49 protein-coding genes and 1 tRNA gene (1 of these 50 running past the window's edge) are annotated in these 57,671 nt (G+C 61.0%); 43 read left to right on the top strand and 7 right to left on the bottom strand.

Annotation, left to right across the window (positions count from 1 at the left end; genetic code table 11):
- The 9 genes from M9827_RS18510 to M9827_RS18470 form a co-directional block, all read left to right on the top strand.
- Nucleotides 1-127: the 3' portion of a type I secretion system permease/ATPase gene (locus M9827_RS18510; RefSeq protein WP_250606523.1), read on the top strand. Its footprint begins 2,030 nt before the window's first position; 127 of the gene's 2,157 nt are visible here — the last part of the coding sequence; its start codon lies beyond the left edge, outside the window; the stop codon is at nucleotides 125-127.
- Complete coding sequence (locus tag M9827_RS18505) at nucleotides 117-1,484, top strand: HlyD family type I secretion periplasmic adaptor subunit (protein WP_250606522.1); 1,368 nt, start codon at nucleotides 117-119, stop codon at nucleotides 1,482-1,484. Before M9827_RS18510 ends, M9827_RS18505 begins: the two co-directional genes overlap by 11 nt.
- A gap of 371 nt (nucleotides 1,485-1,855) precedes the next feature.
- Nucleotides 1,856-2,752 (top strand): TauD/TfdA dioxygenase family protein, encoded by an 897-nt coding sequence (locus M9827_RS18500; RefSeq protein ID WP_250606521.1) that lies wholly within the window; start codon nucleotides 1,856-1,858, stop codon nucleotides 2,750-2,752.
- A gap of 22 nt (nucleotides 2,753-2,774) precedes the next feature.
- Nucleotides 2,775-3,635 carry an ABC transporter ATP-binding protein gene (locus M9827_RS18495; RefSeq protein WP_250606520.1) on the top strand — a complete coding sequence of 287 codons (861 nt, stop codon included), beginning with the start codon at nucleotides 2,775-2,777 and terminating at the stop codon, nucleotides 3,633-3,635.
- A 20-nt stretch (nucleotides 3,636-3,655) separates the two neighbouring features.
- Nucleotides 3,656-4,522 carry an ABC transporter permease gene (locus tag M9827_RS18490; RefSeq protein WP_250606519.1) on the top strand — a complete coding sequence of 289 codons (867 nt, stop codon included), beginning with the start codon at nucleotides 3,656-3,658 and terminating at the stop codon, nucleotides 4,520-4,522.
- Nucleotides 4,523-4,720: 198 nt separating this feature from the next.
- Nucleotides 4,721-5,638: a LysR family transcriptional regulator gene (locus M9827_RS18485; protein ID WP_250606518.1), complete on the top strand. Its 918-nt coding sequence runs from the start codon at nucleotides 4,721-4,723 to the stop codon at nucleotides 5,636-5,638.
- A 191-nt stretch (nucleotides 5,639-5,829) separates the two neighbouring features.
- Entirely contained in the window at nucleotides 5,830-7,365 is a 1,536-nt protein-coding gene (locus tag M9827_RS18480) for an MFS transporter (RefSeq protein ID WP_250606517.1), read from the top strand.
- 26 nt (nucleotides 7,366-7,391) lie between these two features.
- Nucleotides 7,392-8,462, top strand: a complete 1,071-nt coding sequence (locus M9827_RS18475; protein ID WP_250606516.1) for an HlyD family secretion protein — start codon at nucleotides 7,392-7,394, stop codon at nucleotides 8,460-8,462.
- A complete protein-coding gene (locus M9827_RS18470; protein ID WP_250606515.1) occupies nucleotides 8,459-10,039 on the top strand; it encodes an efflux transporter outer membrane subunit in 1,581 nt (526 codons plus the stop codon). Before M9827_RS18475 ends, M9827_RS18470 begins: the two co-directional genes overlap by 4 nt.
- Here the strand turns inward: M9827_RS18470 and M9827_RS18465 are convergent.
- Nucleotides 10,020-10,709: an NYN domain-containing protein gene (locus tag M9827_RS18465; RefSeq protein ID WP_250606514.1), complete on the bottom strand. Its 690-nt coding sequence runs from the start codon at nucleotides 10,707-10,709 to the stop codon at nucleotides 10,020-10,022. The two genes, M9827_RS18470 and M9827_RS18465, sit on opposite strands and share 20 nt — an antisense overlap.
- A gap of 486 nt (nucleotides 10,710-11,195) precedes the next feature.
- Between M9827_RS18465 and M9827_RS18460 the strand changes: the two genes are divergently transcribed.
- Genes M9827_RS18460 through M9827_RS18445 form a run of 4 tightly spaced genes read left to right on the top strand, consistent with a single transcriptional unit; the run spans nucleotide 11,196 to nucleotide 15,894 of the window.
- Nucleotides 11,196-11,975: an efflux RND transporter periplasmic adaptor subunit gene (locus M9827_RS18460; RefSeq protein WP_250606513.1), complete on the top strand. Its 780-nt coding sequence runs from the start codon at nucleotides 11,196-11,198 to the stop codon at nucleotides 11,973-11,975.
- Nucleotides 11,972-13,291, top strand: coding sequence for an efflux RND transporter periplasmic adaptor subunit (locus tag M9827_RS18455; RefSeq protein ID WP_250606512.1), 1,320 nt, complete (start codon nucleotides 11,972-11,974; stop codon nucleotides 13,289-13,291). The genes M9827_RS18460 and M9827_RS18455 overlap by 4 nt, the downstream gene beginning before the upstream one ends.
- Complete coding sequence (locus M9827_RS18450) at nucleotides 13,292-15,388, top strand: site-2 protease family protein (RefSeq protein WP_250606511.1); 2,097 nt, start codon at nucleotides 13,292-13,294, stop codon at nucleotides 15,386-15,388.
- Nucleotides 15,389-15,399: 11 nt separating this feature from the next.
- Nucleotides 15,400-15,894: a GNAT family N-acetyltransferase gene (locus M9827_RS18445; RefSeq protein ID WP_250606510.1), complete on the top strand. Its 495-nt coding sequence runs from the start codon at nucleotides 15,400-15,402 to the stop codon at nucleotides 15,892-15,894.
- Between the two features lie 30 nt (nucleotides 15,895-15,924).
- Here the strand turns inward: M9827_RS18445 and M9827_RS18440 are convergent, their stop codons facing one another.
- Both M9827_RS18440 and M9827_RS18435 read right to left on the bottom strand, forming a co-directional pair.
- Nucleotides 15,925-16,236 carry a DUF6916 family protein gene (locus tag M9827_RS18440; protein ID WP_250606509.1) on the bottom strand — a complete coding sequence of 104 codons (312 nt, stop codon included), beginning with the start codon at nucleotides 16,234-16,236 and terminating at the stop codon, nucleotides 15,925-15,927.
- Nucleotides 16,237-16,290: 54 nt separating this feature from the next.
- On the bottom strand, nucleotides 16,291-16,878 hold the full coding sequence (locus M9827_RS18435) for a phage tail protein (RefSeq protein ID WP_250606508.1): 588 nt from the start codon (nucleotides 16,876-16,878) through the stop codon (nucleotides 16,291-16,293).
- 236 nt (nucleotides 16,879-17,114) lie between these two features.
- Here M9827_RS18435 and M9827_RS18430 point away from each other — a divergent pair, with 236 nt between their 5' ends.
- The 7 genes from M9827_RS18430 (at nucleotide 17,115) to M9827_RS18400 (ending at nucleotide 30,027) form a co-directional block, all read left to right on the top strand.
- A complete protein-coding gene (locus M9827_RS18430; protein ID WP_250606507.1) occupies nucleotides 17,115-18,716 on the top strand; it encodes a glycosyltransferase family 39 protein in 1,602 nt (533 codons plus the stop codon).
- A gap of 134 nt (nucleotides 18,717-18,850) precedes the next feature.
- Nucleotides 18,851-19,696, top strand: coding sequence for a sulfotransferase family protein (locus tag M9827_RS18425; RefSeq protein WP_250606506.1), 846 nt, complete (start codon nucleotides 18,851-18,853; stop codon nucleotides 19,694-19,696).
- Nucleotides 19,697-19,752: 56 nt separating this feature from the next.
- The gene (locus M9827_RS18420) at nucleotides 19,753-26,142 is read left to right on the top strand and encodes an Ig-like domain-containing protein (protein WP_250606505.1); all 6,390 of its coding nucleotides are present in this window, start codon (nucleotides 19,753-19,755) and stop codon (nucleotides 26,140-26,142) included.
- A 46-nt stretch (nucleotides 26,143-26,188) separates the two neighbouring features.
- Complete coding sequence (locus tag M9827_RS18415) at nucleotides 26,189-27,706, top strand: TolC family protein (RefSeq protein ID WP_250606504.1); 1,518 nt, start codon at nucleotides 26,189-26,191, stop codon at nucleotides 27,704-27,706.
- Nucleotides 27,690-28,295, top strand: coding sequence for an adenylyl-sulfate kinase (gene cysC, locus M9827_RS18410; protein ID WP_250606503.1), 606 nt, complete (start codon nucleotides 27,690-27,692; stop codon nucleotides 28,293-28,295). Before M9827_RS18415 ends, cysC begins: the two co-directional genes overlap by 17 nt.
- Nucleotides 28,292-29,077, top strand: coding sequence for an aspartyl/asparaginyl beta-hydroxylase domain-containing protein (locus M9827_RS18405; protein WP_250606502.1), 786 nt, complete (start codon nucleotides 28,292-28,294; stop codon nucleotides 29,075-29,077). The genes cysC and M9827_RS18405 overlap by 4 nt, the downstream gene beginning before the upstream one ends.
- Nucleotides 29,065-30,027, top strand: a complete 963-nt coding sequence (locus M9827_RS18400; protein WP_250606501.1) for a sulfotransferase family protein — start codon at nucleotides 29,065-29,067, stop codon at nucleotides 30,025-30,027. Before M9827_RS18405 ends, M9827_RS18400 begins: the two co-directional genes overlap by 13 nt.
- Here the strand turns inward: M9827_RS18400 and M9827_RS18395 are convergent.
- Nucleotides 30,022-30,780, bottom strand: a complete 759-nt coding sequence (locus tag M9827_RS18395; RefSeq protein ID WP_007917711.1) for a slipin family protein — start codon at nucleotides 30,778-30,780, stop codon at nucleotides 30,022-30,024. The genes M9827_RS18400 and M9827_RS18395 overlap by 6 nt on opposite strands.
- A gap of 2 nt (nucleotides 30,781-30,782) precedes the next feature.
- Nucleotides 30,783-31,334, bottom strand: coding sequence for an NfeD family protein (locus M9827_RS18390; RefSeq protein WP_250606500.1), 552 nt, complete (start codon nucleotides 31,332-31,334; stop codon nucleotides 30,783-30,785).
- 153 nt (nucleotides 31,335-31,487) lie between these two features.
- Here M9827_RS18390 and M9827_RS18385 point away from each other — a divergent pair, with 153 nt between their 5' ends.
- The 15 genes from M9827_RS18385 to pgaD all read left to right on the top strand — a co-directional run bounded on the left by M9827_RS18385 (nucleotide 31,488) and on the right by pgaD (nucleotide 47,219).
- On the top strand, nucleotides 31,488-31,949 hold the full coding sequence (locus M9827_RS18385; protein WP_250606499.1) for an aminoacyl-tRNA deacylase: 462 nt from the start codon (nucleotides 31,488-31,490) through the stop codon (nucleotides 31,947-31,949).
- A gap of 128 nt (nucleotides 31,950-32,077) precedes the next feature.
- Complete coding sequence (locus M9827_RS18380; RefSeq protein ID WP_250606498.1) at nucleotides 32,078-32,323, top strand: DUF2789 domain-containing protein; 246 nt, start codon at nucleotides 32,078-32,080, stop codon at nucleotides 32,321-32,323.
- A 94-nt stretch (nucleotides 32,324-32,417) separates the two neighbouring features.
- Nucleotides 32,418-32,663, top strand: coding sequence for a type II toxin-antitoxin system Phd/YefM family antitoxin (locus tag M9827_RS18375; RefSeq protein ID WP_250606497.1), 246 nt, complete (start codon nucleotides 32,418-32,420; stop codon nucleotides 32,661-32,663).
- Nucleotides 32,653-32,934 (top strand): type II toxin-antitoxin system RelE family toxin, encoded by a 282-nt coding sequence (locus tag M9827_RS18370; protein ID WP_250606496.1) that lies wholly within the window; start codon nucleotides 32,653-32,655, stop codon nucleotides 32,932-32,934. The genes M9827_RS18375 and M9827_RS18370 overlap by 11 nt, the downstream gene beginning before the upstream one ends.
- 142 nt (nucleotides 32,935-33,076) lie before the next feature.
- On the top strand, nucleotides 33,077-33,505 hold the full coding sequence (locus M9827_RS18365; protein ID WP_250606530.1) for a MarR family winged helix-turn-helix transcriptional regulator: 429 nt from the start codon (nucleotides 33,077-33,079) through the stop codon (nucleotides 33,503-33,505).
- Nucleotides 33,502-35,565, top strand: a complete 2,064-nt coding sequence (locus M9827_RS18360; protein WP_250606495.1) for an FUSC family protein — start codon at nucleotides 33,502-33,504, stop codon at nucleotides 35,563-35,565. The genes M9827_RS18365 and M9827_RS18360 overlap by 4 nt, the downstream gene beginning before the upstream one ends.
- Nucleotides 35,562-35,771: a DUF1656 domain-containing protein gene (locus M9827_RS18355; RefSeq protein WP_034151805.1), complete on the top strand. Its 210-nt coding sequence runs from the start codon at nucleotides 35,562-35,564 to the stop codon at nucleotides 35,769-35,771. Before M9827_RS18360 ends, M9827_RS18355 begins: the two co-directional genes overlap by 4 nt.
- Entirely contained in the window at nucleotides 35,768-36,670 is a 903-nt protein-coding gene (locus M9827_RS18350) for an efflux RND transporter periplasmic adaptor subunit (protein WP_250606494.1), read from the top strand. Before M9827_RS18355 ends, M9827_RS18350 begins: the two co-directional genes overlap by 4 nt.
- Nucleotides 36,667-38,109 (top strand): efflux transporter outer membrane subunit, encoded by a 1,443-nt coding sequence (locus M9827_RS18345; RefSeq protein ID WP_250606493.1) that lies wholly within the window; start codon nucleotides 36,667-36,669, stop codon nucleotides 38,107-38,109. The genes M9827_RS18350 and M9827_RS18345 overlap by 4 nt, the downstream gene beginning before the upstream one ends.
- Before the next feature lie 93 nt (nucleotides 38,110-38,202).
- Nucleotides 38,203-38,838, top strand: coding sequence for an NADH:ubiquinone oxidoreductase subunit N (locus M9827_RS18340; protein ID WP_250606492.1), 636 nt, complete (start codon nucleotides 38,203-38,205; stop codon nucleotides 38,836-38,838).
- Nucleotides 38,839-39,086: 248 nt separating this feature from the next.
- Nucleotides 39,087-40,592: a YdgA family protein gene (locus M9827_RS18335; RefSeq protein WP_250606491.1), complete on the top strand. Its 1,506-nt coding sequence runs from the start codon at nucleotides 39,087-39,089 to the stop codon at nucleotides 40,590-40,592.
- A 249-nt stretch (nucleotides 40,593-40,841) separates the two neighbouring features.
- The gene (pgaA, locus tag M9827_RS18330) at nucleotides 40,842-43,322 is read left to right on the top strand and encodes a poly-beta-1,6 N-acetyl-D-glucosamine export porin PgaA (RefSeq protein WP_250606490.1); all 2,481 of its coding nucleotides are present in this window, start codon (nucleotides 40,842-40,844) and stop codon (nucleotides 43,320-43,322) included.
- A gap of 12 nt (nucleotides 43,323-43,334) precedes the next feature.
- Nucleotides 43,335-45,332 carry a poly-beta-1,6-N-acetyl-D-glucosamine N-deacetylase PgaB gene (gene pgaB / locus M9827_RS18325; RefSeq protein ID WP_250606489.1) on the top strand — a complete coding sequence of 666 codons (1,998 nt, stop codon included), beginning with the start codon at nucleotides 43,335-43,337 and terminating at the stop codon, nucleotides 45,330-45,332.
- 1 nt (nucleotide 45,333) lies between these two features.
- Nucleotides 45,334-46,689 carry a poly-beta-1,6-N-acetyl-D-glucosamine synthase gene (pgaC, locus tag M9827_RS18320; protein WP_122844372.1) on the top strand — a complete coding sequence of 452 codons (1,356 nt, stop codon included), beginning with the start codon at nucleotides 45,334-45,336 and terminating at the stop codon, nucleotides 46,687-46,689.
- On the top strand, nucleotides 46,686-47,219 hold the full coding sequence (pgaD, locus tag M9827_RS18315) for a poly-beta-1,6-N-acetyl-D-glucosamine biosynthesis protein PgaD (RefSeq protein WP_250606488.1): 534 nt from the start codon (nucleotides 46,686-46,688) through the stop codon (nucleotides 47,217-47,219). Before pgaC ends, pgaD begins: the two co-directional genes overlap by 4 nt.
- 96 nt (nucleotides 47,220-47,315) lie before the next feature.
- Here pgaD and M9827_RS18310 read toward each other — a convergent pair whose 3' ends face one another.
- Nucleotides 47,316-48,839 carry an FAD-dependent oxidoreductase gene (locus tag M9827_RS18310; RefSeq protein WP_250606487.1) on the bottom strand — a complete coding sequence of 508 codons (1,524 nt, stop codon included), beginning with the start codon at nucleotides 48,837-48,839 and terminating at the stop codon, nucleotides 47,316-47,318.
- A 139-nt stretch (nucleotides 48,840-48,978) separates the two neighbouring features.
- Between M9827_RS18310 and M9827_RS18305 the strand changes: the two genes are divergently transcribed.
- The 5 genes from M9827_RS18305 to M9827_RS18285 all read left to right on the top strand — a co-directional run bounded on the left by M9827_RS18305 (nucleotide 48,979) and on the right by M9827_RS18285 (nucleotide 52,788).
- Nucleotides 48,979-49,539 carry a YbhB/YbcL family Raf kinase inhibitor-like protein gene (locus M9827_RS18305; protein WP_250606486.1) on the top strand — a complete coding sequence of 187 codons (561 nt, stop codon included), beginning with the start codon at nucleotides 48,979-48,981 and terminating at the stop codon, nucleotides 49,537-49,539.
- A gap of 86 nt (nucleotides 49,540-49,625) precedes the next feature.
- Entirely contained in the window at nucleotides 49,626-51,305 is a 1,680-nt protein-coding gene (locus tag M9827_RS18300) for a vWA domain-containing protein (protein ID WP_250606485.1), read from the top strand.
- A 30-nt stretch (nucleotides 51,306-51,335) separates the two neighbouring features.
- Nucleotides 51,336-51,917: an RNA polymerase sigma factor gene (locus M9827_RS18295; RefSeq protein WP_250606529.1), complete on the top strand. Its 582-nt coding sequence runs from the start codon at nucleotides 51,336-51,338 to the stop codon at nucleotides 51,915-51,917.
- On the top strand, nucleotides 51,914-52,501 hold the full coding sequence (locus M9827_RS18290; RefSeq protein ID WP_250606484.1) for a hypothetical protein: 588 nt from the start codon (nucleotides 51,914-51,916) through the stop codon (nucleotides 52,499-52,501). The genes M9827_RS18295 and M9827_RS18290 overlap by 4 nt, the downstream gene beginning before the upstream one ends.
- 20 nt (nucleotides 52,502-52,521) lie before the next feature.
- Complete coding sequence (locus M9827_RS18285) at nucleotides 52,522-52,788, top strand: hypothetical protein (RefSeq protein WP_250606483.1); 267 nt, start codon at nucleotides 52,522-52,524, stop codon at nucleotides 52,786-52,788.
- A 77-nt stretch (nucleotides 52,789-52,865) separates the two neighbouring features.
- Here M9827_RS18285 and M9827_RS18280 read toward each other — a convergent pair.
- Nucleotides 52,866-52,942 (bottom strand) — tRNA-Arg (locus M9827_RS18280).
- 443 nt (nucleotides 52,943-53,385) lie between these two features.
- Here M9827_RS18280 and gabD point away from each other — a divergent pair.
- The 3 genes from gabD to M9827_RS18265 all read left to right on the top strand — a co-directional run bounded on the left by gabD (nucleotide 53,386) and on the right by M9827_RS18265 (nucleotide 57,637).
- Nucleotides 53,386-54,828 (top strand): NADP-dependent succinate-semialdehyde dehydrogenase, encoded by a 1,443-nt coding sequence (gene gabD / locus M9827_RS18275; protein ID WP_093440380.1) that lies wholly within the window; start codon nucleotides 53,386-53,388, stop codon nucleotides 54,826-54,828.
- A 185-nt stretch (nucleotides 54,829-55,013) separates the two neighbouring features.
- Complete coding sequence (gene gabT, locus M9827_RS18270) at nucleotides 55,014-56,291, top strand: 4-aminobutyrate--2-oxoglutarate transaminase (protein ID WP_250606482.1); 1,278 nt, start codon at nucleotides 55,014-55,016, stop codon at nucleotides 56,289-56,291.
- Between the two features lie 134 nt (nucleotides 56,292-56,425).
- Complete coding sequence (locus M9827_RS18265) at nucleotides 56,426-57,637, top strand: response regulator (RefSeq protein ID WP_250606481.1); 1,212 nt, start codon at nucleotides 56,426-56,428, stop codon at nucleotides 57,635-57,637.
- The last annotated feature ends 34 nt before the right edge of the window (nucleotides 57,638-57,671 follow it).

The raw sequence follows: 57,671 nt of genomic DNA, 5'->3' as shown, positions 1-57,671 counted from the left end.
GCACCGGGCGTCGCTGCTGTCGCTGGTGGATCGCCTGCTGGTGGTCGACCGTGGGCAGATTCTCGCCGATGGCCCGAAAGCCGCCGTGATGGAAGCGTTGAAGAAGGGGCAGATCAGTGTTGCTTAAGTCGGGTTTCAAGGATTCGATCCGTCGCTACTTCAAAGGCTCGGCATCGTTGCAGGGCCAGCCGCTGCCGGAGGTCAACAAAGCGCTGATCGAAGACGCCCCGCGCGTCGTGCGCCTGACCATCTGGGCGATCATAGGCTTCTTTATTTTCCTGTTGCTGTGGGCCAACTTCGCTGTGATCGACGAAGTGACCAAGGGCGACGGCAAGGCGATTCCGTCGTCGAAGATCCAGAAAATCCAGAACCTCGAAGGCGGGATCATCTCCGAACTGTTCGTCAAGGAAGGCCAGATTGTCGAGGCCGGCGCGCCGCTGATTCGCCTCGACGACACGCGATTTGCTTCCAACGTCGGCGAAACCGAGGCCGATCGCCTGTCGATGCTGCTGCGCGTCGAGCGTCTTAGCGCTGAAGTCGACGACCGTCCGCTGAATTTTCCCGAGGACGTGCTCAAAGCCGTGCCGGGCCAGGCAAAAAGCGAAGAGTCGCTGTACATCAGCCGCCGTCAGCAACTGCACGACGAGATCGGGGGTTTGCAGGAGCAGTTGATCCAGCGTCAGCAAGAGCTTCGCGAATTCAGCTCCAAGCAGGCGCAGTACCGCCAGCAACTCGGCCTGCAACGCCAGGAAATCAACATGTCCGAGCCGCTGGTGGCGCAGGGCGCGGTGTCCCCGGTGGAAGTGCTGCGGCTCAAGCGTGCCGAGGTGGAAACCCGTGGTCAGCTCGACGCCACCACGCTGGCGATTCCGCGTGCCGAATCGGCGATCAAGGAAGTGCAGCGCAAGATTGACGAAACCCGCGGCAAATTCCGCAGTGAAGCGCTGACCCAACTCAACGAAGCCCGCACCGACCTGAACAAGGCCCAAGCCACCGGCAAGGCACTGGAAGACCGGGTCAGCCGCACGCTGGTGACATCGCCGGTGCGCGGTATCGTCAACAAGTTGTTGGTCAACACCATCGGCGGCGTGATCCAGCCGGGCAGCGACATGGTTGAAATCGTACCGCTGGATGACACCTTGCTGGTCGAAGCGAAGATCCGCCCGCAAGACATTGCCTTCCTGCATCCGGGGCAGGAAGCGATCGTCAAGTTCACTGCCTACGACTACACCATCTACGGCGGCCTCAAAGCCAAGCTTGAGCAGATCGGCGCCGACACCATTACCGATGAAGACAAGAAAACCACCTACTACATCATCAAGGTACGCACCGAGCGCAGTCATCTGGGTACGGATGAAAAGCCGCTGCTGATCATCCCGGGGATGGTCGCGTCGGTGGACATCATTACCGGCAAGAAGTCGGTGCTGAGTTATCTGCTCAAGCCGATCATCCGGGCGCGGGCCGAGGCGTTGCACGAGCGCTAGATCTTCGTTGGTCTCTCCGGCCTCATCGCTGGCAAGCCAGCTCCCACAAGTTTCTGTGTCGGACACATGTTAGTGTTCCAGCCGAGAAACCTGTGGGAGCTGGCTTGCCAGCGATGGCGCCAGTCCCAACACCACATCCCTGTCAGGAAGTGACAAAAACCGTCACTCACTATCCAGTCCATTCCTCACCATTCGCCATATCGTTATTCATTAACGGTATTTAATTTCCAATTCTTATAGCTATAAAGTCATCCCCCTGCGTACCTGCCGACCAATCGGCGCGCCGCACGACCTGAACCAACACGCAATCCAGCGTGAGTGTCTGATCGACGAGCGCGCCTGTGAGCGCGTCGTGCGTGGGAGATTGAAAGATGTCCGCAGCTACTGCCACCCCGAGCGCCGCGACTGCCGCGCCGCAAACCTTCGAAATTCGCCCGTTCAGCGGTGCCGTCGGCGCCGAGATCGTCGGTCTCGATCTGAGCCGCCCGGTCAATGATCAAGATTTCGCGCGTATTCATCGCGCGCACCTGGATCACCACGTCGTGGTGTTCCGCGACCAGCAGATCACCCCGCAACAACAGATCGATTTCAGCCGCCGTTTTGGCGTGTTGCAGATCCATGTGCTCAAACAGTTCCTGCTGGCCAACCACCCGGAAATCCTCATCGTTTCCAACATCATCGAAAACGGCCAGAACATCGGCCTCGGCGATGCCGGCAAGTTCTGGCACTCCGATCTCTCCTATAAAGAGCTGCCGAGTCTCGGCTCGATGCTCCACGCACAGGAGCTGCCAGAGGAGGGCGGCGACACGCTGTTCGCCGATATGCACAAAGCCTGGGACAACCTGCCCGAAGCGTTGCGCAAAGCGGTCGAAGGCCGCAGCGCTGCGCATTCCTACACGGCGCGTTACAGCGAAACCAAATTCGAAGGCAACTGGCGCCCGACCCTGACCCCGGAGCAACTGGCGCAAGTCGCCGAAGTGGTGCACCCGGTGGTGCGTACGCACCCGGAAAACGGCCGCAAGGCGCTGTTCGTCAGCGAAGGTTTCACCACACGCATCGTCGGTCTGCCGGAGGACGAGAGCCAGCAATTGCTGAGCGAGCTGTACGCCCACAGCGTGCTGCCGCAAAACATCTACCGCCATCAGTGGCAGCCCCACGATCTGGTGTTCTGGGATAACCGCTCGCTGATCCATCTCGCCGCCGGCTGCCCGGCGCACCTGCGTCGCAAGCTGTATCGCACGACCATTCAGGGCGATGCGCCTTTCTGATTCGCCGGAGATTGATCAAATCATGAACGCTCCCTTGCCAGGCCACGCGGCCAGCAAACCGATCGCCCGCAGCGACGCGTTGCTGGCGGTCGACCATGTCAGCCTCGAATACCGCACGCCGCAACGTGTGGTGCGCGCCACCCACCAGGTCAGTTTTGAAATCGATCCGGCCGATCGCTACGTGCTGCTCGGCCCGTCCGGTTGCGGCAAATCGACTTTGCTCAAAGCAGTCGCCGGGTTCATTCAACCGTGCGAAGGCGAGATCCGCCTGCAAGGCCAGCGTGTCGACGCGCCGGGGCCGGACCGGATTGTGGTGTTTCAGGAATTTGATCAGTTGCCGCCGTGGAAAACCGTCAAACAGAACGTGATGTTTCCACTGCTGGCCTCGCGCACTCTGAAGAAAAAAGAAGCTGAAGAACGCGCGCTGCACTATCTGGAAAAGGTCGGCTTGGCGGCGTTTGCCGATGCTTATCCGCACACCTTGTCCGGCGGCATGAAAGCGCGTGTGGCGATTGCCCGGGCGCTGGCGATGCAGCCGAAAATCCTCTTGATGGACGAACCGTTCGCCGCGCTCGATGCGCTGACCCGGCGCAAAATGCAGGAAGAATTGCTGCTGCTCTGGGAAGAGGTGCGCTTCACCCTGTTGTTCGTGACTCATTCGATTGAAGAGGCGCTGGTGGTCGGTAATCGCATTCTGCTGCTGTCGCCACATCCGGGCCGGGTGCGCGCCGAAGTGCACAGCCATCAATACGATCTAAACAGCCTCGGTGGTGTGGCGTTTCAGGAATCGGCGCGGCGCATTCATCGTTTGTTGTTCGATGAAGGCCAGTCGCCGGAAACCGAGCGTGAGCACGACTTCAACGACATTCGCATCGCCTATTGAGCGGCCAGGAGGACTACCCGATGAGCCAATCATCATCTGTGCGTGAAGAATTCGAAATTGTCCTGGCGCCGCTGACCGAAGTGCCGGTCGAGCGTGAGTTATCCCTCGGCACGCGGCTGTGGCAACAGGGCTGGCTGCGAAAAAGCCTGATTCTGATTGTGCTCGCCGTCGTGTGGGAAGTGGTCGCACGGATTCAGAACAATGACCTGATGCTGCCGAGTTTCCTGCAGACCAGCCACGCGTTGTTCGAGGGCCTGCTCAGCGGTGAACTGCTGGCCAAGGTGTGGATATCGCTGGTGGTACTGATCAAGGGTTATCTGATCGGCATCGTTTTGGCATTCGCTCTGACCACTCTGGCGGTGTCCACGCAATTGGGCCGTGATCTGCTGAGCACGATGACCTCGATGTTCAATCCGCTGCCGGCGATTGCCCTGTTGCCGTTGGCGTTGCTGTGGTTTGGTTTGGGGCAGAACAGCCTGATTTTTGTGCTGGTGCATTCGGTGCTGTGGGCGCTGGCGCTGAATACTTATGCCGGGTTTCTCGGTGTTTCGGAAACCTTGCGCATGGCCGGGCGCAACTATGGATTGAAGGGGCTGCGGCTGGTCCTGTTCATCCTGATCCCGGCGGCGCTGCCGTCGATTCTGGCCGGGCTGAAGATCGGCTGGGCATTTGCCTGGCGCACATTGATCGCCGCGGAACTGGTGTTTGGTGCGACCAGTGGCAAGGGTGGGTTGGGCTGGTACATCTTCCAGAACCGCAATGAGCTTTACACCGACAAGGTGTTTGCCGGGTTGGCGGTGGTGATTCTGATTGGGTTGCTGGTGGAGAATCTGGTGTTCGATACCCTTGAGCGCGTGACGGTTAAGCGTTGGGGTATGCAGCGGTAATTTCTGGTGTGGCTGCTGGCCCTATCGCTGGCAAGCCAGCTCCCACAGGTTTTTGCGGTGGCCGTAGATTTGTGAGTTTCCTCAATCACTGTGGGAGCTGGCTTGCCAGCGATGGCGTCCTGTCGGGCGCCTCCATACTTCAGGGATGTTTGCTAGCATTGCGCCCAGATCAATCCTGATCAGCCATGAGTGCTCAACATGCAACTCCCGGACATGAACCTTCTGGTCGCACTCGACGCCTTGCTCGACGAGGGCAGTGTGGTCGGCGCTGCGCGGCGGATGAACCTCAGCCCGGCGGCCATGAGCCGCACGTTGACGCGAATCCGCGAAGCCATCGGCGATCCAGTCCTCGTGCGTGCCGGGCGGGGTCTGGTGCCAACGCCCAAAGCCCTGGAGCTACGCGAGCAGGTGCGCGACGTGGTCGAACAGGCAGCGCTGCTGTTCCGCTCTGCTGACACCGTGGAGTTGGGCACATTACGTCGACGCTTCAGCATCCGCGCCAATGACTTCTTCGTCGGTGTGTACGGCGGCAAGCTGTTCGACACCCTTGATCAACTGGCACCGCACTGCGAGCTGCGCTTCGTCCCGGAGGGTGACGGCGACGATGAAGCGCTGCGCGAGGGCCGGATCGACCTGAGCGTCAGCAACACCCGGCCCGTTACCCCTGAAGTCAAAGTACAGAATCTGTTCTCAACGCATTTCGTAGGCTTGGTGCGCGAAGATCATCCACTGCTCGACGATGAGATTACCGCCGAGCGCTACGCCGGGTTTTCCCATATCAGCATGTCGCGCCGTGGCATCGCACGCGGCCCGATCGATACGGCACTGAATGCGCTGGGTCTGGAGCGGCGCGTGGCGGTGATTGCGCCGAGTTTCCATGCGGCGATGTTTGCGCTGCCGGATTCTGACCTGATTCTGCCTGTGCCCAAGGAAGCACTGCTGAGCGTGCGCCGGCTCGGGCTGAAACTGCGCTCGTTCGACCTGCCAATCCCGTTGCCGACCTTAATGCTGACCCAGGCCTGGCACCCGCGTTTCGACAAGGATCCGGCGCATCGGTGGCTGCGCGAAACCCTCAAGGCTTGTTGTGATGAAACGTGGCTGGCTGCCCAGCCTTGAAGGTCAAAAGATCGCAGCCTTCGGCAGCTCCTGCATTGGAATGTATATCTCTGTAGGAGCTGCCGAAGGCTGCGATCTTTTGCTTCGAATAATTGCGTCTGGCGCACTTATAAGCTGCCAATAAGTCAATTTTCGTCATTGCCAAGCCCTACTAAGATGCTCCGGTATTTTTCCCTCCGGAGCGTGTATTCATGACATCCCTGACGGCGGCAGCACCCATCGCTGCGGCCAGCCCGGCGGCGGCCACGCCACCGGTGTTCGGGGCGCGGATCATCATCGGCCTGGTCGGCGTGCTGCTGGCGGTGCTGGTGTCGGGCCTCAACGAGATGGTGACCAAGGTAGCCTTGGCCGACATCCGTGGCGGGCTGCACATCGGTTACGACGAAGGCACCTGGCTGGTCAGCAGTTACACCGCGACCTCGGTCGCGGCCATGGCCTTCGCGCCTTGGTGCTCGGTGACGTTTTCGCTGCGCCGCTTCACCCTCTGCGCGATCAGCCTGTTCACGTTACTTGGCGTGCTGTGTCCGTTTGCACCGAACTACGAAAGCCTGCTGCTGATGCGCACGGTGCAAGGTCTGGCCGGCGGTGCGTTGCCACCGATGCTGATGACCGTCGCCCTGCGTTTTTTGCCGGCGAACATCAAACTCTACGGCCTGGCCGGCTACGCACTGACGGCGACGTTCGGCCCTGGTCTCGGCACACCACTGGCGGGTTTGTGGACGGAGTATTTCGGCTGGCAATGGACGTTCTGGCAGATCATCGTGCCCTGTCTGATCGCCATGGCCGCTGTGGGGTATGGCATTCCGCAGGATCCGCTGCGCCTGGAACGCCTCAAATCGTTCAACTGGAAAGGCCTGCTGCTGGGCTTTCCGGCGATCTGCATGTTGGTGATCGGCCTGTTGCAGGGCAATCGCCTGGACTGGTTTGAGTCGAGCCTGATCTGCGGCTTGCTCGGCGCCGGCGCGTTGTTGCTGGTGGCGTTTCTGATCAACGAATGGTCGCAGCCGATTCCGTTTTTCAAATTGCAGATGCTCGGCATCCGCAACCTGTCATTCGCCCTGATGACCCTGGCCGGTGTGTTGGTGGTGCTGTTGGCGGTGGTGCTGATTCCGTCGAGTTACCTGGCGCAGGTGCAGGGTTATCGCCCGGTGCAGACCGCTCCGATCATGCTCATCGCCGCGCTGCCGCAGTTGATTGCGCTGCCGCTGGTGGCGGCGCTGTGCAACCTGCGCTGGGTCGATTGTCGTTGGGTACTCGGCATCGGCTTGAGCATGTTGGCGCTGTCGTGCCTGGGTGGATCGCATCTGACTTCGCAGTGGATTCGCGACGACTTCTACGTCCTGCAATGGCTGCAGATTTTCGGCCAGCCGATGGCGGTCCTGCCGCTGTTGATGCTCTCCACCGGCAGCATCACGCCGCTGGACGGCCCTTTCGCGTCGGCGTGGTTCAACACCGTGAAAGGGCTGTCGGCCGTGGTCGCCACCGGGGTGATCGAGGCGCTGACCACGGCGCGCCTGCATTTCCACTCGACCATGCTCGTCGACAGTCTCGGCAATGCGCCGCTGGCCGATCGCAGCGATCCGGGTCTTGCCCATCGCCTGCATGAGCAAGCTGTGGTGCTGACTTCCTCCGATCTCTATGTGTGCATGGCCGGCGTCGCACTGGCGTTGATCCTGCTGATTTTCTGGCTGCCGACGCGGATCTATCCGCCGCGCGCGCCGACCTGATGGCTGTACTGAAACAGAAGGTTTTTATGACGACTCAAGCAAAGCAGAAACTCGCGGTGGCCGTGGCGGCCGCGCTGGCTGTTGGCGTGCTGATGTACCTGGCGATGCCCGGTGTGTTTGGCAAACGTACTCAGCAAAACACCAACGATGCGTTTGTCTCTGCCGACTACACCCTGGTGGTGCCGCGTGTGGCCGGTTTCATCAAGGAAGTGTTGGTGGAAGATAATCAACAGGTAAAAGCCGGGCAGTTGCTGGCGTTGATCGATGACCGCGATTTACGCGCCTCAGCCGAGGCGGCGGACGCGCAAACCCTGGTGGCGCGGGCGCAACTGCAAAATGCCAAGGCGACGCTGGAACGCCAGACGTCGGTGATCGCTCAGGCTCAGGCTTCGGTGGTGGCGGCCAAGGCTGAAATGGCCTTCGCTCAACAGGAATTGAATCGCTACAACCACTTGGCGGGCGTTGGCGCCGGCACGGTGCAAAACGCGCAACAGGCGCGCACGCGCATCGAACAGGCCACGGCTCATCTCGACACCACCACGGCGAAACTGGCTGCCGAGCGCAAACAAGTCGATATCCTTACGGCCCAGCGAGATGCCGCCGAGGGCAGTTTGAAACACGCGCAAGCGGCACTGGAAATCGCCAGTTTCGAACTCTCCTACACGCGGATCACCGCGCCGCAGGACGGCATGATCGGCGAACGCGCCGTGCGCGTCGGCGCCTATGTCACGCCGGGCAGCAAGCTGCTGGCGGTGGTGCCGTTGCAGCAGGCGTATGTGGTGGCGAATTTTCAAGAGACGCAACTCACCGATGTGCAGCCGGGTCAGGAGGTGCAGGTGCGTGTCGACAGCCTTGGTGGCGAAGCCTTGAGTGGTCGCGTTGAAAGTATCGCCCCGGCGACCGGTGTGACCTTTGCTGCGGTGAAACCAGATAACGCCACAGGCAACTTCACCAAGGTGGTTCAGCGGATTCCGGTGAAAATCATGCTGGAGCCGGGCCAGCCTTTGGCCGAACGGTTGCGGGTGGGTATGTCGGTGGAGGCGAGCATTGATACCAAAAGCTCGGCGACGTCGGTGCGTGAGGTGACTCAGCGATGAGTCGTATTGAATCGACTGGCCTCATCGCTGGCAAGCCAGCTCCCACAGGGTCCACCTTTAGAACAAAACCATTCGGTCAATCTGCACAATCCCTGTGGGAGCTGGCTTGCCAGCGATGGGGGCTGTGGCAGCCACTCACCTTGAGTGCCTTGCTCGCAGTGAGCCTCACCGCCTGCACAGTAGGCCCAGACTTCCAAAAGCCTCAAGCCACGCAAATCGCCGACTGGGCCAAACCCGCCAAATCCGCCCCCAGCCAAGCCGTCAGCGAACCCCTCAACGAACGCTGGTGGGAGGTCTTCCACGACTCGCAACTGTCAGCGCTGACCCAGCGCGCCGTGCGCAGTAACCTCGACCTGCAACTGGCCAGCAGCCGCCTGCAACAAAGCCGCGCCGCGCGCCAGGTGATCACCGCTGAGCGTTATCCGAACACTGCCGCCACCGGCAGTTACGCGCGCAAACGCAACAGCGGCGAAGGTCTGAACGATCCGTCCGGGCACAACGGTGATTCTGCCTTCAATCTGTGGGACGCCGGTTTCTCCGTCTCGTGGGAACTGGATTTCTGGGGCCGCGTGCGCCGCGAAACCGAAGCTGCCGACGCCAACCTCGAAGTCGCCGAAAACGACCGTCGCGGGGTGCTGCTGGCGGTGCTTGCTGACACGGCACAAAACTACATTCAACTGCGTGGTGTGCAGAACACCCGCGCCGTCACCGAGCAGAACCTCGACGTCGCACGGCACAGCTTGAAGCTCTCGCAACTGCGCCTGGCCGACGGCGTGGCGACTGACCTCGACGTCGCCGAAGCCGCTGCGCAAGTCGCCGCGATCGAGTCGCGCCTGCCTGCGCTGGAACAACGCCAATCGCAACTGATCAACGCGATCAGCCTGCTGATGGGCGAACCACCACAGGCCCTCGCAAAATATTTATCCACAGACGCCGCCGTTCCGCAGTCGCCCTTGCAAGTCGCCATCGGACTGCCGTCGCAACTGGCCGAACGCCGTCCGGACATCCGCCAGGCCGAAGCGCGCCTGCATGCGGCCATCGCCAATATCGGCGTGGCCAAGGGCGATTTCTATCCGCGCATCACCCTGTCCGGCAACCTTGGTTCGCAAGCCATGCAACTGAGCGATTTCGGCTCTTGGGGCTCACGTGCCTTCGGCATTGGCCCGCAATTCAGCCTGCCGCTGTTCGACGGCGGACGCTTGCGCGGCATGCTGCAATTGCGTGAAGCCCAGCAGCAGGAAGCGGCCGTCGCCTACCAGCAAACCGTACTGCGTGCCTGGCACGAAATCGATGATCAACTGACCGCCTACAACGCCAGTCAACGCCGCCGTGATAGCCTCGCCGAAGCCGTCCGCCAGAACCAGATCGCCCTGCGCACCGCGCAACAGCAATACGTCGAAGGCGTGGTCGATTTCGTCAACGTCCTCACCGTGCAAAGCGCGCTGCTGGCGACGCAGGAGCAGTGGGTGGAGAGTTCGACCGGTGTTTCGTTGGCGATGGTGGGCTTGTACAAGGCGCTGGGTGGGGGGTGGGAGTCGGTGTATCCGGCAGAAGTACCTACCAATAATCCGGTTTGAACGCTGGTTTTTTGTGCGTGGCTACTCGGCCTGGAAACTGATTAATGAGCAATTCTTCCTCTGTGATCACGCGGCGCAGCCAGTGAGAGTGATCTTTCAGAGAGCCCGGGGTGGGCCGATTCAAACCTGCCCTGTGAGGAAGAATGACGCCGATGGTCAGGTGAGGAAAGTCCGCGCGTATTGCTCTCAATGCGGGGGTGATATCAGTGTCACTCGAAACCAGTACGAGTTGTTCGACGCGATCTTGCGTTGCGAACAGTGCCTGCTGGCAGGCAGTGCGATACATGCTGATCGCGATATGAACGTCGGTTTCCTTTTCTTCAAGCTTCCAGATGTCGACCTTGTCCTGACGTGAGGCCTTGGTGTTTTTGTCGATGAATCGAGGCGCTTTAGCCTGCTCAAGATGATGCCGACCAAAATGCACTCTGACATTGGTCGTGCGCAGTGCCCTTATGTAAGTGTCTTGGGCCTCTTTTGAAATTCGGCCCAGCGTCGCTAGTTCTGGTTTTATTGATGAGGTGAAATAGTCAATCGAGACAACGGCGTTCTGCGGATTTTCGATGTGTGCGACATGAATCAGCAAACCTTCGAGATTGAGCCATTTATAGGGGGTGCCCGCGAGCAGCCCATAGAACAAGTTGTAGCCATCAACAAAGAAAGCAGTACGCACAAATTATTCCTCAGAAACGAAAAAACCGGCCTAAGCCGGTTTCTTCACCCCAACTGCCAGCGAACTGAATCGCTACGTACGGGGTTGAGTAAGGCAATCCTAGATTGAGCGCGTCATGCAGGTCAACCACCAAATAATTGCGGGCTCACTGCGCTGGTTTATCTCCAGCACCGGCTTGCCAGTTTTGGTTACCAATACCAACCGGCGTCAAGCCATTTAAGGTCGTCTGTATTAGAGGTTGTTGCAGAGAGAGGTAAATTCGCTCCGCGCCTATTTGCATAGGTAGCCTGTCTATCGCCGTTTTCGCAGTGAGCAATCAGCAGTATCCCCAACTCTTGTAGGACGCCGGAATTTGCCTACATCTTTTAAACGCTCATAGAGCGGCTTTCTCTTTTGAAACATTACATTTCCGAAGAGTGATGGCCTTTCGCTTGACGCTAACCCCCGCTGTCGTAGACTCCGCACATCCGTCAGGGAGTAGCGGTTATGCAGCGTTTTCGCGGTTGGGTTATCGGATTGACCTTAGTTACGTGTGCAGTTCAGGCGCAAACGCCCGGGCCAGATGATCCGCTGCTGGATAATCCAGCGACGGCGGCGGCTACCGCGAGCAGCGAGGCGCGGGGTGTATTGCGAGCGCGTGATCAGGCGACGCTGGCCAGTGAGCTTTCCGGGCGGATTGTCGAGTTGCCGTTCAGCGAGGGCGAGTCGTTCAAGAAGGGCGATACGCTGGCGAAGTTCGATTGCTCCGCTTATCAGGCACAGCTCAATGCCGCACAAGCGGCCAGCCGTGGTGCTGGTGAAGAGCTGGCGCACAACAAACAGTTGGCTGCACTCAATTCCGTCGGGCGTTTCGAAGTGGCGCGGGCCGAGGCCAAGGTCAGCGAAACCCAGGCGCAATCCCAGGTGTATCAAGTGCAGGTCAAGCGCTGCAGCGTCGTCGCGCCGTTCGACGGACAAGTGGTCGAGCGCAAGGTGCAGCGCTATGAAAGCGTGCCGGCCGGTGCACCGCTGCTCGAGGTCGTCGATAACCGCACCCTCGAAATTCATTTGCTGGTGCCGTCGCGCTGGATGGCCAGACTCAAGCCCGGCCAGACCTTCAGCTTCGTTCCTGATGAAACCGGCCAGCCGATCGACGCCACGGTCAAACGTCTCGGCGCACGAATCGATGAGGGCAGTCAGACCCTGTTGCTGGTCGCAACACTTCCCGAAGCCAAAGGTTTGCTCGCCGGCATGAGCGGCACCGCGCGTTTCCCGGAGCTTAAGTGAACGCGCCGGTGAGCGGCGCCGCTGAACAGGTGTTCGCGCGCTTTCTCGACCTTGAGCGGCAGACTCGCGCTGCCCGCGATGCCGCGCAACTGGCCTATAGCCTGGTCAATGACGGCCAGGCGTTGTTTGGCTTTCGTCATGCCGCATTATTGATCGCCGGCAAGGTACAAGCCGTGACGGGCGTCAGTGCGGTCGAGCCGAATGCGCCGTTCGTGGCGTTCGTCGAGCAAGCCGTGGCGCAGTTGTTCAAGCAGGATGTGCTGAAGCAAGCGCGGGTGATCGCGCCGGAACTGCTCAGCGAATCGATCCAGGCCGACTGGCGCAGTCTGTCCGCTGCGCAGGTGTTCTGGTTACCGCTGGTTGATCGCGACGCGCAGGTGTTCGGCGGCTTGTGGCTGGCGCGCGATGTGCCGTGGAATCCTTCCGAGCAAGTGTTGCTGTCGCAACTCGGTGACACCTACAGCCACGCCTGGCTGGCGCTGCAACCGCGCAAGCCGTGGCGGCTGCGCTGGACCCGCAAGCGTCAGGTGGCGTTGCTCGCGGTGCTGTTGCTCGGGCTGTTGCTTCCGGTGCGTCAATCGGTGCTGGCCCCGGCCGAAGTGGTACCGCTGGGTGGTCGCGTGGTGGCGGCGCCGCTGGACGGAGTGATCGCCGAGTTTCTGGTCAAACCCAATCAAACGGTGAAAACCGGCGATGTGCTGGTGCGTTTCGAAAGCACCACGCTCAAGGCGCAGGCCGACGTGGCCGAGCGTGCGCTGGGTGTGGCCGAAGCTGAACTGAAATCCAATTCCCAGCGCTCGTTTGCCGATGCCGAGTCGAGCGCAAAAGTCGACTTGCTCGCCGCACGCGCTGAGCAGAAACGCGCCGAGCGTGACTACGCCCGCGAGTTGCTCAAGCGCAGCGAAGTGCGTGCCGAGCGCGATGGCATCGCGGTGTTCGCCGACGCCGAACGCTTGACCGGCAAACCGGTGCAGACCGGCGAACGCCTCATGGACATCGCCGATCCGAGCCAGGCTGAACTGCGTATCGAATTGGCAGTAGGCGATGCGATTTCGTTGGAGCCGGGTGCCGAAGTGGCGTTGTTTCTCGACAGCGATCCGCTGAAGCGCCATCTCGCCACACTGGAACGCTCGGCGTACGAGGCGCAGCCGACGGCGGGCGGTCAACTGGCCTATCGGCTCGACGCCAATTTTACCGAGGCGCCGCCACGCATCGGCCTGCGCGGCACGGCGAAAATCTTCGGCGACCGCGCGCCGCTGGCGCTGTACTTGTTGCGCCGGCCACTGGCCGGTTTGCGCCAGAGTGTGGGTCTGTAGATGAATCTGCCGAGCCTGCGTGCCGACCTGCAACTGTCGCCCGCGGCGCCGGCCTTGGACGGTTCGCCGCGCTGGACCCTCGCCGATCCGGTGCGCGGGCGTTACTTCAAACTGGGCGCGGCGGCGATGCGCTTGTTGCGCCATTGGTCGTTGGGCGACGCCGAGCAAGTCTTGCGCGCGGCCAATCGCGAGCCGGGTTTACCGTTGGCCGGCACGGAGCTTGAGCAGTTGCTGGAGTTCCTGCGTGGACACGATTTGATCAGTGCGCTCGACGATCAACAACGCGCCAGCTACCGCCTCAAGGCCTTGGCGCAGAAGCAAAGCCTGTGGCAAATCCTCCTGCATCAATATCTGTTTTTCCGTATTCCGCTGTGGCGCCCGGACGCGTTTCTCAATCGCGCGTGGCCGTGGCTAGAACGCTTTGGCCCACGGCTTTTGCGCTATGGATTGCCGGCGACCTTGGCACTGGGCATTTTTTTGGTCTCGCGCGACTGGCAGCGTTTTATCGGGACGTTTCCACACCTCTTCAGCCTCGGCGGCGCATTGGCGTTTGGCGTGGCGTTGTTCTTTGCCAAGCTCTGTCACGAATTCGGCCATGCGTTCATGGCCAAGCGCGCCGGGTGTCGAGTGCAGAGCATGGGCGTGGCGTTCATGGTCTTGCTGCCGATGTTCTACACCGATGTCAGCGACGCTTGGCGGGTCAATGATCGCCGTGCGCGATTGCTGATCGGTGCCGGTGGTGTGCTCGCGGAATTGCTGTTGGCGTGTATTGCGCTCCTCGCATGGTCGTTGCTGCCAGACGGACCGGGGCGCACGGCGGCGTTCATGCTCGCCAGCGCCACGTGGATCACCACGCTGGTGGTCAACCTCAATCCGTTCATGCGTTTTGATGGTTATTTTCTGATCAGTGATTTCTGGGAAGTCGACAACTTGCAGGGGCGCGCATTTGCCCTGTGCCGTTGGCGCCTGCGTGAATTTTTGTTCGGTTATGGCGCCCCGGCGCCGGAGCCGTGGTCGCCGAAGATGCAACGGCGTTTGCTGATCTGGGGGTATGGCTCATGGTTGTGGCGTGCGGCGTTGTTTTTCGGGATCGCGCTGGCGGTCTATCACCTGTTCTTCAAGGTGTTGGGGATCTTCCTGATGCTGGTGGAACTGGTCTGGTTCATCTTTCTGCCGATCATGCGTGAGTGGCGCCAGTGGTGGAGTCGCCGCGAACAGGCGCACGGCCAGCGCGTGCTGCTCAGTGGGTTGGCGCTGCTCGGGCTGTTGCTGGTGCTGATCGTGCCGTGGCGCAGTTCGGTGGAATTGCCGACGATGCTCGAGGCCGGGCGCGCCAGTGCCCTGCACGCGCCGACGGCGGCGCGGGTCAAAGCCGTGAACGTGACGGACGGGCAGAAAGTCGCTCAGGGCGATGTGCTGATTGAACTGGAATCGCCGGATCTCGAATCACGACTGGCGATCGTGCGCCGGGAAATCCAGATTCAGCAGCTATTGATGCGCCGTCAGGCCAGTCGCAGCGAAACCGCTGCCGATGCCGGCATTGTCGAGCAACGGCTGGCCGAAGCAGTCGCCGAATACCGCGGGCTGACGGCGCAACGCGAGCGCCTGCTGCTGCGCGCACCGCAGGCCGGCAGCGTGCGTGATCTGCTGCCGAACATGACGGTCGGGCGCTGGTTGTCGACCAGGGATGCACTGGCCCGGGTCGTCGAAGACGGCGCGCGACTGCGCGGCTATCTGGCGGAAGCCGAGCTGTGGCGGGTCAAGCCCGGCGCCAGTGGCCGCTTTATCGCCGATGACCCCATGCATCCGGCACTCGCCGTGCAATTGAATGAAATCGACACCAATGGCGTGGCCTACGTCGATCAGGAGGCGCTGACCTCTGATCATCACGGGCCGATCGCCGTGCGCCGCGATCAACAGCAGCGGGCGGAACCGGTGCAGGCGCAATACGGCGCGCGGCTCAGCGTGCTCGAAACAGCGCCGACACCGTTGCAACCGTTGCGCGGTGTGGTGGTGTTGCAGGGCAGCGGTGAATCGTTGCTCGGCGTAGCCTGGCGGCGAATCGCGGCGCTGGGGGTCAGGGAAAGCGGTTTCTAACGGAGAGCTCGATGGTGGACAACGCAGCAGTGGCGGCAGACGGATTGGTGGTGCGGCCTTCGCGGGCAACCGACGGGCCGTTTTTGCACAGCCTGTATCAGACGGCGCGGCCGGACCTGCAATGGATCGACGGCGAGCCGGAACAGGTGCAGCAACTGGTCGCGCAGCAGTTTCAGGTGCAGGAGCAGGGCATGGGCGACAACTACCCCAATGCCATGCACTACGTGGTGGAAAAACTCGGCACGGCGATTGGCGCGTTGAGTACTGATTTCGGCGCTAACGAAATTCGCGTGTTGTACCTGGCATTCATTCCGCAGGCGCGCGGCCAGGGTTATGGCCGCGCTGTGCTGCAAGGCGTGCAGAAAGCCGCGCAACAGATTCGCTGCCCGGTGGCGACGGTGGTCTGGACCAGCAACCCCCATGCGCGCCGGCATTATCTGGCGCTGGGTTTTGCCGTTGAAGAGCGCAACCCGGCGGCGGAGCGACTGGTCTGGTATCCCCGGTAATCTCCGTGTAGTCACTGCCGAAGGCGCGGGTCAGTTGAAGGTGATGTGGAAGTAAGCCAACTCTGGCGGCCGCCCCATCGGTGGTACCCGCGACACGAAGATGCCGTCCACTCGCCCCAGTTCAGGCAACTCCAGTGCACATAAACCATCGATGAATTCAGTTGCTTCCAGGCTGCTCAATTCGACGCTGAATGGCATGCGCTCGCTGTAACGCATTTGCGCCAGCGGTTTCTCTGTGAGTTCGCCGATATGGATTTGCAACGCACTGCCATCGGGCAGGTGCAGGGTGCCGATCCGCCCGAGAAGTGCCTGGAAATGTTGGCTTTGAACCGATTGCAGCATGGTTTCGCTCCGGCAAGGTGGGGAACCGGGGGAAGGTGATCCCCCGGTAGTCGATCAGTTACGCGAAGGGAAAATGCCATTCAGCGCGATGCTGAAGTTGAGCACCAGGTACGGGTTCATGATGGGCAGCGGCAAGCCGTTGCCGGTTGGCGAAATCGTGCCGCTGATGGTGGTCGCAGCGCCTTTGAGGGGAATGGCTGAGGTGCCTTGGGCATCGGAAAAGATATTCGCCAGACCCGGCCCGGTCCCCGATGCGCCGATATAGGCATTGGTCGCGGTGGGTGTGCCGACCGGATTGCTGGCCGGGTTGGCCAGTTGCACGGTGGTGGTGGCGGTGAGGCCGGCAAGGGCGTGGGTGTGGTTCGGCAGGTTGTTGAGGGTGGCGGTGACTTGTTCGGCGCCGGAGATTTCTCCCATGACTCTCGGCGTCAGGCCCCCGCCATTGCCCTGGCAGATCGGCATGCGGCTCTGCAGGTTGGGCAGGCCGAAGTTGACGGTGCCGTTGCCGCCGTAGGTGGTGCCCAGCAATGCAAACAGCGCCTGGTTCTGGTTGATTCCGATGATCTGACCGTTGCACAAGGCCCAGCCGCTGGGCGCGTAGTTGAAGGCAAACGTCAGAACAGTGCCCATGTAAACGTCCATAAAGTCCTTATCCTTCTGATTGGTTGTCGGCGGGCCGCTAGTGGGTTCGGCTGAAGCTATTGCCTTGGCACTCCGTGGCCAGGTCACGCCACGCCAGAGCGTAGACGCGGATTGGCAAGGTTGCCGGGTGTCGTGAAGTCGCAAATCGGCATCGACGGTTCTCCTGCGCCTGACCTAGAGTGAGTGGCAGTTCTGGCTCATACAGGCGCGGTGATGTGGCACGGCAAGAGGACGCAATGGCGGTCAACAGAGTTACGCCGGTGGGTGACACACAGGATCCGCATGCGACGCCGGGTTCGTGGTTTGCCCGCTTGCCCTTGATCCGTTGGGCCCGGGAGCACTGGCTACTGCCGATCCTGCTGCTGGCCGCTGCTGCGCGCTTTTACGACCTGACGGCGGCGGCGATCTGGGGCGATGAAGGTTCCAGCCTGCGGCTGGCGCGCTACTCGTTGGGCGAGATCTGGCATCACGCGGCGTTCGATGTGCATCCGCCGCTGTACTTCATGCTGCTGCATGGCTGGATCGAACTGTTCGGCGACGGGATTTTTGCCATCCGCAGCCTCAGCGCGCTGGCCGGCATCGCGGCGGTCGGGATGGGCGTCTGGCTGGTGGATCGCCTGGCCACGCGCCGCGCTGCGATCCTCGCCGGGCTGCTGCTGGCGTTGTTGCCGACGGCAGTGCGCTACAGCCAGGAAGTGCGCATGTATTCGCTGCTCGGCCTGCTGTTGATCGCCGCGACGCTGGCGCTGGTCTACTGGATCCGCCGCCCGCAGCGTCACCGCTATCTGGTGGTTTATGCGCTGTTGATGACGGCGGCGTTCTACACCCATTACTTCGCGGTGCTGGCGGCGCTGTGTCACTGGATTTATCTGGGGGTGATCCGGTTTCAGCGCGGCTATCGCCTGCGGCATATCCAGCGTCCGGCCTGGTGGCTGGCGAATCTGCTCATCGCGGTGCTGTACTTGCCATGGCTGCCCAATTTGCTGGGTCTGATGCAGCACATGGAACAACTCAAGGTCGGTGGCGATGTCGGCTGGGAAGACCCGGTGACGCTGGCCTCGTTGCCATCGATGATCTGGACATGGCTGATCCAGGATGACGGCGAACATCTGCCGTGGCTGGTGTTCGGCGCAATGCCGATGGCGTTGTTGGTGCTCGCAGCGGTGGCGGTGCTGCGGGATCGCAGCGTGTCGCGCGGCAGTGTCCTGTTGGCGTTGTACACCGGCTTACCGTTGTTGTTGGTGTTTGCGGTGTCGTTTATCACGCCGCTGTTCATCGAGCGCTATCTGACCGCCTATGCCCTGGGCTTGCCGCTGCTGGCAGCGCTGGCCATCGACCGCTTGTACGGTCGTGTGCGGATCCTGGCTGTGGCGGTGCTGTTGTCGTTGCTCGGGGTGGAAATGGTCGGGCTGAACAACAACGCTACCGTCGACAGCAATGATCAGTTCGATCGCGTGGTGAATTACGTCAATCAGCATTTCCAGCCCGGTGATCGCATCGTTACCAGCGACATGCTCTGGTACTTGAGTTACGTCTACTACGATCGTACCGGCGCGTTGGTGCGTCTCTACACGCCACCGGCCGCGGATGGCCGTTCGACCCGACCCAACGAGTACGGTTTTGGCTCGCTGGTGGCCGAGAATGTCTACGTCGACCATCTTCCTGATCTGGCCCGGGGTAACGGTCGGGTGTGGCTGATCGGCGCCACTTACGACGCCGATGACTTTGCCTCGATACCCGAGGGCTGGCAGCAGCGCAGCGATGTGCGGGGCGGCGGCGCATTTGCGCGCCTGTATGTGGTGCCCGCGAATGCCGTGAATCCGGAGGCTCAGCGCTAAATCGATTCTGCTTTAAATTCGCGATAAAAAATGTATCGGTTAGTTCTTTTTGCTCTGATCTGATATCAAAACACTACTAGTCGCAAGGTTACTGTTGGACTACGCTCTGTCGAACAAAAGGACTTTTGATCAGGGTGAAGGGATTGCAGCAGTTCCACTTTATCTCCGGCTTGCCGCGCTCAGGCTCCACCCTGCTTTCTGCGATTCTTTTGCAGAATCCGCGCTTTCACGCGGGCATGAGCAGCCCGGTCGGATCGCTCTTCTCCAGCGTCCTGGAGCAATGCAGCGCCGGCAGTGAATACGGCGCGGTGATCGACACCGACATGCGCCGTCGCCTATTGCGCGGTCTGTTCGACTCCTACTATGCCGACAAGGCCGACAAACCGGTGGTGTTCGACACCAATCGGCAGTGGAGCTCGCGGCTGCCGGCGCTCAACGACCTGTTTCCGCAAGCCAAAGTCATCGCCTGCGTGCGCAACGTCGCTTGGGTCATGGACAGTCTCGAGCGCCTGTACCGCGCCAATCCTTTCGAAAACACCAAACTGTTTAGCGATGCCGTCGAGCGCAACACGGTGTACAGCCGTTGCGAAACCCTGGCTCAGCGCAACCGGCTGGTGGGTTTTGCCTGGGCGGCACTCAAGGAAGCCTATTACGGCGAGCACGCCGACTCGCTGCTGATCATCGATTACGACCTCCTGACTCAGGCGCCGGAGCGTGTGCTGCGGCTGGTCTACGAGTTCATCGGCGAACCGTGGTTCGAACACGATTTCGAGCATCTGGCCTATGACGCGCCAGCGTTCGACCAGGGCCTTGGCCTGGCCGGGCTGCACAAGGTCAAACCCAAGGTGGCCTTGCAGTCGCGCCGCAGCATTCTGCCGCCCGACCTGTTCAAGCAATACGCCGATTTGTCCTTTTGGCTCGATGGCTCAGCCAGCGCCGCCAATGTCATTCGTATGAAGTCCGACGCTGCGATCAACTGATCGCGGCATTTTTTATTGATGCGTCACGTACATTCGTTCGAGTTCGGGTGAGCAACATGTGGTGGTCTCTTTTTGGCAGTGCGAAGGTCAAGTCACGGACAACCGAGGGTCAGCGTTCGCTGGCATCGCCGATGATCATGTCTCTGGAACCGCGCATGCTGTTCGACGGCGCAGTGGCTGCCACCGTGGCCGATACGGCTGCACAGGCTGACAGCCACCCTGCGGCAGATGCCGCCAAGGCGCCGACCGCCGATCACCCGGTCGCCAGCAAGGACACCCATGGTCAGGCCGATGCCACGCCGGCCGCCAGCCCCGTGGCGGTGCCGGGCCAGAGCGTGGTGTTCGTCGATTCGCGTGTGAAAGATGCCGACAGCCTGGTCCAGGGCGTCGCCCCTGGCACCCAAGTGGTGAAACTCGACGCCACCAAGGATGGTTTGCAACAGATCGCCGATTACCTCGATCAACATCATGGCGTCAGTTCAGTGCAGATCATTGCCCACGGCAACGCTGGCGATCTGTGGTTGGGCAACAGTTATCTGTCTGCGGACAACGTCGCGCAACGCAGCGCCATCCTCGGCGAAATCGGCAAGGACATGAACGCTGGCGGCGACATCCTGATCTACGGTTGCTACACCGCCGAGGGCGATCGCGGCTTGAGTTTCGTCGACTCGCTGGCGCAGTTGACCGGCCGTGATGTAGCCGCTTCGAATAACCGCACCGGTGTCGGCGGCGACTGGGACCTGGAAATTGCCACCGGCACCATCGAGAGCGCCAATGTCTTGTCGACCAAGGCGATGAGTGAATATCAATGGGGCCTTGCCACCTGGACCGCGACTAACAACCTCGACTCGGGCGTAGGCTCGTTGCGTACGACTCTGGCGTCTGCGCAAAACGGCGACATCGTCACGTTCAACGCCGGTATGACCGTGCAACTCAACTCCGAGTTATTGATCAACAAGAACATCACCGTCGATGGCGATCTGAACAACGACGGCGTGGCCGACGTGACCCTCGACGGGCAATACAAGACCCGCGTGGTGGAAATCACTTCCGGCGCCACCGTGACGCTGGACGGGCTGGTGATCACCAAGGGATTGGTGGCCGGCAATGGCGGTAACGGTGGCGCGGCGGCGGCAGGCGCCATGGGCGGCGGGATTTTCAACGCCGGCATTCTTACGCTCAATAACGTCACGGTCACTGCCAACGCCGCTTCCGGTGGTGGCGGCGGCGGTGGGGTGGCCGGAGGTTATTCCGGCGGCGGCGGCGGCGGTGGTGGCGGGATCGGCGGCGGTAACGGTGGCCATGGTGGTTCGACAGGCCCGGGTAACTCAACCTATGCCGGTGGGGTCGGCACAGCGAATACCGGTGGTTATGGCGGCGGCTACACCTCGAACGATATGGGCGGGCGCGGCGGTACCAGCACTGGCGGTCTCGGCGGCAATGGCGCCGCCGGTTACAGTCAAGGCGGCAACGGCGGCTCAGCGACCAATGGCACGTTGTCCATTGGTGGTGGCGGCGGTGGTTCGGGCTGGAACTCGGTTGGCGGCGTCGGTGGCAATGCGGCCGGCGGTATCTACAACGCCTCGACCGGCACCTTGAAAGTCATCGGCACATCGGTCATCAGCAATAACCTCGCGGCGGGCGGTGGCGGCGGCGGTGGTGGCAGCGGCGGCAACATTGCCAACGGCGGTGACGGTGGCCGTGGTGTCGGGGCTATCTGGAACAACGGCGGCACGGTACTGATCACCGCTGCCAACTTCGCGGCGATCACCGGAAACGCTGCGGCCAGTGGTGTCGGAGGCCCGTCAAACGGCGGCGCGACGGGTAGCTCGCCGAGTGCCACTGCTGCGGTTTACAGTGTCGGCGGCACGCTCAATACCAATTACGTCGAACCACCGACCGCGACCATCGTCCTGGCGGACAGTGCGCTGAAAATTGGCGAAACCTCGCTGGTAACCATCACCTTCAACAAGGCGGTCACTGGCTTCACCAATGCCGACCTGACCATCGCCAACGGCACGTTGACGGCCGTGAGCAGCAGCGATGGCGGGATCACCTGGACCGCGACTTTTACGCCGACCAACGGGATTACCGACACCACCAACGTCATCACTCTGGACAACACCGGTGTGGCGGCGGTCTCTGACGGTGCCGTGGGTGTCGGTACCACCAATTCCAGCAATTATGTGATCGATACCCAGCGCCCGACGGCCACTATCGTTGTCGCTGACACGGCCCTGAAAATCGGTGAAACGTCGCTGGTGACCATTACCTTCAGTGAAGCGGTCAGCGGATTCACCAACGCCGACCTGACCATCGCCAACGGCACGTTGTCCGCCGTGAGCAGCAGCGATGGAGGCATTACCTGGACGGCGACGTTTACGCCCAGTGGCGGTGTCACCGACACCACTAACGTGGTGACGCTGGATAACACCGGGATCGCTGACCTGGCCGGTAACGCCGGCAGCGGTACAACCGATTCCAATAACTACGCCATCGACACCGTGCGCCCGACGGCCACCCTTGTCGTCGCGGACACCGCGCTCAAGGCAGGGGAAACCTCGCTGGTGACCATCACGTTCAGCGAGGCCGTGACCGGTTTCACCACCGCCGACCTGTCCGTGGCCAATGGCAGCGTGAGCGGTTTGAGCAGCAGTGACGGCGGGATCACCTGGACGGCCACCCTCACGCCAACCAACAACGTCAGCGATACTACCAACCTGATCACCCTGGCCAATACCGGCCTCTCCGATTTGTCCGGCAATGTCGGCAGCGGCACCACCGACTCGAACAATTACGCCATCGACACGCAGCGCCCGACGGCGACTATTGTGGTCGCCGACAACGCCTTGAGAATCGGCGAAACGTCGTTGGTGACCATCACCTTCTCCGAAGCCGTGACCGGCTTCACTAATGCCGACCTGACCATCGCCAACGGCACGCTGAGCGCCGTGAGCAGCAGTGATGGTGGCATCACCTGGACAGCAACCTTCACGACGGCCGCCAACATTACCGATGCCACCAACCTGATCACCCTGGACAACAGCGGGGTCAGTGACGTCAACGGCAACCAGGGCAGCGGCACCACCGACTCCAATAACTACGCCATCGACAACCAGCGCCCAACGGCCACCATCGTGTTCACGGACACGGCCTTGAAAATCGGCGACACATCGCTGGTGACCATCACCTTCAGTGAAGCGGTCAGCGGTTTCACCAACGCCGACCTGACCATCGCCAGCGGCACCTTGAGCGCAGTAAGCAGCAGTGACGGAGGTATTACCTGGACCGCAACGTTCACTCCGGGCGCCAGCGTCAGCGACACCACCAATCTGGTGACGCTGGACAACACCGGCATCGCTGACCTGGCCGGCAACGCTGGCAGCGGCACTACGGATTCGAACAATTACAGCATCGACACCCAACGTCCGACAGCGACCATCGTGGTCGCCGACACGAGCCTCAGCGCCGGTGAAACCTCGTTGGTGACCTTTACCTTCTCCGAGGCGGTGACGGGCTTCACCAACGCCGATCTGAACATACCCAACGGCACGTTGACCGCCGTGAGCAGCAGCGACGGCGGCATCACCTGGACGGCGACATACACGCCCACTCTCGGGATCAACGACACCAGCAACCTTATCAGCCTGAACAACACCGGCATCGCTGACCTGGCCGGTAACGCCGGCACCGGCGTCACCAACTCCGGCAATTTCGTGATCGACACAATGGTACCGACCGCCACTATCGTGGTTGCCGACAACAGCCTGAGCATCGGCGAAACCACCACGGTGACCATCACCTTCTCCGAAGCCGTGAGCGGTTTCAGTAACGCCGACCTGACCATCGCCAGCGGCACGCTGAGCGCCGTGAGCAGCAGTGATGGAGGCATCACCTGGACGGCAACCTTCACGCCGACCACCAACATTACCGACGCGACCAACCTGATCACCCTGGACAATACCGGGGTGCAGAATGGGGCCGGCAACGTGGGGGTGGGCACCACTGATTCGAACAATTACGCCATCGACACCCAGCGCCCGACCGCGACCGTTGTGGTGGCCGACACGGCGCTGGGCGTTGGCCAGACCACCACGGTCACTATTACCTTCAGCGAGGCGGTGACCGGTTTCACCCTGGCAGACCTGACCGTCGAGAACGGCACACTTTCCGCGCTGAGCACCTCGGACAACATCACCTACACCGCGACGTTTACCCCATCGGCCGGCGTCACCGACACCAGCAACCTGATCACCCTGGACAACACTGGAGTGGTCGACGGGGCCGGCAACACTGGCAGCGGTACCACCGATTCGAACAACTACGCGGTCGACAGTCAGCGTCCGACCGCCACGATTGTCATGAGTGACAACGATCTGCGTCCTGGTGAAACAGCGACCGTGACCATCACCTTCAGCGAAGCCGTCACCGGTTTCGACAATTCCGACCTGAGCGTCGCCAATGGCACGTTGAGCAACGTCTCGTCCAGCGACGGCGGCATCACCTGGACGGCGACGTTCACGCCGACCATCGGCATCAGCGATACCACCAACCTGATTGTTCTGAACAACACCGGCATCAGCGATCTGGCCGGCAATGCTGGCACTGGCACCACCAACTCGGCCAACTACGCGGTGCAAACCGAAGTGCCGACCGCGACCATCGTCGTTGCGGACAGCTCGCTCAAGGCCGGGGAAACCTCGATCGTGACGATCACCTTCAGCGAGGCGGTCAGCGGTTTCAGCAACGCTGACCTGACCATCGCCAACGGCACCCTGAGCAACGTGGCCTCCAGCGACGGCGGCGTCACCTGGACGGCGACGTTCACGCCGACCGTGAGCATTAGCGATACCACCAACCTGATCACCCTCGACAACAGCGGGGTCACCAACGCCTCTGGCAACAGTGGCGTCGGCACCACCGACTCCAACAACTTTGCCATCGACACCGCGTTGCCGACCGCCACTATCGTGGTCGCCGACAATCGCCTGGGCATTGGCGAAACCACCACGGTGACCATCACCTTCAGCGAAGCCGTGAGCGGTTTCGATCTGTCGGACATCAGCGTCGCCAATGGCACCTTGGCGAACCTGATCAGCAGCGACGGCGGCATCACCTGGACCGCCACGCTGACACCAACCGCCAACGTCAACGATGCGACCAACCTGATCATCGTCGACACTGCCGGCGTGCAGGATCTGGCCGGCAACCCTGGCGCGAGCATCGCCATTTCCAACAACTACGCGCTCGACGCGACCCGGCCAACGGTGGACATCGTGGTCGCCAACCCGCATCTGGGCATCGGCCAGACCACCACGGTGACCTTCACTTTCAGCGAGGCGGTGAGCAATTTCGACTTGTCCGACCTGAGCGTGACCAACGGGGATCTGAGCAACCTGAGCAGCAGCGATGGCGGAAAAACCTGGACCGCGACGTTCACGCCGACGGCCAACGTCAGCGATCCGAGCAACTTCATCGCGCTGGACACCAGCAACGTCACGGATCTGGCCGGTAACGTCGGCAGCACGGTGGCGGTGTCGAACAACTACGCACTCGACAGCGAACGGCCCACGGCGACAGTGGTTATTTCCAATCCGAATCTCGGTCTCGGCCAGACCTCACAGGTGATCATCACCTTCAATGAGGCGGTCAGTGGTTTTGATCTGGCGGACATCAATGTCGGCAATGGCACCTTGTCCAACCTGAGCAGCAGCGATGGCGGCAAAACCTGGACCGCGACCCTGACGCCGAATGCCAACGTCAACAGCGCCAGCAATGCCATCAGCGTCAACAGCGCAGGCGTCAGTGATCAGTCAGGCAACAGCGGCAGCGGCGTCAGCAACTCGAACAATTACGCGATCAACACCGTACCGCCGCTCGTTCCGCCAACGCCGTCCACCAGTGTGGTGATTCCCGATCCGCTGATTCGCAGCAGCGATCCGGTGGTGCCGCCACCGCCGCCAAACGTCCCGCTGCAACCGATCATTTTCACAGCGCCCACCGGCGATCTCGGTTCACCGCTGACCTTTGCACCACTGTTCGAGCAACGGGTGATCGGCAATGGCATCCGTCCGCTGGGCGATATCTTCATGAACCACGGCGCCCTCAGCCCGAGCTTCATCGCGCAGGTGTTCAGCAGTAGCGACAGCGGCGCTGATGGATCCGGCCACGGCTTCCTCGGTTTTGGCGGCGGTGACGGTGGCGTATTCGGGACCAGCACGCTGTCGAGCCTGTTCAATCAGGACAGCGCCGCCGACCGCGATTCGTTGAACGCGTTCGGCAGTCAGTCACTCAAGGCTGGCGATGTTTCTCAAGGCCTGCGCGGCGTGTTTGGCGCGCCGACACTGGGCCAGCAACTGCAACAACTCAAAGACAACGAACAGCACCGGGTCGACAACCTGGCGGCAGCACTGCAACAGGTCGGCATCAGCGAAATATCGGCCTGAACCAACCATTACTCAACACTGTGCGGGACCTAGGGGCGATCCAGGGATGAAGAGAAGTCAGAAGTTGTTCGGCGCCAGCCTGCTGGCGCTGGCGATCAGCGGATGTGCAGTGACCAGTGAACCGATTGAGCGCAGCGTCAGTGAACAGCGTGCCAAAAGCGACCTGCAAGGCATGTACAAGGATCAGGAACCGCTGCGCGGTCCGTTGACCCTGCACCAAGCCATGGCCCGCGCCGTGAAGTACAACCTCGAAGGCCGCTTGAAGATCATGGAGGAAGCGCTGGCCAAGCGGCAGCTCGACCTCGCCAGTTTCGACATGCTGCCGCGCATGGCGCTGGACGCCGGCTACGTCGGGCGCAACAACGTCAACGCCTCCAGCAGCCAGAGCGTACGCACCGGCACCCAGTCGCTGGAACCGTCGACCTCGCAGGATCGCGACCGCGAGGTCGCCGACCTGACCATGGTCTGGAACGTCCTCGACTTCGGCGTCAGCTACATCAGCGCCAAGCAGCAGGGCGATCAGCGCCTGATCGTCCAGGAACGGCGCCGCAAAGTGATCAACACCATCGTTCAGGATGTGCGTTCGGCCTATTGGCGAGCGATGGCTGCCGAGCGCCTGCTCAAACAGATCGACAGCCTGATGGCGCGGGTCCAGACCGCTCGGGACAACAGCCAGACCCTCAGCGATCAACGCATTGGCGACCCGGTGCAATCGCTCGGTTACCAGCGTTCGCTGATCGAAGCCACCCGGCAACTGGAAGAACAACGCCGTGCCTTGTCGCTGGCGAAAACCGAACTGGCGACGTTGATCAACTTGCCACTGGGCACCAATCTGACCTTGGCCACCGATGATGGTTATCAGATTCCTGAACTCAAGGTCGATCTGGCCAAACTGGAACAGGAGGCCTTGACCAGCCGCCCGGAACTGCGCGAGCAGGATTACCAGACGCGCATCAGCGCCGCTGAAACCCGCAAGGCCATGCTGCGCTTGCTGCCGGGCCTGGAGTTTTCCGCTGGCGGGCACTACGACAGCAACTCCTTTCTCGTCGAACAGGGCTGGGCCGACTACGGCGTCAAAGTCACCTGGAACCTGTTCAACGTGATCTCTGCTCCGGCGGCGATCAACGTCGCCAAGGCCGGCGAAGAAGTGGCCACTGCGCGGCGACAAGCAATGTCGATAGCGGTGCTCGCGCAACTGTATGTGGCGAATGCCAACTATCAAGAAGCCATGCGCCAGTTCAAGACCAACCAACAGTTGTCGGACATCGACGGGCAAATCGTTGGCCAGTTACGCAACCGTCATCAGGCTGCCGGGATTGGTGAGCTGGAGTTGATTCAGGGCGAGTTGAACAATCTGCAAGCCGACTTGCGCCGTGATTTGTCGTACGCCGATCTGCGCAATGCCTACGGTCAGATCTTCGCCAGTGCTGGCCTCGATCCGCTGCCGGATCAGGTGCAGTCGACCGAAGTGCAGTCGATCGCCACCGCGCTGGCCAACCGTGAGTCGGCGTGGGCGTCGGGGGATATTTCGGTGCCGGTGGTGGCGCATGCCCCAGCGCAGTGATGTGCTGGCGCCCGTTGCCAGCGTCAGCCGCACGCAACGCGAGGCCCGCAATGGTCATCGGGGTGCGGCGATCCTGCTGACCGGTTTGCCGGCGGCAGGCAAGTCGACATTGGCGCAAGCGCTGCATGCCACCTTGTTCGGGGATGGCCTGCAAACCGTGGTGCTCGATGGCGACACTTTGCGTACCGGGTTCAACCGGGATCTGGGCTTCAGCGATGCCGATCGCCAGGAAAACATTCGCCGCGCCAGTGAACTCGCGGCGCTGCTGGTGGACAACGGCCAGATCGTGATTCTGGCGATGATTGCGCCGTTGGCCGAGCTGCGTGAGGTGTTTGTGCAACGCTTGGGGGACGACTATCGCGAAGTCTGGTGCAGCGCTTCGCTGGCGGTGTGCGAGCAGCGTGATCCGAAAGGGCATTACGCCCGCGCCCGACGCGGCGACCTGCCCGGGTTTACCGGCATTTCCGCGCCCTACGAGCCACCGGCGCAACCGTCATTGGTGCTCGACACTGGCGCGCAGTCGGTCGATGCCTGCCTCGATCGGCTGCTGACCTGGCTCGGCGAGTGTTCGGTGTTGCCCAGGACATGAGCCGCCCGGCGTATTCGCGATTGCCGGTGACCGTGGATTTGCCCTTGCTGTTGCAGGCGCTGGCAGCGATTGCCGACGCCGCCTGGCGCAGCCATTTCAATGTCGGTTATTTTTCCGGTGACTGGAGCGGGGTGGCGCTCATTTCGGCGGTCGATGCGCTGACCGAACTGTCCCCCGGACGCGGTGAACCGGTGCAGCGCGGCCCTTGGCTGCGAGATGCGCGCTGGCAACAAGGGCTGCAAAGTCTCTCACTGGACATCGTCAGCGCGCGATTGCTGCGCTTGGGGCCGGGTGGACGAATTCACCAGCATCGCGATTACGACCTTGATGGCCCGCAGGCCGATCGGCGTTTGCACATTCCATTGCTCAGTCCGCCGAGCGTCGATTTCTGGCTCGATGGGCAGCGCATGCCCATGCAGGCCGGGGAGTGCTGGTTTCTTGATCTCGCTCGCCCACATCGCGTGGATAACCGCGATACCTCGGCGCGGGTTCATCTGGTGCTCGATTGCCGGCCCGGTGCCTGGCTTGAACAGATGATCAGCGACGGATTGCACAGTACCCCTGAGCCTGGCTTGGCCGACACGCCTTTGCAGCGCTTTCAGCGGCTGGTGGCTGAAGATGTTTCGCTGTCTCTGGCCTTGCGTACGCTGCACGATCCAGACGTCTTCATCAGTCGAGCGCTGGAATTGGGCGCTGAGCGTGGTTTGTCGTTCTCTTACGAGGAATTGCGTGCGGCGATGCGCGACGGCCGTCGACAATGGAACGAACAATGGAGCGGTTGAATTTCGACGGCTGGTTGCCGATTCGTGTCTGGCCGGTTGACGGGCAGTGGCAGGTGGATTGGTGCTGGTTCGGTGACACGGCGCTGCATCAGCCGTTCTTTCGCGATGCGGTCGAGGATGCATTACGGCTGCCGTTCAATCAGGCGTTTCGGCGCCAGACGTCTTTGGCAGCGCTGAGTGAATGGCAAACGCAGAGCCCTGGGCTTGCACCGAGTGCATTTGTGCTGCACGCCTCGCGTTGCGGTTCGACGCTGATCAGCCAGATGCTCGCCCGACTCGACGACCACATCGTCGTGTCCGAGCCACCGCCGCTGGACGCCTTGTTACGCAGTGATTTACCCGCCGCCGAACGCCGGGCCGCCATCGTCGGGTTGCTCTCGGCCTATGGTCAGCGCCGGCGCGGTGTGGAACAGCGCCTGGTGATCAAACTCGACGCCTGGAACATCGGTGAATGGCCGCTGCTGCAGGACTGTTTCGCAGATACGCCGTGGCTGTTTCTCTATCGCGATCCTTTGGAAATTGCCGTTTCTCATCTGCGCCGGCCGGGGATGCACATGGTACCGGGGATGCTCGGTGATTGCGTATTGGAGGATGGTTTGCCGTTCGAAGGGCGCGAAGAATTCATCGCCCGACGCTTGGGGCGATTGTTGGCGGCGGGGGTGATGCATTGCCGTGACTCGGGTGGTTTACCGGTCAGTTACAGCGAGTTGCCCGAGGCGATGGCGGGGCGGTTGGCCAGGTTTTTCCGCCTGAACGATGAACAGTGCAAACAGGTCTTTGCCGCGACCGCGCAGCATGCGAAACAGCCCTCGCAAGCGTTCATTGCCGATGGCGACGACAAACGTCGCGAAGCTTCAGCAATGTTGCGAATGCACGTACAGAATTACACTCGAGCGCCCTACGAGGCGTTGGAAAAGCTTCGTCTGTGCGCCACAGGGTTTGCTTCATGACTTGCCGGACAAATCCGCCATGCCTTTGAGCAATTCGATCGGCAGCGGAAAGACAATCGTCGAACTCTTGTCCCCGGCAATCGAACTCAAGGTCTGCATATAGCGCAACTGCATTGCCCCGGGCTGGCGACCGAGCATTTCTGCTGCCTGCATGAGTTTTTCCGAGGCTTGCAGTTCGCCTTCGGCGTGAATCACCTTGGCCCGACGCTCGCGTTCGGCTTCGGCCTGTTTGGCGATGGCGCGAACCATCGATTCGTTGAGATCGACATGCTTGATCTCGACGTTGGCGACCTTGATCCCCCAGGCATCGGTCTGCGCGTCGAGTACCTGCTGGATGTCGATGTTCAACTGTTCGCGTTCGGCCAGCAGCTCATCCAGTTCATGTTTGCCGAGGACTGCGCGCAGGGTGGTTTGCGCCAACTGGCTGGTGGCGGAAAGATAATCCTCGACCTGAATGATCGCCTTCTGCGGATCGAGCACGCGGAAATACAATACGGCGTTGACTTTGACCGAGACGTTGTCGCGGGTGATCACGTCCTGCGGCGGCACGTCGAGCACCACGGTGCGCAGGTCGACCCGGACCATTTGCTGGACCACCGGGATCAGCAGGATCAGGCCTGGGCCTTTTACCTGCCAAAAGCGGCCGAGCTGGAACACCACGCCGCGCTCGTATTCACGCAGGATGCGAAACGTCGAGCCGGCCAAGGCAATGACCAGTAACAGCAGCGCAACAAAACCGATTTGCAGACCCATGATCACTCTCCGAGTGGCGCCGCGTCAGTCGCGGCCACTTGCAGCAACAATCCCTTGCGCGCCACCACGCGTACCGGTTGCCCGGTGTGCAGCGGTGTCGCGCTGAGCACTTGCCAGCGCTCACCTTGCAGTTGCACCCAACCATTACGCGCATCGCCCGGTTGCACCGTGGTGATCGCGGTCACACTGCCGAGCAGGCCGGCGTCGCCACTGACGGCGTGGCGCGGACGAGTTTTCAGGGCGCGGATCAGCAGCGCGATCAACAGCAGGGCGCTGATCAGGCCGAGGCCGATCATCAGCGGCACGGGCAGTTCGGCGTTGCTGAGAATCAGCGCGCCGATCACGAACATGATGATCCCGCCCAGCCCGATCACTCCGTAGTTGGGCAGCGCGGCTTCGGCGATCAGAAGAACGATGCCCAACGTAATCAACCACAACCCGGCCGGACTCATCGGCGGCAACGAACTATCGGCGGCGAGGGCTGAGCCGCTGACCAGCAGGAGCAAGGCAAACGCACAACATCGACTGTTCACGTGACCCTCCGCGAGCGTCATGTCTGGTTCTTACAGTCTAGTTGAGGGTGGCACTGGCTGAATGTTGATCAATGTGCGGATGTGTCCAGTGAGCGGAATTTCCTGCGCCACCCCCTCGCCGAACTAGACTCAAAGACACGGCAACCACCGTTCAGCGCAACACCGAGGTGCATCATGCGTATGGCTAAAAAGGTGCAGAGCAGCCTGAACCGGGCGCACTGCGAATACGACATCGTCGCCCACCGACATTCGTCCAGCAGCCTGGAAACCGCACGGGTCGCCGGGGTGCCCGCCGAGCGCGTGGCCAAATCGATCATCCTCGACGATCACCACGGGCACTACTTGATGGCCGTGCTGCCGGCCAGCCGTCATCTGGACCTGAGCAAGGTACGCGCCCGCGGCGAATGGCAACTGACCCGCGAAAGCAACTTGGCGCATATCTTCGACGACTGCGAACGCGGCGCAGTGCCGCCGCTGGGTGATTCCTATGGCCTGGACATGGTCATCGACCCGTTGCTGACGCGGCAGAAAGATATCTATCTGGAGGCGGGCAACCACAACTATCTGCTGCACATGAGCATGCCGGAGTTTCTGAAAATGGTGCCCCATGCCGAGGTTCGGGAGTTGAGTGATTAGGCTCTGTGGCGCCGGCACTGACGCCTTCGCGAGCAGGCTCGCTCCCACAGGTTGATCGCATTCCCCTGTGCGAGCGAGCTTGCTCGCGAATAATCCTCCACACACCAGGATTTTGAAGGAATAGCTCAATGGAAAACCCAAATCACAGCCTGCCCTCCCTGTTCAAACAACTCGGCCTGGACAACGACCCGACCAGCATCGAGCAATTCATTGCTACCCATTCCCCGCTAAAACCCGAATTGCATTTGGCTGATGCGTTTTTCTGGTCGAAGAGCCAGTCGCAGTTTTTACGGGACGAAATTCTGGATGACGCCGATTGGGCGGAGGTGGTGGATCAGTTGGATGTGTTGTTGAGAAAGGGACGGGAGGGCTGACTGGACGTCAACCTCTTGTCATTCAATTGAGTGGAACGGTTGTTGAGGATCAAAAAATAGACCAAAATAACGACCTCAATTGAGGTCTTTTATTATGCAAAGCGTTCTGGCCGATATGGCTGTCAGTGTCTCAGAATTAAAGAAAAACCCTTCCGCAGTGCTGAGCGGTGCACATGGCGGGGCCGTGGCCGTTCTTAACCACAATCGCGTCATGGGCTATATGGTGCCAGCGGAGGTGTACGAAGCAATGATGGAGCGACTTGATGATCTGGAGCTTGCTGAAATGGTTCGCGCCCGCAGCCATGAGACGCCAATTCCGGTAAGCCTGGATGACCTATAAGCTCGAATTTTTGCCATCCGCTCACGAAGAGTGGAACAAGTTGGGTCATACACTACGAGAACAATTCAAAAAGAAGCTGGGCGAGAGGTTGAAGCTGCCAAGGGTTTCTGCTGATGCTCTACACGGGATGCCGAACTGCTACAAAATCAAACTCAAGGCTCCCGGTTATCGCTTGGTTTATCAGGTGATCGATGAGCGCGTTGTTGTTTCGGTTGTCGCAGTCGGTAAGCGCGAGCGCAGCAGTGTTTACGAGAATGCAAAAAAGCGCTGAATAAGCTCTCAGCGCCAATTCCTACAGGCAAGCAGGCAATTTGTTTCAAAACTTGACTGAAATTCCCCTCCAATGCGATATTGATAGTTAGCAAACTAACAGTATGCATTTCCTCGTGCCGAACGATCTCGACGCTCTCCAGATGAACATCAGCAGTGCCATGGTGGTGGCCGCCAGGCATTGGCGGAAGATCTGCCAGACCACGCTGGTCAACTATGGAATCTCCGAAGCCTGCGCCGTGCCGCTCTTGATGATCGGGCGTCTGGGCGAGGGCGTGCGCCAGGTGCAGGTGGCGCAGGCCGCCGGGATGGAGAGTCCATCGCTGGTGCGTCTGCTCGATCAGTTGTGCCATTCCGGCTACGTCTGCCGCACCGAAGATGCCCAGGATCGCCGCGCCAAATGTCTGAGCCTCACCGACACCGGTCGCGAACTCGTGCAAGCGGTCGAGATCGAACTGGTGCGCTTGCGTCATGAGGTGCTCGAAGGCATCGAGCAAAGCGATCTGGAAGCTACGCTTCGGGTACTCAGGGCTTTTGAAGCGGCTCATTCGCCTGTGGTGATCAATTCTTGAACGGTTTTTTCTCCGGCATTCCGCCCGCCCGTGACTGGTTCTACGGGATCCGCACGTTTGCAGCGTCGATGACCGCGCTGTACATCGCTCTGCTCATGCAAATGCCGCGTCCGTATTGGGCGATGGCCACGGTGTATATCGTCTCCAGCCCGTTTCTCGGGCCGACCAGTTCCAAGGCGTTGTACCGGGCAATCGGTACGTTTCTTGGTGCGGCGGCAGCGGTACTGTTTGTGCCGATGTTCGTGCAGAGTCCGTATGTGTTGGTGGTGGTGATCGCCTTGTGGACGGGGATTTTGCTGTTCATGTCCCTGCACCTGCGCACGGCCAACAGTTATGCGTTGATGCTCGCCGGTTACACCTTGCCGCTGATTGCCTTGCCGACGGTGGATAACCCGCTGGCGGTGTGGGACGTGGCGGAAGCGCGCACGGAAGAGATTTTCCTCGGCATCGCCGTTGCTGCCGTGGTCGGTGCGATGTTCTGGCCGCGACGGCTGGCGCCTGTGTTCAACGACGCCGTGGGCAAGTGGTTCGCCGACGCCACGACGTACAGCCTGAAATTTCTCAGTCGCGACGTGCAGCCCGAAGAAGTCACCGCGCTGCGCATGGCCATGGTTGCCAATTTCAACAGCCTTGAGCTGATGATTGGCCAACTGCCCCACGAAGGCGCGCGGCCGCAAACCGTGCGCAACACCAAGGAACTGCGTGGGCGCATGATTCACCTGTTGCCGGTGATCGATGCGCTGGAAGATTCGCTCTATGCCCTTGAGCGACGCACGCCCGAACTGGTGGAAAAATTCTCACCGCTGCTCGCCGCGACCCGGGAATGGCTCGGCCATCAGGATGCCGATCTCCAGCGCTGGCAAGCACTGAAAGACCAGCTCGAAGCCCTGCAACCGAGCGCCGAGGCGCTGGAAGATCGCAAGCAACTGCTGTTCTCCAACTCGATCTACCGCCTCGGCGAATTCATCGATCTGTGGCAGGACTGCCGCAGTCTGCAGGACGCCATTCTCTGCGAGCGCCAAGGCAGCTGGCGCGCGGTGTATCGCCACTGGCGCCTCGGTCGCCTGACACCGTTTATCGATCGCGGGTTGATGCTGTATTCGGTGGTCTCGACGATTCTGGCGATCATCGTCGCCTCAGTGCTGTGGATTCTGCTGGGCTGGCCCGACGGCGGCAGCGCGGTGATTCTGGCGGCGGTGGCGTGTAGCTTCTTTGCATCGATGGACGACCCGGCACCGCAGATCTACCGGTTCTTTTTCTGGACCGGCATGTCGGTGCTGTTCGCCAGTCTTTATCTGTTTCTGATTCTGCCCAACCTGCACGATTTCCCGATGCTGGTGCTGGCGTTTTCCATCCCGTTTATTTGCGTTGGCACGTTGACCGTGCAGCCGCGCTTCTACCTCGGCATGCTGCTGACGTTGGTCAACACCTCGTCGTTCATCAGCATTCAGGGCGCTTACGACGCGGACTTTTTCGCCTTCGTGAACTCGAACCTGGCGGGGCCGATAGGTCTGTTGTTCGCGTTTATCTGGACGCTGGTGGCGCGTCCGTTCGGTGCGGAGTTGGCGGCCAAGCGCCTGACCCGTTTCAGCTGGAAAGACATTGTCCACATGACCGAGCCGGCCAACCTCGCCGAGCATCGGCAATTAGGCGTGCAGTTGCTCGATCGGTTGATGCAGCACCTGCCGCGTCTGGCCCTCACCGGCCAAGACACCGGCATCGCCATGCGCGAAGTGCGCGTTGGCCTGAACCTGCTCGACTTGCTCGCCTACACCCCTCGGGTGACGGGCGCACCGAACGCTTTGTTGCAGCAAGTGGTCAGTGAAGTCGGCGCGTATTTCCGCGCCTGCCTCAAGGCCGGCGAACGCTTGCCGGCACCGCCAGCGTTGCTGATGACCATGGACCGCGCGCGCCGAGCACTCAATGGCCAGGGCGATGAAGAAACCCGTCTGAATCTGTTGCACGCCTTGAGCGGTTTGCGTCTGGCACTGTTGCCCGGCGTCGAATTCGTCTCCAGCGCCGAGCCCGAAGAACCGCTGCCCGAAGGAGCGCCCCTATGATCGGTGATCTGGACATCAGCGGCATTTTCCTGCCGACCCTGCTGGTGCTGATGGGCATCACTTATGTGCTGTTTCTGTTGGTGCATGGCGTACTTCAGCGCGTGCACTTTTACCGTCTGGTCTGGCACCGGGCATTGTTCAACGTGGCTCTCTACGCGGTACTGCTGTACGGCGTGGACTCACTCAGTCGATACCTGATGACATGAAAAAACCGTTTTTGACCATCGGTCGCGTGGTACTGACCCTGCTGATCGTGACTTTTGCCGTTGTCCTCGTCTGGCGCATGGTCATGTATTACATGTTCGCGCCATGGACCCGCGACGGCCACATTCGCGCCGACATCATCCAGATCGCCCCGGACGTGTCCGGGTTGATCCAGCAGGTTGAAGTGAAAGACAACCAGTTGATCAAGCGCGGCCAGGTGCTGTTCAGCATCGACCAGGACCGTTTCAAACTGGCGCTGCGTCAGGCCAAAGCCGCAGTCGCCGATCGCGAAGAAACCCTCGCCCAGGCCCAGCGTGAAGCCAAACGTAATCGTGGCCTCGGCAATCTGGTGCCGGCCGAGCAACTGGAAGAAAGCCTGTCGAAGGTCGCCCGCGCGCAGTCGGCGCTGGCCGAAGCGGTGGTCGCGGTGGACAGCGCACAGCTCAACCTCGACCGCTCGGTGATCCGCAGCCCGGTGGACGGTTACGTCAATGATCGTGCGCCGCGTCCGCAGGAATTCGTCACCGCCGGGCGTCCGGTGTTGTCGGTGGTCGACAGCAATTCATTCCACATCGACGGCTATTTCGAAGAGACCAAACTCGACGGCATTCATGTCGGTCAGTCGGTGGATATCCGTGTGATCGGTGACCGCGCCAAACTGCGCGGGCATGTCGAAAGCATTGTTGCCGGTATCGAAGACCGCGACCGGACCAGCGGCAGCAACCTGTTGCCCAACGTCAACCCGGCGTTCAGCTGGGTGCGGCTGGCGCAGCGGATTCCGGTGCGGATTGCCTTTGATGATGTGCCGGCAGACTTCCGCATGATCGCCGGACGTACCGCCACCGTTTCGATCATCGACGACCAGAAAGCCGACGACCGCAAGCAGGAGCCCGCGCAATGAACCGGGCGCTGATGATCGCCGGGTTGGGCGTGATGCTCTCGGCCTGTCAGATGGTCGGGCCGGATTATCATGTGCCGGCGGATGCGGCGGTCCAGCGCGAGGATTTTCAGGGTGAACTGGCAGTGGCCGGCAAACCGGTGGTGTCGGCGCCCGTACCGGCGGACTGGTGGCGTCTTTATAAGGATGCGCGGCTGGATCAACTGGTGCAGCAGGCCATGGCCTCCAACACCGATTTGCGCGTCGCGGCGGCGAACCTGCAACGGGCTCGAGCTCAGGTCGATGAGGCCGAAGCAGCGGGCGGCTGGAGCGCTGGTGTGAAGATGGGCGCGCAGCGTTTGCAAGAGTCTGGTCAGGCCTTCTTGCTGCCGGAAAAAGTCCCGGTCGATAACGTCGGCGACATCGGCATCAGCGCTTCTTATCAGTTCGATCTGTGGGGCACCTTGCAGCGTGGCATCGAAGGCGCCAAGGCCAATGCCGATGCGACCCAGGCCGCGGCAGACACGGCGCGGATCACTTTGGTGGCGGACGTCGTCCGTGCCTACACCCAGGTCTGCGCGGCCAACGAAGAACGCGAAATCGCCGAGCATTCCCTCGATCTGCAATCGCAAAGCACCACGCTGATCCAGCGTCTGCGTGACGCCGGACGTGGCGACGAAACCCAGGTCACCCGTTCGCAAACCCAATTCAAATCCCTGCGCGCCGACCTGCCGCGTTATGAAGCGGCGCGTCAGGCCGGGCTGTTCCGTCTGTCGATGCTGCTGGCGAAACCGGTCGATCAATTGCCGGCCGGTACCGCCACCTGCGCCGAATTGCCGAAAATCGCCCAATTGGTGCCGGTCGGCGATGGCGCTGCGCTGCTCAAACGTCGCCCGGACATTCGTCAGGCCGAACGTCGTCTGGCCGCTGCGACCGCCGGGATCGGCGTCGCCACTGGCGAGTTGTATCCGGACATCAGTATCGGCGCGACCATCGGCACTGTTGGTCTCATCGATGACCTCGGTGATCCGTCGACCAACCGCTGGGGCTTCGGCCCGTCGCTGAGCTGGAAAGTACCGACCAACGGCGCCCGCGCACGCATCCGCGAGGCTGAAGCCACGACCCAAGGCGCTTTGGCGCACTTCGACGGCGTGGTGCTCAACGCCATTCGCGAAACCCAGACCGGTCTGGCCCAGTACAGCGCACTCCTGCAACGCCGCGATGCGCTGGCCGATGCCGAGCAGTCGGCGAAACTGGCGGCCGACCAGACCCACCGCTTCTTCCAGGCCGGTCGCGAGTCGTTCCTCGCCGACCTGCAGGCGACTCGCACCTACACCGATGTCACCGCGCAACTGGCCGCCGCCAACACTCAGGTTGCCATGAGCCAGATCGATTTGTTCCTCGCCTTGGGCGGCGGTTGGGAAAGCGGACGAACGCACGCCACAACCGCCAGCAAACCCTGAGGCCGTTGCTATGCTTTGAAGTGTTGGAAGGGTGCCCCGAGCAAGGCGCCCTTTCAGCGCACATTGCTAGCGCTGGTCTAGGGGAAACCAATAATGAAAAACCCTTACGCTCTCGGCTTCTGGTGCGCCCTCACAGCGCTGGTGCTGCTCTCGGCCACCTATTTCTACGGCATCATGCTGGCTCATCAGATCGACAAGGCCATGGTGTTCCTCGATAGCGCCGTCGCGTTGATCGCGGTCATGGCAATCGTCGTCGTGGCGTGGGCGTCGGTTCAGGTGCAGCGGGTCAAGAAAAAACACCTCGAACAGGGCAAGACCCTGGTGCTGATCTGGGACACCAAAGTTGCCCTGCGCCGGGTCGAAACCGTGTTCGACCGATATTTCTGGGGCAGTTACTGGCAGCCGGGACGGACCTTCGCCGAAGTCATGGGCGAACTCACCGGCACGCCGCTGGAAAAAAGCCTCGAAGCGCTGAAAAAGCAGTGCCTGGAACTCGACAAGCAGATTGAAGGCGAGGGCTGGCATTGGTTGAACAACGCCCGCGAATTGTCGGATGTCGCCACGGCCATGGCCCGCGAGCGCTATCAACTGGACTTTTGCGACCCGCGCGCCGACGGGCCGGGTGGGGCGGTGATCGATCGGGATTTTGAGGTTCTGGTTTACACCTGGACCGCGCGGCTCAAAAGCTTTGATCATCAGCTGGATGAGATTGAGGTTCAGTATTCCTGAACAGCAAAAGATCGCAGCCTGCGGCAGCTCCTACATTGGAACGCGTTTCTCTGTAGGAGCTGCCGCAGGCTGCGATCTTTTTGCTTTCCCGAGTGTCCATAGACACTCTTTAACCTTTAAACATTGGGCCAGCTCGCGCGCCCGGTGCTAATCTCCACCGCTGAATTCAGCGCAGTCGAGCCGCGACCCGGTCACGGGTTCAGGGAAGACGACCACACTCACAGCCACGGAAATCGATCAGGTCATTCATGAATAAATCAGCAGGCGTGCTTCTCGGAATTGTTGTTGCCATCGGCGCGATCAGCGCAGGCGGGGCCTGGTACACCGGGACCAAGATCGAAGGCGTGTTGAACAACGCCGTCAGCAATGCCAACCAAGAGCTGCAAACCGCCATGGCCGGCTCCAACGGCACCGCGTCGCTGGAACTGGTGTCGCTGGAACGCCACACCTTCACCAGCACCGCGCACTACCGCCTCAAAGGTGAAGGCGAGATGTTCGGTGATGCGCCGGTCGAGCTGCTGTTCGTAGACCACATCGAACATGGCCCGCTGCCGTTCTCGCGTCTGGTTTCACTGAAGTGGCTGCCGGTCATGGCCACCAGCAACTATGAGCTGGAAAAGAACCCAGCCACCGAAAAATGGTTCGCCGCCACCAAGGGCGCCGCGCCGCTCAAAGGCGTGACCAGCATCGGCTACGACGAATCGACCACCAGCACCCTCGACCTGCTGCCGTTCGAAACCGCGCTGGATGAACAGTCGAGCCTGAAGTTCTCCGGCCTGACCATGAACATCTCCGCCAACGCCAAAGCGCAGAAGGTCAAGGCAGACGGCTACATGGACAACCTGAAACTGGTGACCGTGGCTGAAGACCAGGCGCCGGTGCAGGTCGAGCTCAACGGTCTGACCCTGGCCAGCAACCTCGCCAAGAGCAGCTACGGCTACTACACCGGCGAAAACACGCTGGAACTGAGCAACAGCAAGACCACCTTCGGCATCAAGCAATCGGTACTCGGCGTGAAGAACTTCGAAATGAAGAACCTCACCGAAGAAACCGGCAGCAATGCCTCTGGTCGTGCGGACTACAAGATTGGCGAAATCAGCCTCAACGACAAGAAAATCGGCTCGGCAAACATGGCCATGAGCCTGAAAAACCTCGACATCCCGTCGACGATGTCGCTGATGCAGATCTACCAGACCAAATTGCAGCCGTATGAAAAGGCTGCCGCCGAGGCTGCAGCTCAGGGCTTGCCAGCGCCGGAGTTGAACCTCACCGAAGCTGAAAACGCGCAAGTCAAAGCCGATCTGCAGAAGCTGCTGGCTGCCGGCCCGCAGATCGCGCTGGAAAATCTCTCGTTCAATACCGCCAACGGTGAGAGCAAGGCCAATCTGGTCATTGACCTGACCAAACCGCAATCGATGGATCTGCCACCGGATCAACTGGGCAAGCAACTGATCGCGCTGCTTGACCTGAACATTAAGGTGTCCAAGCCTATGCTGGTCGATCTGCTCAGTGTGCAGGCGCAACTCGACGGTCAGACCGATGCCAAAGCCATTGTCGATCAGTCCAAGGAAGCGGCCGACATGTTCGCCGGGATGGCGGTCGGTTCGCAGTTGGCCGTTGTCGATGGCACCAACGTGGTGACCAAGCTGCATTACGCCGCCAATCAGGTCGAATTCAACGGCCAGAAGATGACCGTTGAGCAGTTCGTCGGCTTCCTGATGAGCAAGTTCGCAGGCGTCACGCAAGTGCAGTAATCCTGCGCTCTTAATAGCAACGCCCGGCCTCTGTATCGCACAGACGCCGGGCGTTTTGCTGTCTGGCGTTCGGGTTTTCAGCGTTTCCGGAGCACGATTCTGAACAATTATTGTGTTCCGGAGATTGGTCTACGCTTGCGTGCAAGACTGCCTGACTAAGCTTGGCCGTTGCATGTGCATTGGCGGCCACCGTTACGAATGGGCAAGGAGGGCATTGCGACCCGGCTGGCCATGTAAGGATGCTGACGAATGCCGCGTATTGATGTTCCTGTATTACATCGTGGTTTACGCCCTTTGTTCCGAGTCGCGCTGTGCAGCCAATTGCTCTGGCCGGCACTGGCGTTTGCCGACACCCCCTACGATCAAATGGTGCGCGACGCCCGTGCCGGGCAGTACACGCCGGCGCTGACGGTCTTGCGTCAGGTGCCACCGGGCCAGTCGACCACCGGGCAGATCAGCGATCATCTGCAAATCGCCAGTTGGGCCGGCCTCGATGCCGAAGTGGTGCAGGTTTATGAAACCCAGGGCCGCGACCGCGCCCTGCCGGTTCAGGCGCTGACCGCCACCGCCCGCGCCTATCGCAACCTCAAACGCTGGGATCAAGCCACGCAGGTCTACAACAAGGCCTTGGCGCTGGAGCCGGATAACGCCGACCTGCAACTGGGCCTGGCCTTGACCCAGGCGGATGCCGGCAAACCCGACGAAGCGGTGACCCGCGCCAAAGCGCTGGTCGCGGCCAAGCCAGATGATCCTGCCCGGCGCCTGGCTCTGGGCTACGCCCTGACCCGCAACAACAAACCTTACGATGCCCTGTTCGAATACGATCAGGCCTTCAAGCGCGCCGGCACTAAACCGGAAGTCGCTCGCGAATACGTGGTCGCCCTGCAAAAGGCGCGTCTGCCGGAACCGGCGCTGCGTCTGGCCAATCAACGTCCGGGGTTGATCGATCCGGTCACGTTGCGTCGCCTCGAGGGCGATCTCGCCGCCGAGCGTGTGCGTCTCGCCGAACTCGCCACCCGCAGCGAAAAAGAACGCTACGTCATCGCCGACCGCGCGCTGGCCGACTACGACAAACTGCTCGCTACCTGGACGCCGGACGCCAGCGCTCAGGATGATGTGACCCGCTGGCGCATCGACCGCATGGGCGCGCTCAAGGCCCGGGCGCGCACTGCTGACGTCATTACCGAGTACCAGAAGCTGCAAGCCGAAGGCGTGAAGATTCCAACCTACGCCCTGCGCTGGGTGGCGGCGTCTTATCTGGATCAGCGTCAACCGGAAATCGCCACCGACCTGTATCGCCAAGTGCTGGCGGCGCCGGACGCCGATGTCGGTGATCGCCTCGAAGACACCACCGCGCTGTACTACGCGTTGCTGGAAAGCGACCGCGCCGATGAAGCGCGCAAAGTCGCTGAAGACGCCGCCAGGTCCCAGCGTCCGCGTGTCGAACTGAAAGGATTGCCAATCGGCAACCCCAACGATGAATGGATGGATGCCCAGCAACTCGCGGCGCAGGCCGGCACCTACGGTTTCGACCTGCCGCACGGCGAGGAACGCTTGCAGACTCTGGTCGATCAGGCCCCCGGCAACATTGGTCTGCGTCTGGCTCAGGCTGATCTGTACCTGGCCCGACAATGGCCGCGCCGCGCAGAAATGCAGCTCAAGGAAACCGAGAGCATGGTGCCGCGTGACATGGGCCTGGAAATTGGCCAGGCCCACACAGCCATGGAACTGCAGGAATGGCGGCAAATGGATGCGCTGACCGACGACGTCGTCGCCCGTTATCCGGATAACCGCCAGGTTCAGCGTCTGGCCCGTGAACGCGAAGTGCATGACATGTCCGAACTGCGCGTCGAAGCCTATGGCGGCAAGGCCAACGGTGGCGGCAGTGGCGATACCGGCGCCGTCAGTGGCAGCCGCGATTTTGGCATCCAGACCACCCTGTACAGCCCGCCCATCGATGAGGACTGGCGCGTGTTCGCCGGGGCCGGCTATGCCACCGGCGACTTCGCCGAAGGCACCGGTCACCACCGCTTCCAGCGTGTCGGTCTGGAGCGGCGCACCCGCGACATGACCCTCGAAGCCGAAGTCTCCAACCACTCCTATGGTTTCGGCGACAAACAAGGCGCGCGGCTGGCGATCGCCCGTGACATCAACGACCACTGGCAATACGGCGGCAGCCTCGAATACTTGTCGGCCGAGACGCCGTTGCGCGCGCTCAACAGTGACATCAAGGCCAATGGTGGCAGCGGTTTTATCCGCTGGCGCGCCAACGAAAGCCGCGAGTGGCGTCTGTCGGTGAGCCCATCGCACTTCAGTGACGGCAACAACCGCGTCGAGGCCTTGCTCACCGGTCGCGAGGGCGTCTACAGCGCGCCGAACGTGCAGGTCGATGCCGGTCTGGAAGTCGGCACCAGCCACAACTCCAAGTCCGATGACGTGCCGTACTTCAACCCCAAATCCGACTTCAGCGTGATGCCGCTGGTCAACGTCAATCACGTGCTCTACCACCGCTACGAAACCTCCTGGAGCCAGCAGTTCCAGGCCGGTGCGGGGACGTACAGCCAGCGTGATCACGGCACAGGTGGCATGGCCCTGCTCGGTTACGGCCAGCGTTATGCCTGGAACGACGTGTTCGAGGTGGGCGGTTTGTTCAGTGTGATCAACCGGCCTTACGACGGTGATCGGGAGACCGATCTGCGTCTGCTCGTCGACCTCACTTTCCGCTTCTAGAAGAGTTTGAAGATGCCTTTGATTTCGCGTTGCATCCTTCTGCTGGGAGTGCTGCTGGTCAGCGCCTGTGCCCAGCAAGCTCCGGCCTTCGCGCCGCCGTCCGAGCGTCCGCTGGCGGCCAGTGAAAAACCCTGGCCGAAAAATCACGTGCTCGGCATCGCCTATCACGATGTTGAAGACCGCGATCCCGATCAGGCCGTGGTGGCGGTGCGCACCGAGCGCATGATCGAGCAGCTCGCCTGGTTGCGCGAAAACGGCTACAAACCGGTGACGGTCGACCAGATCATGGCCGCGCGCAAGGGCGGCCCGGAGCTGCCGGCGAAAGCGATCCTGCTCAGTTTCGACGATGGTTATGCGAGTTTCTACACCCGCGTGCTGCCGGTACTGCGCGCCTATAACTGGCACGCGTTGCTGGCGCCGGTCGGCGTCTGGATCGACACGCCGCTCAATCAACCGGTGGATTTCGCCGGCGCTCCGCGCGCACGTTCCGATTTCCTGACCTGGGATCAGGTGCGCGAGATCTCGCAATCCGGTCTGGTGGAAATCGCCGCGCACACCGACGCCAACCACAAAGGCATTCTGGCCAACCCGCAGGGCAACCTGCAGCCTGCTGCCGCGACCCGGCGCTACGATCCGCTGACTAAGCGTTATGAATCCGAGGCCGAATTCCAGGCACGGATCCGCACCGACGTGAACAACATCTCGGAAAAAATCCGCAAGGTCACCGGCAAGAAACCCCGCGTCTGGGTCTGGCCGTATGGCGCGGCGGACGGCACATCGCTGACCGTGGTCGGCGAGCAGGGCTATGAAATGGCCCTGACCCTGGATGACGGCCTCGACGCTCTCGACAACCTGATGAGCAGCCCGCGTTTCCTCGTCGCCTCTGACCCTGATGGTCAGCATTTCGCCAACAGCGTCGTCGGCGTGCAGTCGGATTTCGCCATGCGCGTGGTGCATGTCGATCTGGACAACGTCTACGACCCGGACCCGGCACAACAGGACATCAACCTCGGCAAACTGGTGCAGCGCATGGCCGACATGGGCGCCAACACGGTGTTCCTGCAAGCCTTTGCCGACCCGAAGGGCGATGGTCTGGTGCACTCGCTGTACTTCCCGAACCGTCACTTGCCGGTACGTGCGGATATTTTTAACCGCGTCGCCTGGCAGCTACGTACCCGCGCTAACGTGAAGGTCTTTGCGTGGATGCCGGTGCTGAGTTTTGGTCTCGACTCGAAACTGCCGCGCGTGACCCGTTGGGACCCGAAAACCGGCATCACCTCGGTGGATCCGGATCAGTACCAACGCTTGTCGCCGTTCGATCCTGAAGTGCGACGGATCATCGGTGAAATCTACGAAGACTTGGCGCGCCTGACCTCGGTCAACGGCATCCTTTATCACGACGATGCGATTCTGTCGGACTTTGAAGATGCCAGTCCTGCGGCGCTCAAAGCTTATGCGGCCAGCGGCTTGCCGGGTTCGATCGCGGCGTTGCGCGATGACCCGGCGGCCCTGCAGCGATGGACGCGGTTCAAGAGCCGCTACCTGATCGACTTCACCAACGAGCTGACTGCCAAAGTTCGCGCCATCCGTGGCCCGCAGGTGCTGACCGCGCGCAACATTTTCGCCGAGCCGATGCTCAATCCCGACAGTGAAGCCTGGTACGCACAGAACCTCGACGATTTCCTGCAGACCTACGACTGGACCGCACCAATGGCTATGCCGCTGATGGAAAAACAGACCCAGGCCGAGTCCGGCCCGTGGCTGGAAACCCTGGTGCAAACCGTCAGCAAGCGTCCCGGAGCCCTGAACCGCACGGTGTTCGAATTGCAGGCCCGCGACTGGACGAAAAAGGATCAGGCCGACATCGACGGTGCGCATCTGGCGGACTGGATGGGCCGTCTCAAGCGTCAGGGCGCGACCAGTTTCGGCTACTACCCGGACAACTTCCTCGACAACCTGCCGGACCTGAAAACCGTAAGGCCTGCCCTCTCCAACAAATGGAATCCATAACATGCTGGATAGACTGTTAGCCCTGCTTGTTCTGGCGCTCGTCCTCGGCGTGCCGCTGGGGCTGATCTTCCTGGTCACCGGGCAGTTCCTGATGGACTTCGTGTTCTTCTACCCGTTGTTCATGTCCGGGTTGTGGATTGCCGGTGGCCTGTACTTCTGGCTGCACTGGGAGCGCCACTGGCCGTGGAAGGACGACACCCTGCCACCGCCACTGGAAGGCGAGCCGCTGATCTCGATCCTGATCCCTTGCTACAACGAAGGTGACAACGCCGCCGATACGATCCACGCGGCGCTGGCCCAGCATTACCCGAACATCGAAGTCATCGCGATCAACGACGGCTCCAAGGACAACACCGCGCAAGTGCTCGATGCGCTGGCCAAGGAAGATCCGCGTCTGCGCGTGCTGCATCTGGCGGAGAACCAGGGCAAGGCTGTCGCTCTGCGCATGGGCGCGATTGCTGCGCGCAGTGAGTATCTGGTGTGCATCGACGGTGACGCGCTGCTGGCACCGAACACGGCTGCGTATCTGGTCGCGCCGATGCTGGATAACGCACGCCTTGGCGCAGTCACCGGTAACCCGCGGATACGTACGCGCTCGACGCTGGTCGGGCGGGTGCAGGTCGGTGAGTTCTCCTCGATCATCGGCCTGATCAAACGCACACAACGGGTGTTCGGGCGGATTTTCACCGTGTCCGGCGTAATCGTCGCGTTCCGCCGTACCGCGCTGAACCGCGTCGGTTACTGGAGCCCGGACATGATCACCGAAGACATCGACATCAGCTGGAAGCTGCAACTCGACCACTGGAGCATTTTCTACGAGCCGCGCGCGCTGTGCTGGATCCTCATGCCGGAAACCCTCGGCGGACTGTGGAAGCAGCGTCTGCGCTGGGCTCAGGGCGGCGCCGAAGTGCTGTTCAAGAACATCCGTGGCATCTGGCAGTACCGTCACCGGTATCTGTGGCCGCTGCTGTTCGAATACTGCCTGTCGACCGGATGGGCATTCACCTTCCTGTTGTCGGTGATCTTCTGGGGTGTCGGCAAGTTCGTGGTCATGCCCGAAGCCATCGCGGTGGATCATTTGATGCCGCCGGCATTCACCGGGTTGCTACTGGCGTTTGTCTGCCTGGTGCAGTTCGCCGTCAGCATCATCATCGACCGGCGCTACGAGCCGGGGTTGGGCAAGACCATGTTCTGGGTGGTCTGGTACCCGATCGCATTCTGGTTTGTCAGTTTGCTGACCACGCTGGTCAGCTTCCCGAAAGTCTTGTTCGGCCAACATCAGAAACGTGCGCGTTGGGTCAGCCCTGACCGCGGCATCAAACCGATCGGCGACGACGAAGAGGAGGTCATCAAATGAAAATCATCCGGACCCGCCAGCGGCCGTTTCTGGTCGTGGTCGATGTGATTCTCACCGTGGTGGCGTGGGTGGGGCTGCTGTTTTTGCTGATACGCGGACTGTGGCCGTTGATCGAAACTCACGCGGGTGGGCCGCGCATCGACAATTCAGCGTTCGAAGCGCTGGGCACCTTGCAGATCTATCTGTGGGTGGCCTTGGTCAATGCAGTGATTCTGATTGGTTGGGCGCGTTATCAGCAGCGCAAAAGCCGCAGCTTCGCCCAGCGCCGTCTACCATCGCCGGTGATCGACGATGCGGGGCTGAGCAAGAGCTTCAAGCTTTGCGACGATCGCTTCCAGAAACTGCGCACGCCTGGGGTGATGACCATTCACAACGATCAGGAGGGCGACATCAGCCATGTGGTGACGCATTTCTGGCCGGTTCAACCGCAGGAATTGCCACCGCCGCTGGCACCGCTGGAGCACCCGCGGGTGATCTTTCTGCATGCTGAAGATGACGATAATCGCGAACCGGTGAATCGTATTACCTGAATGGTGAACCCTGTGTAGGAGCTGCCGAAGGCTGCGATCTGTTGATCTTTAAAGTCAAAAGATCGCAGCCTTCGGCAGCTCCTACACGGGTTTGTTTCAGTCGCGGATCAATGTCCAGGCCTCTTCCATTGCCAGCGGTTGCTTCATTCGCTCGGCCAGCAGCGCCATCGCCCGTTCCTTCTCGCAAGCGACTGCAGCGACCAGCACACCGTTTCTACCGAACAGACCAATAAATGGCGGATGTTCAGGCTCGCCGAGAAACTCGACCTCATCCCAGTGTTCGGCGTGGCCGAGGTAGTCGTAATTCTTGCCGAAATGCCAGGTCCAGAAAACCGGTACGTCGAGGTAACGCTCTTCGCCACCGAGCATATTGGCAGCGGCGATGCGTGCGTGTTGCTGGGCCAGGCGCCAGTGTTCGATGCGCTGCAACTGGCCGTTCAGCGGAAACGTGGCGATGTCGCCGATGGCCCATAGGCCTTCGGTGACGCGCAGGCCGCCATCAACGCGCAATGACTGATCTTTTTCTTTCGGCAGTGCCGCGAATGCCTCGGTGGCCGGGTGCACGCCGACCCCGGCCAGCACCAGATCTGCCGAAAGACGCAGGCCATTGTCCAGCAGCACGGCCTCGACCTTGCCATCGCCGATGATCTCCGTGGCTGCGTGTTCGGTGATGAATTTCACCCCGTTCTGTTCGTGCAGTGCGCGGATCGCCTGGCCCACGGCTTCACCGAATTGCGCAGCGAAGGGAATCGCGTGGCGAGCCAGTACCGTGACGTCGAGGCCATATTGGCGCAGGGCCGATGCGCATTCGAGGGCGATGAAGCTGTCGCCGATGATGACGGCGCGCTGGTCCGGTCTGGCAGTGTTCATGATCTGTTCGGCCTGGGCTTTTGAGCGCAGGACGAACACGTTGGGCAGCTCAGCCCCAGGCAAATCCAGCGGGTTGGGCTCGCCACCCGTGGCCAGTACGGCGGCGTCGTAGTTCAGGGTCTGGCCATCGTTGAGCTGCAGGGTTTTGGCCTGGGCGTCCAGTGCGGTGATTTCGCTGTGCAGGCGTTCAATGCGCTGCTCTTTATAGAAAACTTCGTCGCGCAACGCCGGGGTTTCTGCCGCCGGCATTTCCCCTGCGAGAACAAATTTGCTCAGTACCGTGCGGTCGTAGCCGGCAGCCTCCTCGCGATCGATCATCACAATCCGGCCACCGAAACCCTTTTCCCGTAACGCCGCCGCGCACGCCGTACCTGCAGCTCCGGCACCGACAATCACGAAAGTACGCGAATCATCCGCTGGAGGCGTATGCGGATCGGGCAATGGCTGATCATCGACCCAAATCTCGTCGCCACGCAGTTCCAGCGGATAGCGCTTGAGACTGTCGAGCGCCGGGGGCTCACACAACGCGCCATCCTCGGCGCGAAACGCAGCTTTGTGCCAAGGGCAGATCAGGCGTCCGTGACACAACGCACCCTCGGCCAACGGCGCGCCGGCATGTGGACATTCGCCCTGAAACGCGCGTAGCTGGCCGTTGATACGCAACAGCACAAGCTTGCAGTCGCCGATTTCAACTTGCAGGCCACGGTCTTCAGGGACATCGGCGATACGGGCGACACGGTGCAGGGGCATGAGCGGCTTCCTCGCGGGCATTTCTCTTGTGAGTTTGCGCCGCAGTGCGAGGTTCAGCCATTTGCTACTGCCACGGCACGAACGGTACAGCTATAGTTTGCAGGCCGACGACGGCCCCACTGCACAAGGTGCTCCCGGAATGACCCGATTGACCTCTCTCAACCCCTGGCTGGCGGCCCTCGCCGTCACCCTTTGCGTGCAGCTCCCGGCGCAGGCCCAAGAGCGTTTCACCCTGAGCATTCCGGGGGTTTCCGATAACCGCCTGTTCACCTCGGCCGCGGCCAGCGATGCGCCCGGTTGCGGCGGCAAGAACCAGTCGCCGGCGCTGAGCTGGAACGCCGGGCCTGCCGGCACCCAGAGCTACGCGATCGTCATGCACGACCCTGACGGCCAGAAAGGCCTGGGCGTCGATCACTGGATTCACTACGGCATCAAGTCCACCACGCACCAGATTGCGGCAGGCGTCGGTGCCAAATCCGCATTCGAAGGCGTTGGCGGCACCAACAGCAAGGGCAACACCCATTACATGGGGCCGTGCCCGCCAGTGGGCGACAGTGCGCACCACTACATCATCCAGATTTACGCGCTGGATCTCGCGCCAGACGCCTTGCCGGCCGGTCTGACCCGCGCCGAGCTGATGGAAAAAATCAAAGGCCATGTGCTGCGCAACAGCAGTGCGGTGCGCCGTTATCATCGCTGAAAATTTTTTCGCGGCGTTTAACCCGAACTGAAAGGGCTGCCCGTCTCACGGGATGAATGATCAACTTCATCCCGAGGTCAGCCCCCATGTCTCTTTCTCTTTTGCGTCCTGTTGCGGTTGGTGTGCTGCTGGCGCTCGCCGGTTGCGGTGCGTCTTCCACACCCGATTCTGCGGTTGTGCCACCGGCGGCACAGCCTGAAGTGCTGGTTCAGCAGGAAGCCGCTATGGCGGGGGGGGCGATGGCCAAGCGCATGGTCCGGCCGGCGCCCATCGCCAGTTTCGCCGCGATGCCCAGCGCAGACAGTTATCCACAGGGCTACCGTGACGAGTCGCGCGAGCAGTATCAAAAACTGGCCGACAACCCGATCCACAATGTCGCCGAAACTCCGGTTTCAACCTTCAGCGCTGATGTCGACACGGGCGCCTACGCCAATGTCCGCCGCTTGCTCAACCAAGGTCGGCTGCCACCGGAAGGTGCCGTGCGACTGGAGGAAATGGTCAATTACTTCCCCTACGATTACGCGTTGCCCAGCGATGGCTCGCCGTTTGGCGTGACCACCGAACTGGCCGCTTCACCGTGGAACCCGCATACGCGTTTACTGCGCATCGGCATCAAGGCCTCCGACCGCGCCGTGGCGGAACTGGCCCCGGCCAATCTGGTGTTTCTGGTCGACGTGTCCGGCTCGATGGATCGCCGCGAAGGCCTGCCGATGGTCAAAAGCACGCTGAAACTGCTGGTTGATCAGTTGCGCGATCAGGATCGCGTGTCGCTGGTGGTGTATGCCGGTGAGTCGAGAGTGGTGCTGGAGCCGACTTCCGGACGCGACAAAGCGAAAATTCGTACTGCCATCGAGCAATTGACCGCCGGTGGTTCGACCGCTGGCGCTTCGGGCATCGAGTTGGCCTATCAAATGGCGCAGCAGGCTTTCATCCCCAAAGGCATCAATCGCATCCTGTTGGCCACCGACGGTGACTTCAATGTCGGCATCAGTGACTTCGACAGCCTCAAGCAAATGGCTGTGGATAAACGCAAAACCGGGATTTCGCTGACAACCCTGGGTTTCGGTGTGGATAACTACAATGAACACCTGATGGAACAATTGGCCGACGCCGGCAATGGCAACTATGCCTACATCGACAACCTGCGCGAGGCGCGCAAAGTGTTGGTGGATCAGTTGAGTTCGACCCTCGCCGTTGTGGCGCAGAACGTCAAACTGCAGGTGGAGTTCAACCCGGCGCAGGTCAGCGAATATCGCCTGCTCGGCTACGAAAACCGTGCGTTGAAGCGTGAGGATTTCAGCAATGACAAAGTCGATGCCGGCGAAATCGGCGCAGGACACACGGTGACCGCGTTGTACGAAATTGTCCCGGCGGGCGAGAAAGGCTGGCTGGAACCGCTGCGTTACGGCAATTCCGACGCCGCTGTTTCGGCAAAGAGCGGAGAATTGGCGATGCTGCGTGTGCGTTATCAGCGTCCCGAAGGTGGGAAAAGTCTGCTGATCGAACGGCCCATCGCCAATCAGGTTGCAACCGCCAGCGAGGATCTGCGTTTTGCCGCCGCCGTCGCCGCGTTTTCCCAGCAACTCAAGGACGCTCGCTACACCGGCGACTTCAGCCTGAAAGACACCGTAGCATTGGCCCGTGGCGCTCGCGGCGATGACCGCTTCGGTTTGCGCAACGAGTTCGTGCAATTGGTCGAGCTGGCACAAAGTCTGCGTACCGCGAGCGCTTCGAACGCGCTGGCCACTGAACGACGGATTGAATAAGTGAGTCGTCTGAAAGGCTTTATCAGTCAGCTGTTTGCCTCGGCAGACAGCTCAACCGCGAGCAGCGATGAATCGCTGCTCGCGCGTTACCGCGAGGGCGACGGCGCGGCGTTCGAGATCTTGTACGCCCGCCATCGCCAAGGCTTGTACCGATTTTTACTGGGGTTGAGCGGCAAACCGGAACTGGCCGACGAAGTGTTTCAGGAAACCTGGCTCAGCCTGATCCGCAGCACCAGTCAGCCACAAGGGCGGGCGACATTTCGTACATGGCTGTTTCAGATTGCCCGCAATCGCCTGATCGACCACTGGCGCAAACACGGCGCCCGCCAACCGCTGCACGACAGCTACGACGAGCAAAATCACGCGGTCAGCGATGAGACGAACGATCCCGAACAACTGCTTAGCCTCAGCCGTGACAGCCAACGCCTGGAAAGCGCCCTGCAAACCCTGCCCGCCGACCAACGCGAAGTGTTCCTGCTGCGCGCCCACGGCGACCTCGACCTGGCACAAATCGCCAGCCTCACTGAAACACCGCTGGAAACCGTCAAAAGCCGCTTGCGCTACGCCCAGCAAAAACTGCGTCGGCTGCTGGCCGAGGAGGTACTGACATGACTGACGCCCGCCAGAATCCCGAAGAACAACTGCTCAAGCATTACCGTGAGCAGCATGCCGAGCCACCTGCACACCTTGATGCATTCATTCTTGAGGCGGCCCGCCGCGAAACCCCGTCACCACAGCCAGGTCTGTGGCAACGCTGGCTCGACGCCTGCCGCAACCCACGCTGGCAAGTGGCGTTCGCCAGCCTCGTTGGTATCGCCCTGATGTTATCGCTGGTACAACGCGCGCCCGAGCCGCAAGGGCAATACGACTTCGCCCCGGCTGCCAAACCTGCCGCACCGCTGATGCGTAAACAAGCCCCCGAAGCATTGCCAGCACCCGCCGGCGGCATGGCCGCACCCGCGCCAATGGCGGAAATGGCTGCGCCGATGCAAAGCGAAGCCATCAGCGCCGACGAAGCCAATTTGAGCAAACGCAGCGCCGCCCCGGCCAATGGCCTCGACGCGCAACTGCGCGAAGTCCTGCGTCTGCGCGAATCCGGCCAATCGCAGGCCGCCGACAGCCTGTTCAACAACCTGCACAAACGCTACCCGAACGCCGATCTCGACACCCGACTCCTACAGTTGCAGAAAAAATGACCGCCTGATCCCCCAGCCATTTGGCATTGCCCCGCAAAAACGCGCACTATCGGGGCATTGCCAATACGCTGGAGGACAACGTGGCAGCAAAAATTGACCGCATCGCCCAACTGCTCAACTGCCCGGACAAGGGCGAAGAGATGCGGCGAGCGATTACTGAAGCGCGTAAGGAATTTCTGCTTAACCAGCCGGAAGAAGATGTCGTTGAGGAAGACGATGTTTTTGAAGAGGTTGAGGAGGAAGACGACGATGAGGATTATGACGAGTTTGACTGGACGACGGAGTGACGTCGTTCCGCTCCCTCTGCATCGCCCACAAAAAAGCCCCGAACCATCACAGTCCGGGGCTTTCTCGTTTAAATCAATGGTGCACCAGGCGGGATTCGAACCCACGACCCCTGCCTTCGGAGGGCAGTACTCTATCCAGCTGAGCTACTGGTGCAGCGGGCGACATCATACCTAGGTCGGCTCGGGGCGTCCATGCTGGGTTTTGGGGCGTATTGTCAGTGCGCGTGTCGGTGCAAATCGCGGTATTCCATAAAGCGGTAACGTCCTGCAAAACCCTCGCTTGGCGCTTTTGCGGGACTGTTCTATGGTTTTGCTGCGGCTGAGGCTTTAGGCGCGTTGATCTGAAAAATTCCACAAACACGCCGTTTTTGTTCTTTTTTTCGAACGACCTATTGTCCTTTAACCCCTTTGATCCTACGATCCGTTTGAGATTTCAAACGCTCGTTGACCGGGCGTTGAAGCGCCGGTGTTTCGAATCGTGCACGGTTGATGCGCCACACCCGGTCTCTGATTTCCCTGACGGCAGCCTTGCGAGGCGCCTTTCTACAATCATAATTTTGCTCCGCGCAGGCCGCGGTGCTGTTAAGGAAAGCCGACATGCAGCTTAAAGACACCCTGTTGTTCCGCCAGCAAGCCTTCATTGATGGCGCTTGGGTCGATGCGGACAACGGTCAGACGATCAAGGTCAACAACCCGGCCACCGGCGAAATCCTCGGTACCGTGCCAAAAATGGGCGCCGCCGAAACCCGCCGTGCCATCGAAGCCGCTGACAAAGCGCTGCCGGCCTGGCGTGCACTGACCGCCAAAGAGCGTGCCGGCAAGCTGCGTCGCTGGTTCGAACTGATGATCGAGAACCAGGACGACCTCGCGCGTCTGATGACCCTCGAGCAGGGCAAGCCGCTGGCCGAAGCCAAAGGCGAAATCGTTTACGCCGCTTCGTTCATCGAGTGGTTCGCCGAAGAAGCCAAGCGCATCTACGGTGACGTGATTCCGGGCCACCAGCCAGACAAGCGCCTGATCGTAATCAAGCAGCCAATCGGCGTGACCGCAGCTATCACTCCGTGGAACTTCCCGGCGGCGATGATCACTCGTAAAGCCGGCCCGGCGCTGGCTGCCGGTTGCACCATGGTGCTCAAGCCTGCTTCGCAAACGCCGTTTTCCGCTTTCGCCCTGGCCGAACTGGCTCAGCGCGCAGGTATTCCTGCGGGCGTGTTCAGCGTGGTCTCCGGCAGCGCTGGCGACATCGGCAGCGAGCTGACCAGCAACCCGATCGTGCGCAAGCTGTCCTTCACCGGTTCGACCGAAATCGGTCGTCAGCTGATGTCGGAGTGCGCCAAGGACATCAAGAAAGTCTCGCTTGAACTGGGCGGCAACGCGCCGTTCATCGTGTTCGACGACGCGGATCTGGATAAGGCCGTCGAAGGCGCGATCATTTCCAAGTACCGCAACAACGGCCAGACCTGTGTCTGCGCCAACCGTCTGTACATTCAGGATTCGGTCTACGACGCGTTCGCCGAGAAGCTGAAAGTGGCCGTGGCCAAACTGAAGATCGGCAACGGTCTGGAAGACGGCACCACCACTGGCCCGCTGATCGACGAAAAAGCCGTGGCCAAGGTGCAAGAGCATATCGCTGACGCCGTAGCCAAAGGCGCCACCGTGCTGGCTGGCGGCAAGCCAATGGAAGGCAACTTCTTCGAGCCGACCATCCTCACCAACGTGCCGAAAAATGCTGCTGTGGCCAAGGAAGAAACCTTCGGCCCTCTGGCGCCGTTGTTCCGTTTCAAAGACGAAGCCGAAGTGATCGCGATGTCCAACGACACCGAGTTCGGTCTGGCCTCCTACTTCTACGCTCGCGACCTCGGTCGTGTGTTCCGTGTTGCTGAAGCGCTGGAATACGGCATGGTCGGCGTCAACACCGGGCTGATCTCCAACGAAGTCGCGCCATTCGGCGGCATCAAGGCCTCGGGCCTGGGCCGTGAAGGCTCCAAGTACGGCATCGAAGATTACCTGGAAATCAAATACCTCTGCCTGGGCATCTAAGCCCTGTAAGAGATCGCTGTAAACGCAAAGGGCACGAGAGCGCTGTCCCTTTGCGTCGTTTCAAACCGGAATTTTCTCTGCGGCCAGGAACGCCGTGGCAGTCGATCATCGCATGCTGCCACCGTCGATTTCTCCCGCTTAATCCTTGAACCACGCCGCCCGATGAGCGGCGAATGAGGACTGTAATGAGCAAGACTAACGCAGAACTGATGGCCCGTCGTACCGCAGCTGTTCCACGTGGTGTTGGCCAGATTCACCCGATCTTCGCTGAATCGGCGAAGAACGCTACCGTGACTGACGTTGAAGGTCGTGAGTTCATCGACTTCGCTGGCGGCATCGCGGTGCTGAACACCGGCCACGTGCACCCGAAAATCATCGCCGCCGTGACCGAACAGCTGAACAAGCTGACCCACACCTGCTTCCAGGTGCTGGCTTACGAGCCGTACGTTGAGCTGTGCGAAAAGATCAACGCCAAGGTTCCGGGTGATTTCGCCAAGAAAACCCTGCTGGTGACCACCGGTTCCGAAGCCGTGGAAAACGCCGTGAAAATCGCCCGTGCCGCCACTGGCCGCGCTGGTGTGATCGCCTTCACTGGCGCTTACCACGGTCGCACCATGATGACTTTGGGCCTGACCGGTAAAGTCGTGCCGTACTCGGCTGGCATGGGCCTGATGCCAGGCGGCATCTTCCGCGCGCTGTACCCGAACGAACTGCACGGCGTGAGCATCGACGATTCGATCGCTTCCATCGAGCGCATCTTCAAGAACGACGCCGAGCCGAAAGACATCGCTGCGATCATCATCGAGCCTGTGCAGGGTGAAGGTGGTTTCTACGTTGCGCCGAAGGAATTCATGAAGCGTCTGCGTGCTTTGTGCGACCAGCACGGCATCCTGCTGATCGCTGACGAAGTACAAACTGGCGCTGGCCGTACCGGTACGTTCTTCGCCATGGAGCAGATGGGCGTTGCTGCCGACCTGACCACCTTCGCCAAATCCATCGCTGGCGGCTTCCCGCTGGCCGGTGTCTGCGGCAAGGCTGAATATATGGACGCCATCGCCCCAGGCGGCCTGGGCGGCACCTACGCCGGTAGCCCGATCGCCTGCGCCGCGGCATTGGCCGTGATGGAAGTGTTCGAAGAAGAAAAGCTGCTGGATCGCTGCAAGGCTGTCGGCGAGCGTCTGGTCACTGGCCTGAAAGCCATTCAGGCCAAATACCCGGTCATCGGCGAAGTCCGTGCCCTGGGCGCGATGATCGCGGTCGAGCTGTTCGAAAACGGCGACAGCCACAAGCCAAACGCGGCTGCAGTGGCGTCTGTTGTGGCCAAGGCGCGCGACAAGGGCCTGATCCTGCTGTCCTGCGGCACCTACGGCAACGTTCTGCGCGTACTGGTACCGCTGACTTCGCCGGACGAGCAGTTGGACAAAGGTCTGGCGATCATCGAAGAGTGCTTCTCCGAGCTCTGATCTGCCTGTGATCTGATCGACAAAAAACCCGCTGCGGCGGGTTTTTTTACGCCCTTTGAAACTCATCTGCGCATTCGCACTGTATCGAATGGCCAGCATTGGCTAAGGTTCAGGCATTGCAAGGGAGCGCGCGCATGACTGCCGTTGAATTACCCGCTGTACCGCGAGTGTTGATTGCCGAGGCCGATCCGTGGTCTCGCGATCTGCTCAAACAAGTGTTGCTGAACGTGCGTTGCGACGCACGGCTGGATCTGTGTGCCGATGGCCAGCAAGCCATGTCGATGCTCAGTGAGGTGCCGTATGACCTCGCTATCGTTGATTGGGAGTTGCCCGGTATCGACGGTTTGAGCGTGCTGCGCAGCGTGCGGCAGCGCAAACGCAACCCGCCGTTGCCGTTCATTCTGATGAGCAGCCGCAACGACAGCGCCAGCGTGCGCGAAGCGATTCCGTTGGCGCCTACGGCCTATCTGACCAAACCACTGAACATGGAGAGCCTGACCGAGCGTTTGCAGGGTTTGCTGCTCAATGCCGGTGAAGAGGTGTCCTGTGAGGTGCCGACATTGGCGCCGGGTATGACCTTGTCGGTGTTTCTCGAGCGCCGTCGCGAGCAGGCCGATGGTGCGCCACTGATGACCGATGTGCAGGTGGCGGTTAAACGCAGCCTCAACCCCAACGGGCTGGATCTGAAGCTGCTGGAAGAAGAGATTCGCACCGACCCACAAATCACGGCGGTGCTGATTGCTGCGGCCAACAGCGCGGCGCAGCACCATGGCGAGCCGGTGCAAACACTGGCGCAAGCCCTGCATCGGCTGGGCACCGGGCAGAGCATGAACCTGATTCTGGGTCTGGCACTCAAGCGCAGCGCCAGGCTCAGCGATCCATGTCTGGCGGATTACGCTGAGCGTTACTGGGGCCTGTCGCTGCATACCGCTGAATACGCGCGCACCCTGGCGCGCCTGCTCGATCTGGATCAGGAACGCTGTTACTGCGCGGGCATGCTGCATCGTCTAGGTGATCTGGCGCTGTTGCGTTGTCTGCAGGAGTGGAAACAGGCCGGCGGAGAGCTGGATGAGTGGGAGGAGGTGGGCGAGGCGCTGGCGGAGTTTGGCGCCGCTTATGGTTCGGCCTTGCGCACCCGCTGGCGATTGCCGCTGGAGCTGCGCGAGCTGATCGCGTCGGTCTATCAGCTCGGTGGCGGGGTGTATTCCCGTGAGGCGCTGGTGATGAACATGGCGGCGCAGATGGCGCGTCTGACCGAGCATGAGGGCATTGAGGAACTGGCGAAGAGCCGCACGGCGCGGTTGCTCAAGATCGGGCTGCCAGAATTGATGCGGATGCGTAAATAACCCGGATTCACCGACATTCCAAATGTGGGAGCGA

It is taken from the genome of Pseudomonas sp. AKS31 (assembly GCF_023634765.1).
Lineage (GTDB): Bacteria > Pseudomonadota > Gammaproteobacteria > Pseudomonadales > Pseudomonadaceae > Aquipseudomonas.
Note: the sequence above shows the minus strand (reverse complement) of the source record. Positions and strands in the feature narration are given on the sequence as shown.

Bases quoted from the DNA above. Each gene is read 5' to 3' on its own strand.
- M9827_RS18335 (WP_250606491.1), top strand. From the start codon at position 39,087: ATGAATAAATCAGCAGGCGTGCTTCTCGGAATTGTTGTTGCCATCGGC.
- M9827_RS18440 (WP_250606509.1), bottom strand. From the start codon at position 16,236: ATGCTGCAATCGGTTCAAAGCCAACATTTCCAGGCACTTCTCGGGCGG.
- M9827_RS18430 (WP_250606507.1), top strand. From the start codon at position 17,115: ATGGCGGTCAACAGAGTTACGCCGGTGGGTGACACACAGGATCCGCAT.
- M9827_RS18500 (WP_250606521.1), top strand. From the start codon at position 1,856: ATGTCCGCAGCTACTGCCACCCCGAGCGCCGCGACTGCCGCGCCGCAA.
- M9827_RS18460 (WP_250606513.1), top strand. From the start codon at position 11,196: ATGCAGCGTTTTCGCGGTTGGGTTATCGGATTGACCTTAGTTACGTGT.
- pgaD (WP_250606488.1), top strand. From the start codon at position 46,686: ATGAAAATCATCCGGACCCGCCAGCGGCCGTTTCTGGTCGTGGTCGAT.
- gabT (WP_250606482.1), top strand. From the start codon at position 55,014: ATGAGCAAGACTAACGCAGAACTGATGGCCCGTCGTACCGCAGCTGTT.
- pgaA (WP_250606490.1), top strand. From the start codon at position 40,842: ATGCCGCGTATTGATGTTCCTGTATTACATCGTGGTTTACGCCCTTTG.
- M9827_RS18400 (WP_250606501.1), top strand. From the start codon at position 29,065: ATGGAGCGGTTGAATTTCGACGGCTGGTTGCCGATTCGTGTCTGGCCG.
- M9827_RS18485 (WP_250606518.1), top strand. From the start codon at position 4,721: ATGCAACTCCCGGACATGAACCTTCTGGTCGCACTCGACGCCTTGCTC.
- M9827_RS18365 (WP_250606530.1), top strand. From the start codon at position 33,077: ATGAACATCAGCAGTGCCATGGTGGTGGCCGCCAGGCATTGGCGGAAG.
- pgaB (WP_250606489.1), top strand. From the start codon at position 43,335: ATGCCTTTGATTTCGCGTTGCATCCTTCTGCTGGGAGTGCTGCTGGTC.
- M9827_RS18265 (WP_250606481.1), top strand. From the start codon at position 56,426: ATGACTGCCGTTGAATTACCCGCTGTACCGCGAGTGTTGATTGCCGAG.
- M9827_RS18490 (WP_250606519.1), top strand. From the start codon at position 3,656: ATGAGCCAATCATCATCTGTGCGTGAAGAATTCGAAATTGTCCTGGCG.
- M9827_RS18385 (WP_250606499.1), top strand. From the start codon at position 31,488: ATGCGTATGGCTAAAAAGGTGCAGAGCAGCCTGAACCGGGCGCACTGC.
- M9827_RS18475 (WP_250606516.1), top strand. From the start codon at position 7,392: ATGACGACTCAAGCAAAGCAGAAACTCGCGGTGGCCGTGGCGGCCGCG.
- M9827_RS18370 (WP_250606496.1), top strand. From the start codon at position 32,653: ATGACCTATAAGCTCGAATTTTTGCCATCCGCTCACGAAGAGTGGAAC.
- M9827_RS18340 (WP_250606492.1), top strand. From the start codon at position 38,203: ATGAAAAACCCTTACGCTCTCGGCTTCTGGTGCGCCCTCACAGCGCTG.
- M9827_RS18375 (WP_250606497.1), top strand. From the start codon at position 32,418: ATGCAAAGCGTTCTGGCCGATATGGCTGTCAGTGTCTCAGAATTAAAG.
- M9827_RS18350 (WP_250606494.1), top strand. From the start codon at position 35,768: ATGAAAAAACCGTTTTTGACCATCGGTCGCGTGGTACTGACCCTGCTG.
- M9827_RS18390 (WP_250606500.1), bottom strand. From the start codon at position 31,334: ATGACGCTCGCGGAGGGTCACGTGAACAGTCGATGTTGTGCGTTTGCC.
- M9827_RS18480 (WP_250606517.1), top strand. From the start codon at position 5,830: ATGACATCCCTGACGGCGGCAGCACCCATCGCTGCGGCCAGCCCGGCG.
- M9827_RS18405 (WP_250606502.1), top strand. From the start codon at position 28,292: ATGAGCCGCCCGGCGTATTCGCGATTGCCGGTGACCGTGGATTTGCCC.
- M9827_RS18290 (WP_250606484.1), top strand. From the start codon at position 51,914: ATGACTGACGCCCGCCAGAATCCCGAAGAACAACTGCTCAAGCATTAC.
- M9827_RS18380 (WP_250606498.1), top strand. From the start codon at position 32,078: ATGGAAAACCCAAATCACAGCCTGCCCTCCCTGTTCAAACAACTCGGC.
- M9827_RS18395 (WP_007917711.1), bottom strand. From the start codon at position 30,780: ATGGGTCTGCAAATCGGTTTTGTTGCGCTGCTGTTACTGGTCATTGCC.
- M9827_RS18310 (WP_250606487.1), bottom strand. From the start codon at position 48,839: ATGCCCCTGCACCGTGTCGCCCGTATCGCCGATGTCCCTGAAGACCGT.
- M9827_RS18450 (WP_250606511.1), top strand. From the start codon at position 13,292: ATGAATCTGCCGAGCCTGCGTGCCGACCTGCAACTGTCGCCCGCGGCG.
- M9827_RS18415 (WP_250606504.1), top strand. From the start codon at position 26,189: ATGAAGAGAAGTCAGAAGTTGTTCGGCGCCAGCCTGCTGGCGCTGGCG.
- M9827_RS18435 (WP_250606508.1), bottom strand. From the start codon at position 16,878: ATGGACGTTTACATGGGCACTGTTCTGACGTTTGCCTTCAACTACGCG.
- M9827_RS18470 (WP_250606515.1), top strand. From the start codon at position 8,459: ATGAGTCGTATTGAATCGACTGGCCTCATCGCTGGCAAGCCAGCTCCC.
- M9827_RS18495 (WP_250606520.1), top strand. From the start codon at position 2,775: ATGAACGCTCCCTTGCCAGGCCACGCGGCCAGCAAACCGATCGCCCGC.
- M9827_RS18355 (WP_034151805.1), top strand. From the start codon at position 35,562: ATGATCGGTGATCTGGACATCAGCGGCATTTTCCTGCCGACCCTGCTG.
- M9827_RS18445 (WP_250606510.1), top strand. From the start codon at position 15,400: ATGGTGGACAACGCAGCAGTGGCGGCAGACGGATTGGTGGTGCGGCCT.
- M9827_RS18305 (WP_250606486.1), top strand. From the start codon at position 48,979: ATGACCCGATTGACCTCTCTCAACCCCTGGCTGGCGGCCCTCGCCGTC.
- M9827_RS18345 (WP_250606493.1), top strand. From the start codon at position 36,667: ATGAACCGGGCGCTGATGATCGCCGGGTTGGGCGTGATGCTCTCGGCC.
- gabD (WP_093440380.1), top strand. From the start codon at position 53,386: ATGCAGCTTAAAGACACCCTGTTGTTCCGCCAGCAAGCCTTCATTGAT.
- M9827_RS18300 (WP_250606485.1), top strand. From the start codon at position 49,626: ATGTCTCTTTCTCTTTTGCGTCCTGTTGCGGTTGGTGTGCTGCTGGCG.
- pgaC (WP_122844372.1), top strand. From the start codon at position 45,334: ATGCTGGATAGACTGTTAGCCCTGCTTGTTCTGGCGCTCGTCCTCGGC.
- cysC (WP_250606503.1), top strand. From the start codon at position 27,690: ATGCCCCAGCGCAGTGATGTGCTGGCGCCCGTTGCCAGCGTCAGCCGC.
- M9827_RS18420 (WP_250606505.1), top strand. From the start codon at position 19,753: ATGTGGTGGTCTCTTTTTGGCAGTGCGAAGGTCAAGTCACGGACAACC.